Raw genomic sequence first — 57,671 nt, 5'->3', positions numbered from 1 at the left:
TGCTACCGACCATGCGCAGTCAGAAGAAGGGGCGCATCATCAATATGAGCTCCATCTTGGGATGGATACCCTCCCCGTATAACGCCTTGTACGCATCCACAAAACACGCGGTGGAGGGCTATTCCGAGTCGTTGGATCATGAAGTACGAGCAACCGGCATTCGAGTTGTGCTCGTGGAGCCAGGCGTTACACGGACGTCGTTTGAGGAGAATCTCACGCGGCCGGATCAACCCCTCGCGTTGCATGACACCGAGCGCACTCGCGCGGAAAATCTCATGAGGGATTGGATAAAGACGGGCGATGCTCCCGACGTGGTCGCTGCTGCCGTGGTGAAGGCAGCGACGGCGGAGACACCGAGGTTACGCTACCCCGCGGGCAAGCAGGCCAACCAGGTCCGTTTTATGCGTCGCTTCCTACCGGAATCCATGGTCGACAAGACCCTGCGAAAGATCAATGGCATGTCCGTCTGATTGGATAAGAGAACCAATAACATGAAGAAAAATAGCCATGTTTTGAAGATGCTTTCGGCCTTTCTGGTGTTGGCGAGTGGGAGTGTATTTGCGCAAAGCACCCCCGTCGGCTTGTGGCGAGTGTTTGATGACGACACCAAGCAGCCTTTATCGCTCGTTCGTGTCACGGAATCAGGTGGTCTACTAAGTGGAAAGATGGAGGCTTTGCTTGATCCCGCTAGGCAAGATGCCAAGTGCATAAAATGCACCGACGAACGCAAAGACCAGCCCATGCTTGGCATGGTGATCATGCGCGACGTCAAAACCGCGGGGGATGGGACCTGGGATGGAGGCAACATTCTCGATCCAAACAACGGCAAGGTCTATCGAGTACGACTTAAGCCGATCGAGGGCGGAAATAGGCTGGAGATTCGCGGTTACATAGGGCCCTTCTTTCGCAATCAATATTGGTCACGGGTTCAATGAGGTAACCGCAAGCCGATCGTCATGTTGTTGATGAGGTTAGCAACAAACGCTGAGGCTCTGTGCCTACGCAATACGAAATGCGTATCAACCAGATCGATGCGATGTCTCTCCGAGGGATGATCGAGAAGTCTTCTGTCCCTGTCGTATAAGAGATGCGCCTCCGGTGACAGGCTAGCACTGCGTTGCGCGTGGTCAGCCTAGAGGAAGGTCGCGGCGACGAAGGCTGGTGAAACTGATCATGAGCGCTGGTATAACAGCGTAAACGGGTGGCATTTTCAATGCCAGCGTTACCACTGACTGTTACCAGCGATGGGCGAAGCCCAAATAGATTTGCTGATCTGGTGTTTGATCGTTGAGTCCCAAGTTCGCGCCCACATCCAGCTGGAAGTCTGGCGCCATGGCGAAACTCAATGCCACGTCAGCAGATTGCTGTTTGGTCAAGCCGGATGGGTCCCAGTTGCGTTGCTCCCAATACTCCACCGCCAGGGTCAGCCGACCCGTCAGGGCGTGCGCCACGTTAACCAGATTGGTCAGCGCCGTGTGGTGTCCATGCCCATCGGCGTCCGCAAGGTGGTCGAGCTCCGGGCCCAGCGTGAGCGAAAAGCCGGCCGGTAGCGTGACGCCGACCGGCACTGCTAATCCACCCTCCCACCGATCATTCCCCAATCCCGAACGCGCGGCGGGTGCCTTCACGAAGGGGATGACGGCCACCGACGCCTGGTCGGAACTGTAGAGCCGGGTTTTCAACCGAATGACCAAATCCCCCTGACCGTGTCGACGCTGATGGGAGCCGTCCGCATGGGTGTGAACCCGCACGTCGGGCGCCCAGTTGGCCTCCAGGTCGGTGGCGCCCCCGAGGCCGTATTTCAGTGTCGGATTTAGGGGATACAAAGTATCCGTTTCGTTCGCCTCTTGAGCGTCATGAAGGGTGTTCCCAATGTCTGTTTCCAGCTGCCAATCGCCTTCGGGAACGGGGCAAGTGGCGTTGGCCTTGGTCGGGCGGTCGGTGCAAAGAGGGCTGTCGTCGGTGGCTTGCGCGTGCGCGAGGCCGGATAGGGACAGCGCCAAGAAGGCGGCAATCAGCGCGGATGTCTTCACAACGGTTCCTAGTGCGGCGCCCGCCAGCGAGGGCCATGGAGCGGGAACCGAAGACAATAGGGAGGGCGCCGTAAAAACAGGGACCGCTGCGGCTTCAGCCCCGTAAAGTGTGCGCAAAAAGTTGAGGAGCTATCTAGGTTGCTGCTTCGATTTGGCGAGGACGAAACCCGCGGCGCCTACGGCGCCCGCGAGCACCGACCCTGCCAGGATGCCGAGCTTCACCTCATCCTGAAGCTCGGGATGGCTGGGAAAGGCCAGCATCCCAATGAACAACGACATAGTGAATCCGATGCCGCATAACCATGCGGTGGCGAACAGTTGTCCAAGGGTGGCTTGTCTGGGCATCTGGGCCCATCCCGCCTTGATGGCCAGCGTGGCTGCGCCAAAGACGCCGATGACCTTGCCGGCGGCCAGCCCCATCCCGACACCCAGCGTGGTTGGTGCGAGCCACTGTTCGGCCCCGATGCCGGCGAAAGAGATTCCTGCGTTGGCGAACCCGAACAGTGGCAGCACCGTGATCGGCACCAGGCGATGAAGCGCATGCTCCAACTGGAGTAGCGGGGAGTGCGAACAATCTCCGTCCGAGGGGAGGCGGCCTTCGCTGTCGCGCAAGGGAATACACAATGCGGTGGCGACGCCTGCCAGCGTCGCATGGACCCCGGACGCATAGACGAGCACCCAGAGGCCGAGTCCCAGCAGCAAATAGGGCGTGAGCATCCGGATGCCTGCGCGATTCAAGCCGATCATTACCCCCACCACGCCAAGCGCCACCGCGAGGTAGCCCAAGTTGAGGTCCGGGGTGTAGAACACGGCGATGATGACCACGGCGCCCAGGTCGTCAATGATCGCGAGAGCGGCAAGAAATGCCTTTAACGAGGTGGGCACGCGGGAGCCGAGCAAGACGGCGATGCCCAGGGCAAAGGCGATGTCGGTGGCCGACGGGATGGCCCAGCCGTTCCGGGAAACTGGGTGGGACGCATTGAAGGCCAGGTAGATAGCGGCGGGGACGACCATGCCGCCGAGCGCGCCAAGGCCGGGCAAGATACGCAAAGGGTTACTGCCCAGCTCTCCGTCTACGAACTCCCGCTTGATCTCCAGCCCGACGAGCAAGAAGAAGACGGCCATCAGTCCGTCATTGACCCAGTGGAGCAGCGACAGTGGCCCAAGGTGGATCTCAAGGCCCTGTTGATAGGCTTGGGCCAACGGGGAGTTGGCCACAATCATCGCGAGGCCCGCCGCTCCCATGAGCACGATGCCGCCGACGGCGGAGCCGGACATGAAATCGAGGATCCGCTGGAGAGGGCGCCAAATCAGAGACGGAAGCATAGAGGGTTTCGAAAAAGCCAGTGATCACCCTAAGCGAGAAGCAACGAAACACCAAGCGGTTTAGGGCACATATCGGCTCGCTCTGACCATGGCCCTGCTAGCCGGCCCAGAATTACTGCCGTGATCACCTCCAGTTCGCGCCTTGACGCGTCCGTCAGTGATGGTGCGAATCCAGGTTGGAGGCTTCGGACCACCCTTAGATCATTCTTCCTGCTTACCTTTGATCCCGTCGGGCCAGGGCAGCGCGATTAGGGACGGTTATCAAGGGTAATGGAAGCTAGCTGGGCGCGTTCCGCTCGTCTCCCGCTCGTCCCTGATGGTCGCCTGAGTGGCTGCGACCATCAAGGCTCCGCGCGCTGGCACTTTCGATGAGGGTCCCGTTCGTCGACCGCCGCCGCACCGCTCATGACAGGTCGTAGCTGTGACTTAGGGGCAGAGCTCCCCGCTGTGGGTCGCCGCGATAAGCCGGAATGACGACAGTCACCAAACGCAGTTAGATCTTGGCTCCGTAAAGGGTCAGAAGGGTCTTCGCCATGCGGGTATTCCGGCAACGGGACCCACCTGATGGGCCACTTATCCTTATTCGACCCCGGTCACCCACATCTCCACGCGACGATTAGGCGCCAGGCATCCGATCAACTGTCCGCGCGGCGCATCCTCGCAACCCTTCACCGGATCGGCCTCGCCCAGGCCCTCCGCGTTCACGCGATCGGCGGGGATGCCCCGCGCAACGAGATAACCCTTCACCGCCTCGGCGCGCCGCCGCGACAAGGCTTTGTTATAGGCATCGCTGCCGAGGCGATCGGTGTAGCCGACGATGCGCACGGATCGTAGCTTCTCTCCTTGATCGCGCAGCGTCGTGGCCATCTCGTCCAGACCGACCTTGCCCGCTGGCGACAGCTCGGCGCTGTCGAAGGCGAAGATTGCGTCGGCGGACAGCACGCGCGGCATGCGCGCCGCCACCGGTTCGGCGGCGGCCGGTACGGGAGCGGGCACCGCTTCCTTGAGGAAGTCGGCACACGCCTCGGGTTTCCAGTAGAAGCTGCGGGCCAGCTTGTCATCGTCGAACAACACCTTGTATTGGCATACGGTCACTTCGTCGCTGCCGGGCTTGCGGAAGTTGAACACGTAGTTCCACTCCCTCACGCCCCAGATGCCTTCGCTGAAGTGGGGATAGCCGATAAGATCGGATACCTGCTGTTTGTTGAGGCCCGATCTCACCTGCCGCAAGTTCGACACGTTCGGAAACGTGCCGCCGTTGTGCATGGGAGTGACGTCATCTACCGCCGGCCAAACCACTTCGCCTGCCGAGCGACCGTCCTTTGCGACCTCGTGACTGATGTTTCCACAGGCGGCCAACGCCAGCGCGAGCGAAACCACGCAGATGCCTTTCAACGATGTGCGCATGTTCTTGATTCCTTGGATAGCATTCATGGATTCGCTCCTCACCACACCACGGCCGCGCCGACGCCCGCGCCGGCATCGCCACGCGAGTTGGTCGTGGCGTTGAGCTTCAGCACGTAGCGTCCACTTTCGGTAATGGCCGACATGCCGACGGCGATGCCGGTCTCGCCATGGAAGCTGCCCGCCGCCACCGCTGCCGCATTCTGGTTCGGCTGGTAGGCCTGCGGCAGGCTCGACATGGCTATCGCCGAGGCGATGCCCGCGTTGGCACGGTTGCCGATGCGGTTGAGGTCACGATCCACGCTCTGGAAGCGCTGGTCGACATAGTCCTTGGTCCAGTTCTTCGCGCTCTCGATCGCCTGGTCCAGCTGGCCCACGTTCACCGCGTCGGTGCGGTTCACACCGGCCGCCACGTTGGTGATCGTGCGCTCGTTACCCACCGAACCGACGGAGACGGTGTTGGACTCGTTGGCCACCGAGCCCGCGCCAATCGCGACGCTGTTGTCACCCGTGGCCGACGAACCAGCACCGATCGCCGTGCTGTTGTCGCCCGCGGCGGTCGATGGCGAGTTGTTGTCGCCGCTGTTCTGGTAGGTGTTGTTTGTCGTGCTGCCACCGCCCCCGGGCGGGAAGTTATTGACGACATTGGACAGGTTGATGATCTGCGAGCCCAACAACTCCAGCGTCTGGTTGGTCGCGTACAGCTGCGAGCCATTGATGGCGTCGGTGCTGCTGCCACTGATCCGGCCAGCCGCCAGGTTGGTGATCGTACGTTCGGCGCCCAATGCACCCACGCTCACCGTCGAGCCCGGTGTCGTGCCCGCGAAAGCATAGGTGGTGCCGTTGAGCGTGGTGCTCGCCGTACCCACCGCCGCATCCGTCGACGAACCCGAACCCAACGCCACGCTGCCGGCGAAGGCCGCCTGCGATCCAGCACCAAGCGCCAGCGCCTGGATACCATTCGACACCGCATTGGTACCCAAGGCCGCGCCATCGGCGAGATTCACCGTCGCGTTCTGGCCGATCGCCGTGCCACCCGGCGCGGTCTGCTGCACGATCGCGCCGTTGCCCATGCCGATGCCATTGTCGCCGTTCACCGTGGTCTGCGGACCGATTGCCACCGACTCGGCACCGGCCGCCAATGAATCGGAAGCGGTGGAGTTGGCGTGGAAGTACTTGATCGGAGTCACCGAGAACGAACTCATCGCACCCTTCAACTGGCGCAGGCTCACCGCATCCTGATCTTCCGTGCCATCCGCCAGGTTGGTGATCTGTCGGAAGTCCGTGGCGTTACCTAGAGATACCGAGCCGAGCAGGGTGCGATCCGTAGTGTTGTACGGAATCACGTTGGTGCCGACAAGGATCGAGCCGGAGGTTGGCGCGATCGCACGATCGGACACGGCACCGGAACCCAGCGCCACGCCGCCGAGCACGGAGACGCCGGCGCCCTGGCCCAGGGCCGTCGCGTTATCCGCGGCGGCCGTGGCGCCGACACCCGCCGCCAATGCGTTGAGGCCGGTCGCGCCGTCGTTGGCGTAATTGCCACCGGGCGTGCCGTTGTCGTTGACGCTGTAGTAGTGGATGGCGTTGGCGGCCACCGTGTCGTTCAACGTGTCCAGTGCCTGGTTGGTGGCGAACAGCTGCGAGCCATTGATCGCATCGGTGCTGTTGCCGTTCACCTGTCCTGCCGCGACGTTCGTGACGGTGCGCTCGGCACCCACCGCACCGACACTCACGGTGCTGCCAGGCGTGGTACCGGTGTAGGCATAGGTGTTGCCTGCGATGGTTCCGCTGGCGGTCTGCACCACCGTCCCCGTGGTGCTGCCCGCGCCCAATGCCACGTCACCCACGTTGGCACCGGCGGTGGCACCGTTACCGATCGACACGGCGTTTTCCGTGTTGGCCGTCGATACCGGCCCGATCGCCACGCTGTTCAATCCGTTAGGCAGGGAATCGGCGAGGTTGGAGTTGGCGTGGAAATACTTGATACCGCCGGTGTCGATCTGGTTGAAGATCTGCTGCAAGGAACTGTACGTGTTGCCACCGTACGTGATGCTGGTGTTGATCGTGCCGGTGGCCGGATCGTAGGTGGTGCTGCCACCGATCGTCGTGGCGATGGTGTCGCCCAGGTTCGTTACGGTGTTGCCTAGATTTGTTACCGTATTGCCCAGGTTCGTGACCGTGGTACCCACCGTGCCGATCGCCTGGTTGGCCGCGAACAGCTGTGAACCGTTGATCGCATCGGTGCTGCCGCCGTCGACACGACCGGCCGCTACGTTGGTGACGGTCCGCTCCGCACCGACCGCGCCCACGCTCACCGTCGAGCCCGGCGTCGTTCCCGCGAACGCGTAGGTGGTGCCATTGATGACCGTATTGGCGGTACCCACCGCCGCATCCGTCGCGGAACCCGCACCGAGTGCCACGCTGCCGGCGAACGCCGCCTGCGAACCCGCGCCCAGGGCCAACGCCTGGATACCGTTCGATACCGCATTGGTACCCAGCGCCACGCCATCGGCGAGGTTCACCGTCGCGTTCTGTCCGATCGCCGTGCCGCCCGGCGCGGTCTGTTGCACGATCGCACCGTTGCCCATGCCGATGCCGTTATCGCCGTTCACCGTCGTCTGCGGGCCGATGGCGACGGATTCCGCACCGATGGCCGCCGAGTCGGTGGCGGCGGAATTGGCATGGAAATACTTGATCGGCGTGACCGAGAACGAGCTCATCGCGCCCTTCAACTGGCGCAAGGTCACCGCGTCCTGGTCCTCCGTGCCGTCCGCCACGTTGGTGACCTGGCGGAAATCGGTGGTGTTGCCCACGGATACCGAGCCGAGCAGGGTGCGATCCGTCGTGTTGTACGGAATCACATTGGTGCCGACCAGGATCGAACCGGAGGTGGGAGCGATCGCGCGATCGGACACCGCGCCGGAGCCCAGTGCCACGCCGCCGAGCACCGACACGCCGGTGCCCTGGCCCAGCGCCGTGCCGTTGTCGGCGGTAGCCGTGGCACCGACACCCGCCGCCAGTGCGTTGAGGCCGCTGGCACCGTCGTTGGCATAGTTCGCGCCGGGCGTGCCATTGTCGTTGACGCTGAAGTAATGCATGGCGCCCGCGGTCACGTCGCCACCGATCTGGTTGAAGATCTGTTGCAGCGAACTATAGGTATTGCCGCCATAGGTAACGCTGGTGGTGATGTTGCCCGTGCTGGGATCGTAGGTGGTGCCGCCGCCGACCGTCGTGGCGATGGTGTTGCCCAGGTTGGTCACCGTGTTGCCGAGGTTGGTGACACTCGTGCCCAACGTTCCGACGGCCTGATTGGTCGCGAACAACTGCGACCCGTTGATGGCATCGGTACTGCCGCCATCGATGCGGCCCGCCGCTACATTGGTGATGGTGCGCTCCGCACCCGCCGCGCCCACGCTCACCGTCGAACCCGGCGTCGTGCCGGCGAAGGCGTAGGTGGTGCCGTTGATGACGGCATTGGGCGTGCCCACCGCCGTGGTGGTCGTGGACCCGGAGCCCAGCGCGACGTCGTTAGCGTTGTTCGCCGTGGCGGTGTTGCCGAAGGCTACCGAGCCAGCGCCGAGCGCGCTGCTGGCGTTGCCCAGGGCGACCGAGCCAACACCTTGGGCGTTGTTGCCATTACCCGCCGCCACCGCGCCATCGCCATTCGCGGTGTTGTTCGAGCCAACGGTCACGGCGCCGTTGCCGATGGCGGAGTTCGGATCGCCGATGGCGACCGCGCCGTTACCGTTGGCGGTCTGTGCTTCGCCCAGCGCGACGGCGCCGAGACCGCCAAGCACCTGCGAATTGTGACCGGCGGCGAGCGAACCCGCGCCGGCGGCGGCTGCGACGGTGTTGGTGTCGCCGATCGCTATCGTGGATGCCGCCTGTGCCTGCGATGACGTGCCTATCGCCACGCTGTTGTTGCCTGAAGCGGCGTTCATGCGACCGAGCGCTACGGCGTTCGTCGCCGTTGCCGAACTGCTACCCAAGGCGGTGCTGTTCGTACCCGACGCAACGACGAAGTTGCCCATGCCGACCGCTCCCACGCCGCTGGCGGTGATGTCGATACCCACGGCAATGGCGTTGTTCGCCGTGGCGCCGCTGCCAGCGATACCGCTTTGAAGCGCGCCAAGGTACATGGAATTGATACCAGTAGCCTTAGCCTGCCTGCCGATGGCGATGGCATCCGCCTGGCTCGCGTTCGCTTGCAATCCCATGCCGATGGAATAGAGACCCGACGAACTCACGTCCGTACCGATGGCGATGGCCGACTCGGCCGATGCACCTGTTCCGACGGTGCGGGAACCGAGGTAGACCGCATTGAGGGCAGTGGAGTAGGCCTGCCAACCAATGGCGGTCGCGTGAGCAAAAACGCTTTGCGACGAAAGGCCGAGGGCAGTCGCTCCTTCCCCTGTCGCTACCGTGAATCCGCCGACCGCCGTTGCCTGTCCATTGTTTGCCGCGGCGGACGTGCCGAGGGCGACGGCGTTCTGGGCGCCGACCGTCTTCGACAGACTACCGATAGCGACGCTGTTGGCGGAGTTCACGTCCACCGACGCGCTGTTCCCCATGCCGACGGCACCCACTCCGGCGACGGTGACGGCCGGGCCTATCGCCGTCGCGGCCGTTCCGGTGGCGCGCGAGTTGATGCCCATGGCGACACCTTGGCCGGCGGTCGACGCGGACTGGGTGCCGATGGCGATCGAATTGGCACCCGAAGCGGTAACGTCCGTGCCGACACCGATGGCGCCACCGGCGAGCGCACCCGTGCCGTTAGCGGTACGCGCGCCGATGTAAACGGAATTGATGGCATTGGAGTAGGCGCCGAAGCCAACGGCTATCCCGTTCTGGGCATTGGAAGTCGAGCTATAGCCGAGCGCAAGGGCACCCAATACGTTGGCTTTGGCCAGCGACCCAACCGCCGTGGCTCCGATGCCGCTGGCGCCAGCCCCATAGCCCATGCACGACGCGGTGCTGTTATAGGTGTTATAGGGCGCTCCGGTGCAATCGACCGCCTGTGCCTCCGCCGATCCGCTCCATCCGATCGACCCCGCGGCTATCAACAGGGTCAAGGCCATGGGAGCAAGGCTGCCTGACGGCGACCTGCGACGACCCTGTCCCTGGCTACCGCCGCGATGGCACGTGGCTGTCTCCGAAGCGACCACGAGCTGGTTCAGCGCGCGGTTCCAGACTTTGCTATGTATCTTGTTCATACGATTTCCTTCTGCATGGGCTGATGCACCGGGGGGGAGCGTGGTTGGGAACTGAAACGCAGGCGCGCAAAGGGCCGCGAACGCAGAGACGCGTCCGGGTGGAGGGCTTGCTTTCTTCTTATTTACGTCCGCGCACGATCACGCGCGGACGTCATCCGTCCCGTCGAACGACGAGAAGACTCAAGCCAGGCTTGGTCGTAATCGGTGGCGTGCCGAGGGCGGGGGATGTTGGGCCCCGGTGCGGGCAAAGCCGTGGCTCCCCGCTCGAGGAATGCTGGAATGGTTTCGACACAGACACCAGCCTGTCCGGACATTCCGCTCGCTAGTCCACCTGGATGGGTACGAATTATCCATCGCGTGTGCCACTCCCCCCTGCAGATTTCTTCCATGTTCAGCCGGCCTGAAGACCGGAACGTGCCCCATGATTTTTTATAGCTCAAATACTCCTACAGGAAAGATATGCACGATCTAAATCGTGACATCTATCTCACAAAATAATCACATTTTTCTGATGTCGAATTTGTAGGACAAAATGGCACGGCGGTTGCTTCGACGCGAAGGAGGTGCGTACCGTTTCAGTGCACCGCGCCGTGGATTTCCGCGACGTAGCCTCCGGGAAACCTGACCATGACCGCGCGGCGGTCGCCTTCGCGTGTTCCCGCCGACCGGTCCGCCGCTACGCGGCCGAGCGGCTGACACTCACCCGGAGCGTGCTCTCCCTGCGATCCACACGCGCGCCTGGCGCACCCTGCGTTGACTATTCATGGACCAAGCCAAGGACGTATCCCGGTCACCGATGACAACCGCCTGCGCACAGGGAGTTACAGCTCAAGTGGCGCCTTTTCAATCAACTCTCGGCCGACCGTCAAGCAAGGCTTCGTCGAGAGCAGTCCCTTCGGCTCGCATTGCATTCAGTAGGGCGTGGTCGGGGGGCGTCTTTGATGAGCAACCAGATTTTTTCGTGGTTTTCTTCCCGCTGGTTCATGTCAGTGTCCTCTGGAAAAAACCTGACGCTGGCACCCGAGTCCTCGAGCAGGTGTCAATGCAGCGCATACCACGGGACGACTATGCGGCCGGGCAATTGACAGCAGGCCTTCACCTTGGCGTTTTTCGACGGTCAACACCCGGCCTGCAATCAAGGTTAAGACAGGACCGTGGTCTCCAATGAACACCGGGTCCCTGTTTCCGCCTGCTTCCTAGCTGCCGACCTTCGGACCGGGCGGCTTGCCCTTTAGATGCGTCTGGACGGCCATAGCGTCGGTGCCGACCTCTGCCACTGCTGCATAGACCGTAGCTGGCGTCACATCGAGGACAAACGCCCAGAGAGCGACATCCTGGGGTCATCCGGATTGATGTAGGTGACTCGGTTGAAATGGTCGGACACGCGGAATTCCGGTCTTCTCGATAAACGGAATCTGCCCAGCGCGCTGTCAACAGCCTATTGAAAAGGGCTCAACGGGCCCGTGATTGACGTGAAACCGTTCGACCTAAACGCCCTTCGTTTCCATGGCGCGGTCGACGGCGGCCATCAGCTCGTCGCGGCTGAAGGGCTTGATGATACGCACGGCCCCCTTGGGGGCATCATCCGCCGGTTCATCTGGGTCGGAGAGCATTACCACGACCTTCATGCCGGCATTCTTCTTCTGTGCCTCTTCGAGATAGGCGCCCGCATGGTCCTCGCCAGGGGCGGGCACCGCCGCAGCGAGGAAATCAACGCAGGTGATTTGCTCGACCTGACGGGCAGCCCCGGCGTGGGTCGAGGCGGTCAACGTCTCAAAGCCACGCTGGCCGAGCACCTCAGCCACGGTCTGGGCGAGGGCGGTACTCGGTTCAATGACCACTGCGAGGAGTTGACGGGACATGACCGGACCTTACCAGATGAAGGGAAACGACGGCAGGCGAGTCCACCGGGCGGCACGATTCCGTGCACTGGCGCCTCACACTTCATCTTGCAGGATGGAATGGTCCCGTCCTGTTCGATTGACCCATGCTCCCCAGCCCATACCAGATTGACGTCGACGTCCAGCTCGTGCCTGGGCGAGGCTATGCCGCCTCTTACGTGATTGCCGGGGCAGACGGCAGCGTGGTTCACCGCCGGCTCATCGCCAGACGGTTTGCTGCCTACTCTGAGGCCATGGGCTGTGCGCTTGACTTGGCGAAGGCAACGGTTGCCACCCTGGAAGAGCTAGCGACCGGGTTTCCCGATGCTGGCCTTGTGGCCATCGCAGATATACCAAGGGGACCACGCCACGTTCGGCGAGCTGGTGTCTGATTTTGATCGACGATTCACCCAGAGCGCCCACACCATCGTGAATTGCGATTCTGCCCAAGCGTCTCGAAACGTTTCGATATCTGGATACATAAGCTAAAGCGAACCGGTTTCCCTAGACGCGCCCCGTACACCCAAAGAGATCACGGGCTGACCATTTCCCCATCTTCTTTGACGAATGGCGACATGAGCGGTGGGGCTATCTCCAGCACAACCTCGGAAGGCCGGCACAGCCGCGTGCCGTACAAGGTCACCACAAACGGTCGGTTGACCAAGACGGGATGAGCCAGCATGGCGTCCAGGAGCTGGTCGTCGGTCACCGCGGGATCGCCCAGGCCGAGTTCAGCGAACGGCGTGCCTTTCTCGCGAGCAGCTTGCCGCACGCTCAGGCCGGCGGCCGTAATCAGCCCGACCAGCGTGGCCCGGTCGGGCGGCGTGGCGAGGTACGCGATCACTCGTGGCTCGATGCCCAGATGGCGGAGGAGGGCCAGGGTATTTCGCGACGTCCCGCAGTCGGGATTGTGGTAGATCGTTGCATTCATCGGGTCAAGCCTGGTCGGAATGGGCAGGGTGCTCAACGACCGCGGCCGCCTCGGCAAGGGCCGCGGCTTCCGCGGCGCCTTTCCGTTCGCTGTAGCGGTCCGTCAGGTAGCCGGAGCGGGCGCGGACCAGGTACGTGAACTTGATCAGCTCCTCCATGACGTCCACTACCCGATCATAAAATGGAGAAGGCCTCATCCGGCCCGCCGCATCGAACTCCTGCCAGGCCTTGGGTACAGAGGACTGATTGGGGATGGCAACCATCCTCATCCACCGGCCCAGCACCCTTAGCGTGTTGACCACGTTGAAACTCTGAGACCCACCGCAGACCTGCAGCACAGCCAGAGTACGACCCTGTGTCGGCCGGACGCTCCCCTCTTCCAGCGGCAGCCAGTCAATCTGGTTCTTGAACACGCCCGTGATCGTCCCGTGCCGCTCGGGGCTGATCCATACCTGACCCTCCGACCACCGCGACAGGGCGCGCAGCTCCTGAACCTTCGGGTGGTCCGGCGGCACGCTGTCGAGCATGGGCAAGTCCGCAGGGTCGAACACCCGGGTCTCTGCGCCGAGGTGTCGAAGGATGCGTTCGGCCTCCAGGGCCAGCTTGCGGCTGAAGGATTGTGGCCGCAGGGACCCGTAGAGCAGGAGGATCCGAGGCGGGTGGCCCCAGTCCTCGGCATGCACTAATCGGTCCTTCTGCGGGGCAGGGAGGCTGTGGGTCAGGTGGGGAAGATCCTGGGTCATGGCTTTTCTGACTTACAGTTCTATACTTATGGAAATCTCGAATTCTTGTCGGGAGAGTAGCATCCAGACCACCCCTGCCGTCTATCCTGTCCCCATGCCCGCGATTGCCCCTCCCCCGATGACGACCCCGGATGCCCTGAAGGCATTCGGCGCCCTGGCCCAGGAGAGTCGGCTGGCCATCTATCGATTGTTGGTTGAGCATGCTCCAGACGGGCTTCCGGCCGGCGTGGTTGGCGAGGTCCTCGGCGTCCCGAGCGCAACACTGTCGTTTCACCTGAAAGAACTGCTCCATGCGGGCCTGGTCACGAGCCGGCGAGACGGGCGCTTCGTCTACTACAGCGCGGCCCTCGAGACAGTGGACAACTTGATGAGCTTTCTTACGGCCAATTGCTGTGCGGCCAGTCGGCGATCGCGGGCACGGGCAACCGCGGCACATCGATAAGCTGACCCGGTAACGCGTGCGCCCATGGTTGCCGTGAAGTGAGTCGTGACTCGACCTACTTGAAGCTCAGGACGCTTTCGTGTGCTTCCATATTTGCGGACAGGGTTAAAGGCTTTTTGAGTACGTCGCAGCCGAACCAGTACAAAGACCATGCGCGGCCCAGAATGACCGCGCCCGCCAGGGCGAGCAATACCAGAAGGAAAACTGCCGTCGCGATGCGGTGCCTCGCAAGGAAGCGTAGCCGTGGGTGCATGGGCGTCTGTCTGCTCACCCGCTACCCGGCGCGGCAGGGGTTCCGGCATAGTCAATCACTAGCGTCACGCGCCGGTTAGCCTCCGCCCCGTCTCCCCACTTGTCCTCCAGGACCTGGCGGTCCTGGCCTTGCCATAGCTGACGGCCTTGACGCTGCCCGCAGATAGCCCCGTGGATATGAGGTAGTCACGCACCACGTTTGCACGTGCATGCCCAAGTCGCATGTTGTGGGCCTTGCTTCCGGCAGCGTCCGCAAAGCCTTCCACGGTCACCACGGCGTTGGGAAAATTACCGGAAACAATCTTCGCGAAATCGTCCAGGAGCGGTTTGTCTTCCTCGCGCAGCGTGGCATCGTTGAAGGCGAAGTGCGCTATGGCGTCCACGCGGATGCGTCCCTTCATCAGCGCGATTTTCGCGTCGTAGTCTGCGAAGCGCTGTCGCATCTGCTCAGAAAGGCTGTCGATCTCCTGCTGTTGCTTCTGGTCGGCGGCGCGCAACTCGGCGACCTTTGCGTCGAAGTCGGCTTTCTTGACGTATCCATTGCAGCCAGCAACAACTGCCAGCAGGAAGCAGGACGAAGCGAGGGTGAAACGCGTTCTCATTCCGCCATCGGGCTTGGACTGGGCGCATCATCCGCGCATCGCTGAGGCCCCGACCATGCAACAGCTCTCCTACGATAGTCCGTTTATGTCGACTCCCTCTGCCGTCAGCGACCTCTCCCGAGGCAGCGGAAAGACCTACCTTCAGGTCACCTGCGGTGACGTGACAGCGTGCCTAAGCGTTGAACTCACCGGTCAGGTGGTCTACGCCGAGGGCCTGCTTTGGCGCGACGGGTTGGTCCTTGGGGAGTTCTCGGGAGCGGTCCATGTTCGCGGTGCGTCGGTCGAACAGGCGATCCGCGAAGCAGTGGCGGCTCGGATGCGTCGAGCATGAGCACCATGCAGCGTCGTGTCGGTCACCACGGCATCGGATGAGGGGGCGCGCGACCTTGGCAGCGCGATACCCCGCTAGCGTAACGGTTGTGCTTTCGCGGAGCGCCATGGCGCTGAGAGAGACAACATGACCAAGCTTGCTGACGGCTCTCGACGTTCCGAAGCCTCGCGGGGGACCGTCGGCGAAGTGGCCGCGGTGTTCTTCAAGTTGGGGCTTGCCTCGTTTGGTGGACCGATTGCCCACCTGGGCTACTTTCATCGCGAGTTCGTGGAGCGTCGTCGCTGGATGGACGAAGGTCATTTCGGTCACCTAGTGGCGCTATGCCAGTTTCTTCCGGGACCGGCGAGCAGTCAGGTGGGATTCTCCGTGGGATTGGTACGCGCCGGCTGGATGGGCGGCGTGGCAGCTTTTTTGGCCTTCACCTTGCCGTCGGCCGTGCTGTTGGTCGCCTTTGCAGCCCTGAGCCAGCGCCTGCAGACCCCGCTCGGACTGGCGGCTCTCCACGGGCTCAAACTCGTGGCGGTCGCGGTCGTGGGACAGGGGGTCTGCGCCATGGCAAGGCGCCTGGCGCCGGATCGATCCCGGGCCATGATCGCGGCCGTAGCGGCCGCGTTGATCATCACCATCAACACGGCCGTGACTCAACTGGTGGTCGTGACGGCGGGTGCGCTGACCGGGCTATGGGCGGGCTCACCTATCGCGCATGGGGCCCGCCAAGAGGTCGCCCTAGGCTACGGCAACCGGGCCGGCTGTCTGCTGCTGGCGATCTTTGCCGCGCTCTTGGTGGTCGCCGTGCTGGTGCCGCAAGGATGGCCCGGACTAGTTCAGGTGGGAGCCGCTTTCTACCGCGCCGGCGCGTTGGTGTTCGGAGGCGGCCACGTGGTGTTGCCGCTGCTCCAGCACGACATCGTCGGCCCGGGGTGGGTCGGCAACGACGTGTTCCTGGCCGGTTACGGCGCAGCACAGGCGGTTCCTGGTCCCATGTTCGCCTTTGCGGCCTACCTTGGGGAACAGCTCGATGGCGGCAGGGGAGGCCTTTTGGGCGCGGCTGTCGCGCTGGTCGGGATCTTCCTGCCGGGACTGCTGCTGGTCGCCGGCGCCTTGCCGTTCTGGCAATCCTTGGCCCAGTACGACGCGGCCAAGCGGATGCTGGCGGGGGTCAACGCCGCCGTTGTGGGCCTGCTCGCCGCCGCGCTCTACAACCCGGTGTGGGTGAGCGCCGTGATGTCGCCGGGCGACGTTGCGGTCGCGCTGGTCGGCTTTGCCATGCTCGTCGGTGCCCGCTGGTCGCCTCTCGTCGTCGTGGCGTGGTGCGTCCTGGCGGCGATGGCGCGCGCGGCGCTCGGCTGAACGACGCGCCCCGTTAAGTCGGGTTTGGCCACCCTGAGGCCGTCGGGCCGTCCCCCGTCCGGTCATGCAGCACGCCGAAAGACGGTTCGTCTTCATTCCACCTTCGCTGAACTAAAAACTTCACCTAGTGCGAGCCGCAGAGGCACGGCGGAAAATTACACGTCTTTGAACACGGCAATCGTGATTAGGGATGGTTATCGGGGCTAGGGTGGGCGTCTGTTTCTCATCCAATGCGGACAGTGTCCGAGGAAGCGTTCATCCTTAGAAATTGGCGCCGTAGCGACATGCCGAGGCGCGCGCCCGAGGTAGCCCTAAAGGTAATCATAGTGGCCTTCAGGCTGCGGTGACCCAAGAACTACTGGATTGCTCGCATGTCCGTTCCGTTCGCAAGCGAGTGCGGGGGCGCGGCGAGGAGCGGTAGATTTGAATCAGTCCGGTGACAAACGGCATAATCAATCGTCAAACACGGATGTCAGCCAGCTATCGAGCAGGCCAAGACGTATGAACTGCAGGTCGACAGGATAGGGCGGATCACGCATCCAGTAGAAGATGCGTGGGCCGACATACAAATCGCGAACGACGGGTTGAGCCGGCCCCGGAGTTGGCCAACTCAACAGCGCCCGCAATCGTTCCATATGTTCGACAAGGAAGGCGTGCCGCCGCTCAACCTTGCCCACATGCCCCTCCCCCTTATGTTCACCGAAGATGTAGTCCCGCAACCGTCGCGCATCTTTCAGGCAATAGGCCGGCTTGTTGTATTTGCACTCCACCGTCACCCAAAGGTTCTGCTCAGGCCAGTACGCCAGGACGTCGAAGTCGCCCACGTCGCTGTAGCCCTCCTTTGGGAACCGCTTCTTGAAGTTGACGCCCGATAGCACATAGGTGGCATGCCGTTGCATGATCGTGAATGCCCGTGTTTCGAGCTCCTTTTCGATACGTCGCTTGATGGCGAGTGCAACAGAATCCACGTGGGGCCAAGGCAGTTCGGCCGGTGGATAGCCATCAGAAAGTGAACCGCCCCAGATGCCACGCGCGCGATAGGCTGCACCAGCACCCCAGGCAAGTCGGCCGTCCTCCAATGCGATCAACGGCCGGATCGAATAGCGATGGTCGCGCTTGCGGTGTTCCCATATTGGTACGTCTTGCTCGGCGGTTTCGCGACCGGCAAGCACACGCACGCGCTCCGGCGCGAGTGTTAAGAATTTAACTAAACGCTCGGCTTCCGAGGAATCGATGTCATGGAACATCTCGGTCAGTTTGGCGATCAGGGAGACCGGCGTAGCCTGATAGGACAAGTGCACGTCGTCCGGTCGTTCGTGCACGGACGGCCAGCGATAGAGTAGTTCCAGAGTCTGGAGCAGGTGCGTCAGCTTGAAGCCAGTGTCTCGCTGCATCGCTTCATTCAGCTGAATGACCTCCAGTTCAGATAGCGACGAGACTGCATCGTCCACGTCGCCGCCCCCCAGCAAATCGGTCGCCATTTCTCGACCAAAGCGTTCATGCCCATCGCTCGCGTAGAACACCTCGGGCACGAACGAGTCACTGAGATCGATCCCTCCGACATCGATTGCGTTATGAAGCGTGTCGCTCGCTCCATCGAGCACCATGAGCCAATCAATCTCGGCGACTAGTTCCGCTATTGACTCGGATGACGGTATCAAGTCACCGCCAGGCGGTGACGAAAGCGCCACTTCGAGCAAATACCGATAGTTCCGAACATTAGAAACGAACTTCGCGTGAGCCTCGGCGAGATCGTGCTCGCGGTCGAAGTCGACCTCGTGCGATAGGCTCATCCTGATGCGAAAAATCTGGCGGTCATAGTTGGCTACGAGCGCATCGAACTGTTCTATTGCAAATAGCAGCACGGGCGTTCGGGCCAGCCGACTGATCGATTGGTGAATCCGAGCTCGGTAGGCCTGACGGGCCGGGTCGATGATCGCCTTGGCCTCGGACAACTCGAAACGCCCCGGCGCAGCTCCAGATGCCCGGATGATGATGGCCAATTCGCGTCGTGCAGCCTTGAACTGAGCTGGCGTCGGCAGCACCGGATCGACATGATCGGGAAGGTCCACGGGGCGGTTCACCGCCTTTGTGGTGAATCGAGGCGGTCGCTTGCCGGACTCCCGAATCCTCTGGATTTCGCTCTCTGTCACAGCGATGCCAATCAGCGATGCAAGGCCGACGATCCAGGCAGCCACACCTTCCGCTTCGAAGCGTGCGTCATGTGCATCTTGAAGGCCGTGCCTCACGCACGCAAGATTCACGCGAACTTGTATGACTAGCGATTCCGGCGTGTCCTGTAGAACCTCCCACTCACACAGAACTGGCTTGTCATGCAGTGTTTCGTCGTCAGCCCTTTGAGAGGGTAGTGTGGCCTCATCAGCGAGACACCTCGTAACTACACGCGCTCGGAATAGCTGAGGTGGAAGCAGGGTGCGGCGCTGAACCATCGCATCGGCCAGCATATGGATAAATGTTTCGAGCAGGCGACCATCCTCTAATGGCAGATCCTGCGCGTAGGCATTCAGCATGAAATGCACGCTAGTAATCGGCAGGTCTGCGACCCAATCCAAATCCCATGCCGCTCGCGCCTTGAGACAGAGCAAGCCGGCTCCATCGCTGGATGGCTCCACCAGCCAGGTGGTTGGGTCGTCATCCGGGAAGTGCGCGGGAGCCGATCGCCAAAATTTCGCTTGTTCCTCAAAGCGCCAATTCGACCCCCAGTGTGGGTCCAGAAAAATCATGTTAGGCGTGACGGCTCCCTCGATAAGCGTGCCGTGTGACTGCCGGAACGCGGCAAACTGATCCACGGGACCGCTAAATGGAACCAGGAGCTGACTCTGGTGCTGGTCAACGAAACGAAAGTACGCCATCAGCTCTTCCAACCCTTCGGCCGCCTGGATGATGGAAACGAAGTCCGGTAAAAAGTAGAGGCGTACGGTGGCTGGTGGATGAGATATCGGTGCAGGATCAATTGCCGCTTCGGCCGTCACCACAATGAAGCTGACCTCGACGGCATCGCGCGTGGCATCGGCCAGTACCACAAGCTCCCTGTCGGCCAGATCCATGGCGATGATCGAATGGTCTTTGGCAAACAACGCTCGGAGTGTTTGTTCGATTTTCGCTGCACCTGGAACTCGATCCGAACTCAGCACCACAACCAACCAGAGCATGTCTTCGTGACGAAAGGCCGTTGATACCTCTACGAACTGCCTGGATCCATCTCGGAGCGCGATGCGGTAGGGTCCAGGGGCTGCATGACGTATCCGCCCTTGTACGAACGCTGCCAGGTTGGCCGAGACGCATCGCTCTTGGGTGCGAGGGTCTGCTAATGCGCGACGTTCCCAATGGTGCATGGCTGTACTAACCGCGTCACGCGGCGACAGAGGCAACGTTTCACCATGGATATCCAGCAGAACATAGGGCAGCCCCTCACCGCTTAGGAAGGCCTCCCCGAAGGGGATCATACGTTTCTTGAGTGCCGGAGTCCCCAAGGGCACCGTCAGGTCCGCAGTGAAAGGAAAGGCGGCCATCGTGCGCGCCAGCACGGGCAACGCTGCGTGACACTGTCCCCAAAAAGAGTCGCTGGGCACATGCAGATCACCGCGTCGCGCCATGCCCGGCTCTGCCAGCGCCGGATCATCAATCATCGACAGCAGAGCGTCCTGCAGCATCAGGGCGCTGTTCACGTCACGAACTGCCGCACTGTTGGCCGGATACGCCAGGCGGAACGCATCGATGAAGTCAGTGATGCGCTCCACCGTTCCGCCATAAAACACTTTGACTGGCATGCCGTCCACGACCGACTTGATTTCACCCCAGTCGCGCTCAGGGGTGTAATCCTCCAACGTAGGGAACTCAGGTAGGAGTCCATACATCTCGTCGAGGAATTGCATCAGGTCGACATGGCTGTCGATGTTTCGGTCACCGGTAAAGTGTTCCGGAGGGATCGAGGCCAACAGGGCATAGGCGAAGATGTGCTTGACGCGTGCCGCGATATTGAGTGGCCACAGATCGGACGCCAGTAGCGCGACATACACTTCGCGGGCATGGAAGCCGGTGAAGAGGGTCTCTAGTGCCGACTGAGCAGCATCGTATGATTCCTTCGCTGGGGAGATGCGGGGTGTAGCCAGGGGCTGACGACGGCACTTGTGACGCGCCACTTTCTTCTTCGAATACTTCTTGGCCATTCTTTTCCACCTTCTGTGTTCGAATGCCGTAAAATTCGCCGGCCGAAAGCGGACGGCTGCACAGGGCGATTAGTCGGTGTTATCGCGGGTATCAGCCTGACTCAGATCGCGGCTAGGACGCTTTTTTGGCGCGCGTCCGCGCAGCTTTCTTTGCCGCAGCCTTCCGTACCGCCGGACCTTTCGTCTTTGCGGCCCTCTTCGCCGCTGCGGACTTGCTCGCCGACGTGCGCTTGGCCGCACTCTTCTTCGCGTGAGCCGACAACGCACGCTTGGATGCTGCGGCGGCGCCCTCCCGCTTGAGCGCCTTCGTGCTTGCTCGTTTGCGTGCGGCCGACTTCTTGGTGGCGGCTCCCAATGAGCGTTTCTTGGCAGCAGCTGTGTCCTGGGCCGCCTTCTTCTTTGTCGACTTGCTCGCCGTTTTGGATGGTTTGGCTTTCACGCCAGCCCGGCGCGCCTCGGACAGGCCTATGGCGATGGCTTGTTTCGTCGAGCGAGCGCCGTGCTTTCCTTTGCGGATGTGTTCGATTTGTTCGTGCACGAACTCACCAGCTTGCGTCGAGGCTGATTTGCCTTCACGCTTGTCTTTGGCCGCTTTCGCGATGGTCTTTTTTTCGGGCATGGCAGATTCTCCTGCGGCGAGTGGGTGGACCTATGATTCAGCGCGCAGCCTACTGCGCCACCGTGTGACGCGCGTGTGCCGTGGCCATCAGAACTGCGGTCGTTCCACAGCGTGGAGTGCATCGGAAAGCGCGAAGATGGCGGCTCCGTACCCCCATCGCGGCGAAGAACCTTCGGGGCCCATCTGGTCTATGACCTGCGTCGCTGCCCGTTGAACGGATGTAAGACCAAGGACGAGGGCCAGGCGCGCCATTTCTCGAGCACGAAACCGGACCTCCGTGAGGTCGTGGCTCAGCAGAGCCTCGCGCAGGGCGTCTCCTTCATCTTGGAGGGTGAGCACGGTGATGTGGGCATCGTTTTCGGCCATGCGTGCAGTGTCGCGCATGTGTGTCCCCAAAAAGTATGGCAAAACTGGTCGGTTAGCGCAGTTTGTGCCGTCCCATCACCCGATGCTTACACGCCAAGCGGCTCAGTGGGACAGACTGGCAATCCGCTCATCTCAGGAGCGATATCCGATGCAGAACCCAGCTTTGGTCGGTCGCCGCTATTTTGTCCTCGAAGACGACTATTTGATTGCCAGCGCGCTGGCGGACCTCTTGGCTTCCCAAGGCGCGGAAGTGTGCGGCCCGGTGTCCAATCTAGCGGACGCCGCAGCGGCCTTGAGGGGGGGGCGATTTGGACGGCGCGTTGCTGGATATCGATGTACACGGGCAGACCTCCTACGGCATTTTTGAGGCCCTTGAGGAACGAGGCGTCCCTTGCGTGTTCGTGACGGCATTCACCGCCGAGCACATCCCCGCCGCTTACGCGCATGTGCCGCGGCTCGAAAAGCCCATGGGCAGTGGCGCCGTGCTCGCGGCCCTACGCGAGTTAAGCACAGGTCCTGCGCGGGCATAGCGCCACCGCTCTGCCCGACAGCGTCTTCACCAATGTGAGGGCGGCTGATTCAATATTGGACAGCGCACGCCGAAATAGAAAGGGACACCGGATTCCCCACCGGCAGCGATGGGTTGGTGCGCATGCTTGGAAAAGTATTGTGGTTCCACGATGAGTTGCGCATGGCGCTTATCGAGCGTGCCGGCGGCTTCACAGTGGGCTCGGTCGAAAGCGGATTCTTGACCCTGGGCGGGCAAGTGGAAGGCGACGGCTGGCACGAGGGGCCTACCGTCTTGAAGGACCTGACCACCCAAGGCCGCGTTGTGTTTTTGGTCGAGGCTGATGCGGAGACGGAGGAGGAAGCCAACGAGCTGCTGGGCTTCCTGCGCGGATAGCGTCAGCGCGCGCGCCGCACCAGAGTGATTTTGCCGTTGGGCTCAAGGCGCCCGATGACTACCTCCCGTTCGTACTCAAGGCCGGCTGCATGTAGCGCTCGGTCCAAGGCGGGATCGGTCAGGCTTTGGCTGCGCATCGCGGCGCGGTCGCGTTGTCCCTCCCGCACCAGCAGGGTAGGAAACCCTTCCATGACCCGATTGAACCACGGCGCTCTGGCGGACGCCCAGGCTATAGCTTTGTCCGTCACCTGAATGCCTGCGACGCCGAGAAACGGGCCCAGCATCCCTTGGTCCTCGCCAATGTCATCTCCATCAAATCTTGAAGAAGCGTGGATGCCACCTTGAGATGGCGGTTCTAACGTATGTCCCGCCACACCAGCCTCCGTCCCATAGCCAGGTCCCCATGCAACGATATCTTCATTCCCGTTCCGCTCGCGCCGCCGGCGTCGCTTGCCTCTTCGCGATGGTTTCTACCGCCCGCGCTGACGAGTCACCGACCGCTCCTGCCGCCGGCGCCCTGCAAGCGTCCTTCGGCGTCGCCGCCATCACCGCCCCCCGATATGCAGGCTCGGACAAGACCTTCGTCCAGGCCGTGCCATTGATCTCGGTCCAGAAGGGTCCTTGGTTCATCGATTCGCTGCGTGGCGTGGGTGCCCAATACCAAAGCGAAAGTGGCTTCTCGGCCAGCGAGGCCTTTCACTATGACTTCGGCCGCGTGGACCGGGACAGCAATCTGCGCCCCGGCTCGCGCACCCTCAGGGGAATGGGCGACGTTACGGGGGCGGTCGTGAGCCGCACGACGGTCGCCCAACGGTTCAATTCCATCCTGTCGGCCAGTGTGGAAGCCGAATACTCGCTCAAGGATGGAACGCACCGCGGTCGGTACCGCGCGGGTGTCGAACTGGGGCTCGTGCAGGAAGAGACGGACATCGTGACCGTGAACGCGGACCTGCATGCGGGAAACGCCGCGTTCAATCGCGCGTATTTCGGCGTGACGCCGGCGCAGGATGCCAAAAGTGGCTTTGCCGCTTACAAAGCGGCCTCCGGCCTCTACGCGTATTCAGCGAGTGCAACCTGGACGCATGTCTACAGCCCGCATTGGTCCAGCAGCATCGTGTTACGCGGCACGCATTACATGAACGAGGCGGGCGACAGCCCCATCGTCAAGCGGCATACCGCCCTGGGGACGGCGCTGGCGGTGAACTACTCCCTCTGATGCGTGGGCGGCAGGGTCAGGCTCACGACCAGCCCGCCGCCGTCCCGGTTGTGAATCGCCATCGAGCCCCCGTGCGCCTCGACGATCACGTTCGCGATCGCCAAGCCCAGGCCGCTACCTCCTGAATGACGACCGCGTGAGTGCTCGGCCCGCCAGAAACGGTCGAACGCGCGTGGAAGATCGTCGGGGGTGATGCCAGGACCACGATCCTGCACGTCGATCGTGAGCGCGTCCTCAGTGCGACGCAGGCAGAGCAGCAGCTCCTTTCCCACGGCGGCGTAGCGAAGCGCATTCTCGATCAACACGGAAATGACCTGCCCGATGCGGCCCCGGTCGCCATGCCACTGGATGGCCGGGGCCGCATCCAGTGTCGCCATCATGCCGGCTTCCTCCAGGGCGAGCGATGACCAAGTCATCCGCTCGATCATGAGTTCGGTGATGTCGAAAGGCTCGTGCACCAGCCGAAGTTCGCCAGCCCTGGCCATCGACAGGAAGTGGAGATCGGAGACCAGCCGGTTGAGCTGGGTGAGTTGTCGATGGATGAGCGTGAGCTGCGCGGCTTCCGGCGCGAACACCCCGTCGAGAATGCCCTGGACGCGGCCCATCGCGGCGTTCAGGGGCGTGCGCAGTTCGTGCGCCAGGATGGCGCTGGACTCGAGCACCTCCCGCTCGTAGCGGGAAAGCTTTTCGCACATCGCATTGAAGTCTTCCGCCAGTCGATTCAACTCCAGCGGTGCGCCCGGAACCAGCTCGGCGCGTGCCGAGAAGTCGCCGCCGGTGACACGGCGCGCCGTGGCGGCGACGATCGAGAACTGGCGCGACAGGGGACGCGAAGCGACGAAGCCCAGCACGACGATGAGCGGAATCGAGGCAAGCACCAGGCCGTAGAAAATCAGCCAATCCGTACCGACGAGGCCAGGCACGAGATCCTGCACCTTGTAGTACTGGCGCAGGTATCCCCACAACGCCTGATCGTTCTCTTCCGGCGACTTGCTCAACTGCGCGATTTTCGCCAGCGTCTCCGGTGGGATTCTCCGCTCGATGGCATACGCCTCCATGGCAAAGCGCAGCCACATCAGCAGTGCGATAAGGAGCACGACCCCCACGGCGAGCATGCTCATGCGCACGGCCACCCAGCGCCACAGGGAACGAGGGCGCCCCGACCGCCGCTGCGGCTCGTGCGTCATCGGTACCGGTATCCGACCGACCGGACCGTCACCAGGACGCCGCGCACGTCCACCGCTTCCAGCTTTCGGCGCAGGTTGTGCACGTGGGTGTCGACCACTCGCTCCAGCGCATCGCTGTCGGGCAGGCAGGCTTCCAGTAATTCGACGCGGGTGAACGCCTTGAACGGCGTCTTGACCAGCAGGGCGAGAATACCGAATTCAGTGGGGGTGAGGTCCAGTGTCACCTTGCCGCGCACCGGGTGGTCCACGACGGCCGTCACGGCCTGCATATCCACGACCAACGGACCATCGCTGAAGGTGGTGCCCGAGGACGACGGCGGAACGGCGCGTCGCAGCACGGCGTGTACGCGAGCCACGACTTCCCTCGGACTGTACGGTTTGACGATGTAGTCATCCGCGCCGTAACGCAGCGCTCCGATCTTGTCCGGCTCATCGCCAAGGGCGGTAAGCATGAGGACGGGCGTCTGGCTGGTACGGCGGATCGTGCTGAGCACATCCGTGCCACTCACCTCGGGCAGCATGATGTCCAGCAGCACGATGTCCGGCTTCCATTGGGCGTGGGCATCGATGCCCTTTCGACCATCCGAAGCGATATGGACGTCGAATCCGTCCTTTTCGAGGTAGGCCTGGAGGATGCTTGCGCTATCGGCATCATCTTCGACGACGAGCACGCGTCGGCGCATGGAAGGCTCCCTTGATCATATCTTGAAGAAAGGCCGATGAAGCCTTCAGAAAGCTCGACAACAATGCGCGCAGCTTATCATTCAAGGGCTATCCTGTGCGCCACCGCCAACCTGTCGACCGCCTGTTCTGGCCCCATTCGGTTCCCCTGGTTCTCGTGGCGCTGGCTTGTGCATGCCTCTCGGCCTGCTCCCTGGAGCCCACCTACGAGCGGCCCGTCGCTGCCATCCCGCCGACCTTCAACGCGTATCGTGCGCCCGCGGCCGCTGGCGCCGGAGAGGTGCCACCGGACACCATGCTCACGCCTGACGAAGCACGGTTCATCGCCTCGTTCTCGCCCGATGGAGAGGGCGCGCGCATCGTCGCCATTGCCTTGGCCGGCAATCCCGACATGCGCAAAATCGCCAATGAGGTGGCGCAAGCTCGTGCGCAAGCGGCATCCGCGCGGTCGTCACTTTTCCCCCAGGTGGGTGCCGTTGCTCAACGCGACCGCGTGCATCTGGACGATCCCGGCGCCCAGGCGCTGTTGGGGCGTGATTTCACCTCGGCAACGCTCGACCTGCATGATGAACTGGACTTCTTCGGGCGATTGAACTCCCTCTCGGAAGCGACCGCGCATGAATACCTGGGCAGCCAGGCAGGGCAGGTCGAGGCACGCGGCGCGCTGATTGCCGAGGTCCTCGGTGCCTATGTCAATGAGCGGGCCGCCGCGGAGATCGACGCCAAGCTTCGATACGCCGATCAGGCGGCGGATGCGCTCCTGGCCAACGCGGAAAAGCAGCGGTCCGTCGGCACGTTCTCGGTTGACGATCTGCAGGTTCGACGCGACCAGGCGATGAAGGTCCACCTCGCGCGCATGGAGGCCGATCGCAAGCAGGCCGAGACGCTGCGCTATCTGCAATCGCTCGGTGGTTACCGGTTGGCATCGCCGGCATCCGACCTGGGCTCACTGGGCAGGACCGACACCATGTCCGAGCGGCTGGCCTCGTTGCACTCGGATGTGCTCCTGTCACGGCCGGATGTCGTACGCGCGGAAGAGCGCCTGCGCGCGGCGAATGCGAACATCGGTGCCGCACGCGCGGCATTCTTCCCGTCGATCCAGTTGTCCTCATCCGTGGGACACGTTTCGTCGGACCTGGATCACCTGTTCAGTGCGAACACCGGGGGATGGACCTTTCTTCCCCAACTGAACCTTCCCTTGTTCGACGGCGGGGCGCGCCGTGCGGACCTGGATCTCGCCAAGGCGCGTAAGCATTCTGCGGTCGCCGATTATGAGTCGACGGTGCAACACGCTTTCCGTGAGGTGGCCGATGCGCTGGACGAACGGGAATCGGCCACCGCGCGCATGAGCCGGATGCAACCGATGTGTCGCGCGGACGCCGAGCGCCTGGAGAAGGCTCTTGCCCGACACGCCGAGGGCCTCGAAGACCCTTCCGGGTTGCTCGCCCGCAGCATCGATGCCGCCCAGGTCCAGATGGACTGCCTCTCGGCGCAGCGCGATCAAGCGCTGAGCAGGCTGGCCGTCTTCCGGGTTTTTTACGGCGTCGTCTTGCCTTCGCATCCCCCTGCGGACCCAGCGCGCGGATAGGGCGCGGTTCCGCTCCCTTCGCCTGCTTTCTTCTTCCATCCGGAGTCTGGTTCATGATGCGTTCCCTTCTTGCGGCTACCAGCCTGGTCGCCGTTTGCCTGCTCAGTGCCTGCGACAAGCCACCGAGGCAACGGCCCACCGAACGCTCGGTGCTGCTGGCGGAGGTGGCACCGGCGCCAGGTGCCATCGCATCGGTGCTCGGGCAGGTGCGTCAGGCACAACGCGCGACGCTGAGCTTTGACATGGCAGGTAGGGTGACCTCCATGGCCGTACATCCCGGCGATCGATTCGTGGCGGGGCAGGTGCTGGCCACGCTCGATCCGGTGCCTGCGCGTCTCCGTCTCACGCAAGCGCGTTCGGAAGCATTGGCGGCCCATGGCGAATCTCTCGAACGTGCCGAGCAGCTGCGTCAACAAACGGCACTGTTCGATGATGGAGCCGCGTCGCAATCGAGTCTCACCCAGGCACGCGCCGCCGATCAGGTGGCGCGTGGCAAAGCAGCCGCGGCGGACGCCGCCGTCGAGCTTGCGCAACGCGACCTGGAACGCAGCCGCATCCTCGCACCGTTCGCAGGAACGGTCGTTACCCGCATGGCCGAGCCCGGAAGCGACCTGTCGGCCGGTCAAGCGGTGCTCGCCGTGGAAGGCGAGGGCGAACTCGAGGTGGTCGCCTCCTTGCCCGCGGCGCTCGTGTCTGGCCTCACCGTCGGCGACACCGCGCAGCTCGTCGGCCCTGATGCCACGGCGGTATCCGTGCGCTTGAGCCACCTGTCCACACACCTGGAGCGCGGCGCGATAACCGAAGGCATTTTTCGCGTCGTGGCTGCGCCGGGACGGTTGTCGCCCGGCCAATGGGTACAACTGAGGCTGGCCGGGAAATCGGCGAGCGCGAGTTACGTGGCGATTCCCCTGACCGCCATGGTTCCGGGAACTCCAGCCGGGAATGCGGCCGTCTTCGTCTTCGACGTCGCGCACGGACAGGTCGTGCACCGGCCCGTCACCGTGGTGGCCACCAACGGCGACCGCGCCGTGATCGGCACAGGGCTGTCGGCAGGCGAGCGCGTCGTGGCGGCGGGTACCGCATTCCTGACCGATGGCCAGGCCGTACGCGAGTTCGATGGCGACAGCGGACTGGAGAATCACTGATGTTCCTGACCCGATCGGCGCTCCAGGCCAACCGCCTGACCCTCTTTATCGCCGCACTCATCCTCGTGGCCGGGACGTGGACGTTCCTGCACTTCCCCTCGCAGGAAGAGCCCTCGGTCACCGTGCGCGACGCCATCGTCTCCATCAGCCATCCCGGCATGCCGGCCGACGAGGTCGAGGACGTTCTGGCCAAGCCGGCGGAGGAACGGCTACGCGAACTGGACGGCCTGAAGACGATCGTCAGCAATGTGCGGCCTGGCTCCGTGGTGATCCAACTCACCGCTTACGACCGCGTCACCGACCTGGATGCCTTGTGGCAAAAGGTCAGGTCGAAACTCACCGAAGTGAGCCAAGGCTATCCCGCCGGCGCCGTGGGACCTTTCCTGGATGATGATTTCGGAAGCGTATCGGTTGCCTCGATCGCCGTGACCGCTCCCGGTTTTTCCCCGGCCCAGATACGCGAGCCACTCAAACGGTTCCGCGCCGCGTTATATGGTCTCGATGGTGTCGAGCGCGTGAGCTTCTATGGCCTGCAAGACACCCGGCTTTACGTACAGTTCGACCGGACGAAGCTGGCCGCCCTCGGACTGAGCCCCGCCGCTGCCGCCCAACAGTTGGCCGCCCAGAATGCCTTCGCCTCCGCGGGCGAGCCCACGGTGTCGGGGCTCGCGCTATCGGTCAGCGTCGGAGGAAGGATTCGTTCGGTGGACGATCTTCGACAATTCCTGCTCTCGGTGCCCCGCGAGGGAGGCCCCACCGACGTGCCGCTCGGTGATGTCGCCACGGTGCAGGCCATGCCGGAAGATCCGCCCCAGGCGGCGGCCATTTACCAGGGACAGTCTGCCGTGGTCGTCTCCGTCTCCATGGGGGATGGCCTGGATATCGCCACGTTCGGCAAGGCGCTGAAAAAACGCATCGACCAGGCGGCACGACAACTGCCAGCGGGATTCCAGGCCCACATCGTGACGTTCCAGGCCGATGTCGTCGCCCGGCAAATGAGCAAGATGCACCACGTCATGGGCGAGACCATCGTCATCGTGATGGCCGTGGTCATGCTCTTCCTCGGGTGGCGCATGGGCCTGGTGGTGGGCTCCATCGTGCCCCTGACCATCCTGAGTTCGCTGTTGATCATGCGCATGTTCGACATCGAGCTGCAGATGGTGTCGATGGCGGCGATCATCCTCGCCCTGGGCCTGCTGGTGGACAACGGAATCGTGATCGCCGAGGACATCGAGCGACGGTTGAAGGCGGGCGAGGAACGACGGCTGGCGTGCATCGAGGCCGGACGCACGCTGGCGATTCCCCTCCTCGTGTCGACCCTGGTCATCGTGTTCGCTTTCTCTCCGTTCTTCCTCGGTCATACGAGCACGAACGAATACATGCGCTCGCTGGCCGTGGTGCTGGCGGTGACCCTCCTGGGATCATGGGTACTGGGCCTCACGGTGACACCGCTGTTGTGCTTCTACTTCGCCCGTGTGCACCTGGACGAGCAGATCGATGACCAGCACGAGTCGCGGTTCTATCGAGCCTACCGGCGCGCCATCGGATGGGTGCTTGCGCACAAGGCGCTTTACATGGGCGTCATGCTCCTTTGCCTGGGTGTCGCCAGCTGGACGCTTTCGCGTCTTCCTTACGATTTCCTCCCCAAATCCGACCGACTGCAATTCCAGATTCCATTGACCTTGCAAACCGGCACGGACGCCCGCGAGACCCTGGATACCGTGCGACGGATAAGCGTGTGGTTGGCAGACAAGAAAGCCAATCCCGAGATCGAAAGCAGCATCGGATACGTTGCCGATGGGGGGCCGCGCATCGTGCTCGGCCTGAATCCACCGCTGCCAGGCGCCAACATCGGCTACTTCACCGTATCGGTGAAAGCGAGCACGGACATCGACACCGTCATCACGCGCGCCAGATCGTATCTGTCCCAGCGATACCCTCAGGCATATGCCGAACCCAAGCGTTTTTCGTTGGGGTCCACGGAGTCAGGTGCCGCCGTCTACCGGATCAGCGGACCGGACGAAGCCCAGCTTCGGGCCATCAGTGCCAGGGTCGCCGCCGCGTTGCGGGCGTTGCCCGGCACGGTCGATGTCGTCGACAGTTGGGGGCCGCGCGTGCCGCGGTACCGAGTCGACATCGATCAACGAAAGCTTCATGCCGAGGGCCTGACGCGCGACGACGTCATGAAAGCGCTGCACATGCGCTTCAGCGGGGCCGAGACCACCGCGATCGACGACCATGGGACACCCGTGCCGGTGGTGATCCGGGGCGCCGTCGTCGAACGTGCGCCGGCGGCCGACCTCGGCGATACCTTGATCTATCCCGCCCAAGGCACACCGGTGTCGCTCTCGTCCTTGGCCACGGTCACGCTGGACTCCGAGCCAGGCGTGCTTCAGCGACGGAACCTGACGAGATCGGTCACCGTCACCGCGCGCAATCCCACCATGACCGCCGAAGAAGTGGCCGCGACGCTTGCACCGCGCATAAGCCGGCTCGATCTCCCGCCGGGATATGCCATCACGCTCGGAGGCGAAATCGAGGATTCCGCCGAAACCAATGCCGTCCTCACCCGGTACATGCCCTTGGCCATGGGCGGCATGCTGTTGCTGTTCGTCTGGCAGTTCAACTCATTCCGCAAGGTCTTCATCATCCTTGCGAGCATTCCCTTCATTCTCATTGGAGCAACTCTCGCCCTGGTGGTGACCGGCTACCCGTTCGGTTTCATGGCCACGTTCGGTTTACTGTCGCTGGCAGGAATCATCGTCAATAACGCCGTGTTACTGCTGGAAAGGATCGAGGCGGAGATCGCCGAAGGCCGCCACCATCACGAAGCGGTCGTCGAGGCGGCGGTGAAGCGATTGCGCCCCATCGTCATGACCAAACTGACGTGTATTGTCGGACTGATTCCACTGATGCTGTTCGCCGGGCCGCTTTGGACGGGCATGACGATCACGCTCATTGGCGGGCTGCTGCTGGGTACGCTGATCACGCTCGGACTCATTCCGGTGCTTTATGACGCACTGTTCCGGGAGCACGACGCATCTTGAAGGCGGTGTCGATCTTTGATGCCGCAAGGAACGCCCTGACCCAGACCCACATGTTCGCTATCCCCCACGTTCAACCGTCGGTCGCTTTGAAAGGCGTCGTGCACCGCGGTGCACGACGATTCGACTAATTATTCACGTGCATCTCGATTCGTACACATGCGCGAAGGTATACGGGCAGCGTCGACCGATGAACGCGGAGCCCGTCCTTGCCTCATGACTGAACGAACCCGCCCTGGCCACGCAGTACTCTCGATCCGCGTAGGCTGTGCCGGCTGGTCGATCCCCTCCAGGATAGCCAACCACTTCGTCACGGAAGGCAGCCACCTGGAGCGTTACGCGCAAGTGCTTCCGTGCGTGGAGATCAACACGTCTTTCTATCGGTCGCACCAGCCGAATACCTATGAGCACTGGGCGCGGAGCGTGCCCGAGTCGTTTCGCTTCAGTGTGAAGATGCCGCGCACCATTACTCACGAGTTGCGCTTGCGGGCCTGCCAAGGGCCCCTGGATGCCTTCCTCGGCGAGATCGCGTCGCTCGGGAACAAGCTGGGTTGCGTCCTCGTTCAATTACCGCCCAGCCTTGCGCTCGACGAAAGCGATGCCAGCGCGTTCTTCACGCTGCTGCGCAAGCGCACGCCGTCGCCTGTCGCTTGCGAACCCCGCCACCCAACGTGGTTCACTCCTTTGGGTAGTGCCATCTTGAAGATTGCCGACATCGCCTGCGTGAACGCGGACCCTTCACCTGTCGCTAATGCGGTATGCGACGGCGACCCGGATCTTCTCTACTTACGCCTGCACGGCAGTCCCGACATTTACTACTCGGCTTACGACGACGCATTCCTGGACGGCATCGCCGCGCGCGTACGTGCCGCGCTAGCGAAAAAGCAGGATGTCTGGTGCATTTTCGACAACACAGCGCGGGGCGAGGCCATGCCGAACGCCATGAGCTTGATGGATCGGTTCGCTTAGCGCTCGCTCAGCACGACCCGTGCAAGCTGCTCTTCAATGGCGGCTTTGTCGATGATCGACCACACCTCTTGAATGCGGTCGTCCCGGAATGCGTAGAAGACGTTCTCCGCAAATCCCACCTTCCGCCCGTTGACGGGAAGGCCTAGGAATTCGCCCTTTGGCGCGACATCGAACCACAGCCTGGCCGCGACATGGGGTTCTGTGACGGCGAGGATCCGGACCTCGAAGAAGAGGTCGGGTATCTGCTCGACGTCGTTTTCGAGCATGCACTGGTATCCATCCAGGCCGAGTGCGATGCCGTTGTGACGAACATCGGCGTGTACGAACCGGCCCAGGTTCTCCCAGTCCCGAGCGTTCAGGCAGGCGATGTAGTCACGGTAGATGGGCGCAAGATCATCTAGGGTCATGAGATGGTATCCTCAGTCAGCCTGCGGGCACATGGCGATGGCACGAATAGTAAAGTTGCAGTCCCCCGACCGGTAGCGACTAATCTTCGACGAGGCAAGAGCGCTAGATTGCCGGATGGATCCCCGGGAAGACGCCATTCTCGCTGCCACCATTTCAATGGCAGTCTTCAATGGCAGTCGAACGGCAAACATTACTCGCCGTGTCCGGCTTCATGCAATGCATAGCTTCGCTCTTTCGTGTGGCGTACGACGGATGGGGTGCCCCATTGTCCAAAGAGTCTGATCGAATCCTCATCGGCGAGCCCTTTCTTGTCCAGTAGCGCCTCAGGTTGGTCGAAGCTCAGCGCAACGAGTATGTACCCCCGTTCTAGCCTGGCCCCTTAAGGCGGTAGCCTCTCACCCACATCAGAGGTACATTCTTTCCATGCATATCGACCGACTTGATCACTTAGTCCTGACCGTCGCCGACATCGACTCCACGGTCGGCTTTTACACCCGCACCCTGGGTTTCAACGTCGTCACCTTCGGTGAGGGCCGCAAGGCGCTGACCTTCGGTCGGCAGAAGTTCAACCTTCACCAGCGCGGGAAGGAGTTCAAGCCCAAGGCTAAGTCGCCCACTCCGGGTGCGATTGATCTTTGCCTGATCACGACTACGCCTCTTCAGGACGTGGTCGATGAGCTGCGCGAGCTGGGGGTTTCGATCGAGGAAGGCCCCATTGATCGGACCGGTGCGACCGGTCCCATTCGATCGGTTTATATTCGCGACCCCGATGCAAACCTCATCGAAATCTCGAACTACCGATGAGATAGGTCGTTGGTGACGGGGGCATGTCTGCATTCGTTTTCCGCGAAGAACAGCCCATGCCACGGACGATACCGATTCCGACGCCTCTGTCACTCGGCCGACGACCAAGCGCGAGCAGGAGGAGGCGGTAGGCGCGCTGTCACGTCTTTTGCTCAGCGATGGGATGGCTCGAATGCTATTTTGTCGACCTGCGTCCGGCCCTTCGCTTCACGTGCGCCGGCGAGTTGGTCGCCGGCGCCCTGGCTGATATTGAACAGCCCAGACGTCGCTCGCGATTGCGGAACATGCGCAGCGTCCGAAATGCCTCGTTGCAATTTCTCGAACGTGGCGATCCAGACGATCTGGCCGATGCGCTGCACTACGCCGCGGCCATGTCGGAGGAGCTCACCGAAGACATTCAAGCGTTGCAAGAGTAGGGCAGGGAGCTCTTGCGCCATCAGGACATGGCTTTCGACCATTTGGATGAGCTCAACCGACGCATGGAGGGTGACTATGCCCTGCGCCTGCTCGCCGACAACCTCGACACCTACGCCGGTGACATCATCGTGGCGTTGGATCGGTTTCGGGCTATCCCCAGTGGCCGCCAGATCAGTCTGGATCAGCAATTGCGACGCGAACTACCGTGGCTGGCGGAGGAGGCCGGCGAGAACGACACGCTGCTGGACTAGCTGCGCACGGTGACGACGACCAGGTCGTACCGTACAAGAATGCCGCTGAGCTGCAGGCGAAGCTGCTGTCGCACGCCACGCTGAAAGTTTACTCCGGCTATTCGCACGGCATGCTGACGGTCAATGCCGATGTGCTCAACGCCGATCCGCTCGATTTCATCCGCAGCTAATCGCGCACCGAAGAGCAGCAGGTGATCCGAACCCGGTCTCCCGAGTCTTGGGGACCGGGTCGGGATCATCTAGGTGCCGCAATGGGCGGCGCCACCAGAGTAGCCATTTGGCTCGTGCTTGCTTACCGCGTCTAAGCGTACTTGTCGGGGACGCTGCGTCATAGGCCTTCGTTTGGCGGCGGTATCGATGGCATGGCGTGGTCTTCGCTGTCTCTGTGCGCTTCAGCGAATATCCACTCGCGGAACGCCTTCAGTCGCGGCAGGTTTTCGCATTCCGGACGATACACCACGTAGTACGCGAGGCCGGACAGCACATGGACGTCCGGGAAAAGCCGCACCAACCGGCCGCTTTTCAGATCGCTCCGCGCCATGACGCTGCGTGCCAATGCAACACCGTGGCCTTCCACCGCTGCCTGCAGCACTGCCGCGGAATTGTTGATGCGCATGCCGCGCGTGAGTACCGCATCCGGCACGCCAGCATGCGTCATCCATGATTCCCACGTTGGAAATCCCGCGTGACCATCCATGGATAGGTCGTGTATCAAGGTCTCCCGCGTGAGATCCCCTGGTTGGCGCAACCGCTCATGTTCGCGCAATAGGTCCGGTGAACACACCGGGTAGACCTCTTCATCCATCAGTTTTTCCGCCGTCAGGCCGGGCCATCTCCCTGCGCCGTAACGGACCCCGATATCGATTCGCTGCGTCACGAAGTCCACGGACTTGTGGTTTGTATCCAGGCGCACGTCGGTATCCGGCCACGCGGCCTGGAATCGGTCGATCCGCGGGAGCAACCACTTTGCGGCAAACGCCGGACTGACCGTGACCGTCAGGATGCCGCTAAGGGAGCCCTCGCGGAGCCGTTCGATGCCGAGGGCGAGTCGATCGAGTCCGGCCCGAATGTCCGGTAAGGCGCGTTCCGCCGCCTCCGTCGGCACGAGGCGAGCCCGCCCGCTTCGGCCGCGAAGGAACAACGGGGTGCCCAACCAATCCTCCAGTGTCCGGACTAGTTGACCCACGGCAGCCGGCGTGACGTTCAACTCGAGGGCCGCGGCCGAAAAGCTCTGGTGACGTGCGCTGGACTCAAACGCGCGCAGGGCATTGAGGTGGACGGGTGATTTCATCGCGATAAAGATTTTCTTTCAGGTACTGACACTTTATCTCGTTTGCCCGGTCAGGCGAAGCGGCGAAAAATAGCGTCTGTTGGAGCATCGGACAGAGGGCGCACTGCGCCGTCGGGTATCCCCGGGCTTCTTATGCTGGAGCCTTGTCGGCTCCCGTCCGTCGTCAGATTCGGCGCCTAAGCACGTCGCAGGTCTCGCTCATCGAAGAGGGCCTTAGCTGTATTGCTGTAACGGCGATTTCCATTCATTACGACCCTGTCCTTGGGGCAGGGCTTCATCTATAGAGGCTCCCAGTATGAGCAAGCAATTCCACGGCAAGAAGGTTCTGGTTGTTGGCGGCACCAGTGGTATGGGGCTGGCATCAGCCCGGATGGTGCTAGCCGAAGGCGGCAGCGCGGTCATCGTCGGTCACCGGCCGGACAAGACGGAGGAAGCACACCGGGAGCTGGCTGCCCTTGGCCAGGTGTCGACATTGACCGCCGACCTGTCCAGCGAGTCGGACCTGGCCGCGCTGCTCAAGAGGATCGATGAAGAGCACCCGGACGTCGACCTCTTGGTCAACGCCGCCGGTGTGTTTTTTCCGAAACCGTTCCTGGACCACTCGGGTGCGGACTACGACCAGTACATGAAGTTGAACAAGGCATTCTTCTTTATCACCCAGAAGGTTGCAGCGAACCTGGTCGCCAAGGGCCGGCCGGGCGCCTTCGTCAACATCGGTTCCATGTGGGGCAAGCAGGCCATCGCCGCCACGCCGTCGTCCGCTTATTCGATGGCCAAGGCTGGCCTGCATTCGCTAACGCAGCACCTGGCGATGGAACTGGCGTCGCACGGCATCCGCGTCAATGCCGTGTCGCCCGCCGTGGTGCAGACCCCGATCTATGAAGGTTTCATCCCCAAGGAGGATGTGCACGCCGCGTTGCAGGGCTTCAACAGCTTCCACCCCATTGGCCGGGTGGGCACGCCTCAGGACGTGGCTGAGGTGGTCGCTTTCCTGCTGTCGGACAAGGCGGGGTGGGTCACCGGCGCGGTCTGGGATGTCGACGGTGGCGTCATGGCCGGCCGCAATTAACACGTCTCACCGCGTGCTCAACGCCGACGTTGTCAAACATTTCAATGTGCCTGCCTATAAGGAGTCAAGCCCATGGTTTATCTGCAAATCACCCTCAAGATCGCCGAAGCCAACCGTCCGGCCGCCGCTGGCGTCTTTCAGAAATACAAGGGTCCGTTCCTTGGCACCGTGACGGGCGCGTCATCCAAGGACCTATTGGTTCGCGACGCCGATGTCCAGGTGCTTCATGGCTTCGACTCCGAGAAGAACGCGAGCGCGTACCTGCAAAGTGAGCTTTTCAACACCGATGTCGTCGGTGGGCTGAGCCCGCTGTTGGAAGCGGCGCCGGACGTGCGTATCTATCAGGTCGTGTAATCCGTGCCGTATGCCCATTGGCATCGGCCACCCAACGTACAGGAGAAGAGTCATGATGCAAGATTGGAACGCCTACCGCGAGACGTTGCTCGAGCGGGTCGGTGATTATGCGAAGCAGAGTCCGGACGTGATGCGCGGTCTAGCCACGATCGACAACGCTGCCGCCAAAACCGGCCATCTCGAACCGAAGATGCACGAGCTGATCGCCCTCGCTGTCGCGGTAACCACGCGGTGTGACGGTTGCATCTCGGTGCACACGAAGAAGGCGGTAGAGGCGGGTGCCACGCTGGAGGAAATTTCCGAGGCGCTCGGTGTGGCGATCGCACTGAACGCGGGCGCCGCGCTGACCTACTCGGCGCGCGTTATCGAGACCTATCAGCAGCTACCCACCAAGTAAGCGGTTGACTGGCGCAGGCGGACCCGCAGGGGGTCCGTCCGCAAGCCACGACGGTCACGGTCCAAGGACGCACATGCTCATCAATGCCGATTTCTCGCTCACCGCGACTGTGGCGGGCGACCAGTACCGCTGGGTGCCTTCCCCCCAAGTTGGCGTTGAGCGCGTCATGCTCGATCGCGTCGGTGCCGAGAAAGCCCGCGCCACCAGCATCGTGCGCTATGCACCGAACTCGTATTTTCCACCCCATCCGCATCCGGGTGGCGAGGAAATCCTGGTTCTTTCCGGCACCTTTTCCGAGGATGGCGATCATTTCCCGGCGGGTTGGTATCTGCGTAACCCCCCGGGCTCCAGCCACCGGCCTTCCAGCGCTGACGGGGCGGTCCTCTTCGTCAAGCTGCAACAGATGCATGCAAGCGAGACCGCCAGTGTGCGCATCGATACCCGCGACCCGGGCAACTGGCGTCGACACGGTGGTCGCGAGATCTGCCCGTTGTTTGCCAGCGAGCACGAAGAGGCGAGCCTGCAGCGTTTGACCCCGTGCGAAAACCTGATGGACCAGCGGATCGATGCTATCGAAATGCTGGTGCTGGCGGGCGAACTGGTCATGGATACGTGTACATATCCCCAGGGCAGCTGGCTACGTTTTCCCGTGGGGACGCTTACGCGGATCGCCGCAGGACAGGAGGGCGTGACGGTATACATGAAGCGCACGCATCCCGTTCGCGCGGAGAGCGTCGCGTGAACCTCCGTCCGCCACGCGTTGTGATTATCGGAGCCGGACTGAGCGGGCTGTATGCCGCCTCGCTTCTTGAGAGCAAGAATTACGACTACATCGTCCTGGAGGCCCGTGACGCGCCGGGTGGGCGCATTGCGTCGATCGATGGCGTTGCGGGAAGTGCGAGCGCGGCGACGGCCATCGACCGCTTCGACCTTGGCCCTGCCTGGTTTTGGCCTCAGTACCAACGCGACCTGGAGTGCGTGATCCGGAAACTCGACCTCGCCTCGTTCGAGCAGTTCGACACCGGCGACACCCTGATGGACCGTGGTCCCCACCAGCCGCCCGTGCGCCTGCAGGGCTATTCAAGTTCACCGACTTCGATGCGATTAATCGGCGGGATGAATGCACTGGTCGACGCCTTGCGGGGCGCGCTGGATCCTGAGCGCATTGCCACGGGACAGGCGGTGCGGCGCTTGCGGCGCGTCGCTGAACACGTCGAAGTCGATAGCGAGGATGCCGGCGGCGTGACGACGACTTGGCATGCCGACCACGTGCTTCTGGCATTGCCGCCCCGGCTGGCCGAGTACTCGCTGACGATCGATCCGCCCTTGCCGCCGACGCTCGCACAAAGCTGGCGGTCGACAGCGACATGGATGGCACCTCATGCCAAGTACATCGCCATCTACGACCGTCCATTCTGGCGAGAGGATGGTTTATCGGGCGAAGCCCGGAGTGCCCCCGGTCCGCTGGGCGAGATCCACGACGCATCGATGCCCGGCGCAAGTGCGGCTTTGTTCGGGTTCCTGAGCGTTCCGGCGCATCTGCGAAGAACGATCGGCAGCGACGCACTTAAGGCGCAGTGCCGTGCGCAGCTAACGCGCTTGTTTGGCCCGCAGGCGGCGGCGCCACGCATGGAAGCGTTCAAGGAGTGGGCTCAGGAAACGTATACCGCCGTCCCGGACGACTTGATCGCGGCTGGGCACCACGCCGTCGCGCCTGCTTCCAAGGCCTCATACGGCCCATGGCACCAACGAGTGACCGGCATCGCCAGCGAGTGGTCGACCAGCTTCCCCGGATACCTTGCCGGTGCGATCGAGGCCGCGGCTTCGGGGGTGAATGCTTTGGAACGAGACCATCGATTTTCTCAGCACGTGATTCGACCGAGGCACGCGCTGTGAGACACCATCATTGATGAGGAACGAGACCGTGAAAACAACCTACCGTGCAATGCAAGTCAGCAGCCCCGGCGTGCTTGAACTAGTGACGCGAACAACGCCCACGCCAGGCATGGGCGAGGTGCTTATTGAAGTGGAAGCCTGCGGGATCTGCGGCGCCGATATCGGCGACATTGAAGGGGCCGATCCGAACCTGGTGCCACCGAGGGTGCCCGGCCATGAAGTCGTCGGCCGAATCGTCGCACGCGGTGCCCAGGTTCCGTCGATATGGCGCGAAGGGCAGCGCGTTGGGGTAGGGCGCCTTGGCGGGCACTGTAACGAGTGCGTCCAGTGCCGCAAAGGCGAGTTTCAGCTGTGTCAGAACCAGCCGTTCGTCGGTGCGAGCCGCGATGGCGGCTATGCCGAAATGATGCTTGCGCGCGCCACCGGCCTGGTATCCATCCCCGATGAACTGAGTGCCGAGGAAGCAGCGCCGATCTTGTGTGCAGGCATCGCTACCTTCAATGCACTCAAGAAGTCGGGCGCCGAGGCTGGCGACACCGTGGCCATCCTGGGGATCGGTGGCCTGGGACACATGGCGCTTCAGTACGCCCGGCGTATGGGCTTTCGGGTGATCGCCATTGGCCGGGGCGCGGATGTTGCCGAAGCAGCCTACGAGCTGGGCGCACATCGCTACATCGACGGGAGCCGGGAAGATGTCGCGCAGATTCTCAATCATCTGGGCGGCGCCCAGGCGATCGTTGCTACCGTGGGGCATCCGGCGACGTTGTCGGCAGTGATGGGGGGCTTGGCATCGCAGGGCAGGGTCCTCCTGCTGGGTGCCGGGAAGGACCCGCTTTCCGTCTCGGCCGGCCAGCTGGTGGTGGGCGAGCGGGCGATTCAAGGCTCTATAACGGGCACGCCCTATGAGAATGAGAAGACGCTGGATTTCAGCGTACTCACAGGCGTTCGTCCTAAGATCGAGGTGATGCCACTGCATCGTGCGAACGAAGCGTACCAACGTATGAAATCCGGTGCCGCCGCATTTCGTATGGTGCTCAACGTCGCGGCGACCGCTTCCTAGGAAAATGGCACTGCTGAACGACGTGCATTTGAACTAGGCGGATTCGAACCGTGTCTAGGCAGCCGATGCCGTCTATGCGCTGTCTTTCCACTGCTCGCGGTTTGAATGAACGGAAGTGCGTGGTGCCGAAGGCTTCCGGCCACAGAGAGAGTGGGGCATCGTGGTTTGAAACTCTTGCCGAAAAGACACGATTGCAAGCATATATTCTCGCTCTCTTGTAAGCTCGATTTCGACCATCGACCTGGTGCCTATAACTGAGCGTCTTGGATCACATCGAAGCACCGAACATGCTTGGCATTCGCTTGACGTCGCTCATCGAGTGGGCCATACGCGTTCTGGCAAGCTGGCGAATAGTCGCATGCCGTTCCGCTTTATCACGTCAGAGCATCGAGCGCCTTGAAACATTACAACCGGTCGAGCTTCATAGACACACCAGTCTGGAAGACGATCGCTAATGAAGGCAAAAAAATCGGTCATCTCGCTGGAGCCACTTGGCCTCTAAGGGGTTCCAGCAAGGCCCCGCACCAGTCCGGCTGCGGATCCCGTGAAAGGCCGGCAGGCTTACGGAAATGAGGCGATAGGCCATTCATCAGCCGCCGCCGCGTGGCCGTTCCGGCCGCCAGCCTTCGCACAATACAACGCGACGTCGGCACGCTTAATCAGTTCCGCCCCGCCGAGTTCGTCCGTGGTAGCGATGCCAATACTCACCGTCACTCGCTGATCGATCCCCAGGTCGAACGCCAGTGCGGCCTCATATACGGATCGGTTCATGCGACGCGCGACAACCTGCGCCCCTTCCTCCGCCGTATTGGGCAGGAGTACTACGAACTCTTCTCCACCGTAGCGTGCGATGAAGTCCGCGGGACGACGCAGCGTGCCTGCGAGAAGCCGGGCCACTGCTTTCAACGCCACGTCCCCGTCCAGATGACCACGACTATCATTGAAGATCTTGAATCGGTCGACGTCGATCATGAGCGCACTGATCGGCCTATGGTCGCGCATGGACTCGCGAAGCCGCTCTCCCAAGGCGCTCTCGAACGCACGACGATTCGGAATACCCGTCAATTCGTCTAGAAGAGACACGCGTTCGACGGCGGCAAGCGCCTCGGCGAGACGGTCGCGTGTCGCCGCGAACCAGAACTGGGTCTGCACCACACGAATCACATAAGTCAGCATGGCCAGCGCCAACATGATTTGACCGAGCACGCCCTGTGACCCACGAATTCCAACGCTGAATGCGAATATCGCGGCCAGCAGTACGCCCGGAGCAAAGCTGGCTGCGAGGCGCCGAGCCCAAATGTGATGGTTCAGCTCGAACGCACCCGGCCGTCGATTGCTATGAAGCAGACAAATTAGAAGCGTGAAGGTCAGGGTCGGTAGCGTATCGCCGATCGCTCCGAAGACTGCCAACTCGGTGAATTGGTCGATATGATTGTGCACGGCGGCGGTCAAGGCGTAGATACCAAGAAAGATCGTCACGACGCGAAAGGATCGGTATTCGCGCTCATCCATCGCTGCCAGCGATCGAACCAGAAATGCCAGGAGCAGGAGTACATTTTCTGCATCGAACGCGAGAGCGACCCAGGGCTCGTACTCGCCCCTCAGGAATCCGTGGTCGTCCTGCAGGTCGCGCACACCCAGATAGCAGAGGGTCACGAGCAGCAGGAGAAGCCCACCGTCCACCAAACGACGCGACGTCGTCGTCGGTTCGTCCCGAGTTGCAACCGCAGCATACAGAAGCGGCAGGCCGTAGCTGACGAAATAGACGTACGTCGAGATTAGGTTCTGTTCGGCGTCCGAGTTGGCAATCGCATTCCCCATGCCGACCGCCCATAAACCAAGGCCAAAGGCGAGACAGAAGATGGTGCGTCGATCGAAGGTGGGCGCGCGCGAACAGCCCAAAGCGGTTGCACCCGCCACGAGTGCTGCCAATAGCATGAGGTAGTAGGCCAGTTCGGGCATCTCACGCCCGATGACCCACGGTAAGCCAAATTGAACGACGGGAGACACGAGCAGTAGCGCCGCGTACCCCATGTATCGACGCGCTCCAAAACCGGATTCCATAAACGCCCCCGTCCCGTGTTCGCTGGACACATCCTGCCATGGCCAACCGTGACTGGACCAGTTATGGCGGTAGGCACCATCCAACCTCTGGTACGAGCCCGGCAGTGGCCCGTGACGGCGGCCTACGTCGTGGGAGGTATTTGGCAAACCCTGCCGGAATCGCTCAATCCGACAGGTCCTCGACCGCACCTTGAGGGCATGTGGAATTCGGTGACGACGGCGGAAGCGTAGTCGGCCGTCATGAGTTGCGGAGCATGTGCCGGGGCTGTCATATTTTTCTGCATGTCGAAAGATCAATAACCTGCGTGGTGGGCTGGTCGATGCGCGAGGACATGACGCGTGACCTCGTCATCGATAAGAAGGTTGGTGTGTTGATGCGAGCTGGTCCTGCGGACTCACCGGAGGCCCATTGAGATCCAGCATTTGGCCATTGGCTCCCGGCAGCAGTACGCGCGGGCACAAAGCGGATCCTAGGGCCCCGGTTTGAAAGAAAACCATCTTAAACATGGTGTTGTGCGCCAATTGGCGCTTTTCTTAGTGATTCTCGGCCGACCCTCTCTCGGGCGCAGAGTCATACCGACAGCTAGGCCATGGGCCAGGGGTTCGTTCACCGCTTCGAACACGTGGCCGATTTGGAAGCGCACATGATGGGCGAACTGGAGGGTGCGCCAGTTGGGTTCGTGCGCGAACAGGCTTGAGGCTCGCGCGGATCCACGCGACGTTGCCCACCTTCCCATCCGGGTCATTTTCTGACCTTCGGCGGGCCAGCGGCCGCCGTCCTCTCCGCCAAGCCCTCACCGTGTAGCCGTTCTGACTCATCAAGGTCACGGCCGCGATTTGCTGGCGGGTTTCGTCGCTCGCTCAGTGGGTGGCTGCGCTGGCGCATGGCCGGTAGCCATTTTCAACGATTGCTCCCTTCGAGCTAGGCTCAGACGGCGGCTGCCCAACAACGTGTAGGAAAACCCCTACATGAAAATCGGGACTGACCTACATTGTTGACCTGAGAAAAATCGTACGCTCGCAGCATTCATTTGTCGAAGCTCAGGGGACACGGATGCGTGCGTGGCAGAGTGCAAAGCTTGGCACGAGCGAGCGATCAATGAAGCAATTGGGCATATGGGCGGCTGGGCTGTTCATCGTGCTGCTCGTCGGGCTCGGTATCGGGGCAAATCCCGCCCAGGCTCAAAATGCCGGGCCGCAATATGGGCCTCCTTATTACTTTTCTTGGTACGACACGAGCGGTCCATACCTTCCTAGCGCGCTCTCGTTGAACGCCGCCATCCAAGAGGCAGGAAACGCCTTGACGGCCAAGTATGGCACCAATGTGACCGCCACCCAGTATGTATCCAAGGATGGTCATACGGTCGCTGTGACCATCCAATGCCACATTCAGACGAGATACTTCAACAGCCCTGGTTCGGCAGTGGCCCGCGTGGACTACGGCCAGGATGACGGGTATGGGGAGTGTTCCAGCTCCCATGGTTTCCTTCTCGTCTACCCCAACTTCCGCGCCTATGACATTGGTAAGAATGCGGGCGGATGCGATTGCGACAGTGGGAATGGCAACGACCGCGGTGACCAGCCCACGCCGGCGACGGCGATGGGCATGGATCCCGTTAATACCTCGACCGGCAACAAGTATCTTCAGGACACCGACTTCAAGAGTCCGTCGCCAGCGCTCACCTTCCGGCGGTTCTACAACAGTATCAGCAGCGTTCAGCCGACCAGTCTTGGCACATCGTGGCGGCATTCGTTTGATCGGTCACTGTCGCTGGTCAGTGCAACCCAGATCACGTTGTTCCGGCCTGACGGTCGCTTTGAGCAGTTCGTAAAGTCAAGCGGCGCGTGGAAAGCCGACGCCGATGTGCCGGACAGGCTGACGGAACAGGACGACCCCACTGGGGTGGTCACGGGCTACACTGTTTTCCTCGCAGCTGTGCGCGAGACTGAACAGTATTCGAGCGAAGGGCTGCTTCAGTCCGTCACGACAGCCTCCGGCCTGACCACGACCTTTACCTACAGCACTTCTGCGACGCCGGCCACCCTGGCGCCGAAAGCGGGGCTGCTGCTCCAAGCGGTAGGCCCGGATGGCCGTATGCTGGCATTTGCCTACAACGCGAGCGGGTTGCTCACACAAGTGACACTGCCCGATGGGCAACTGCTGCAGTATGCCTACGACACCACCACGGCAAGCCTCATCAAGGTGCAATACCCGGACGGGAAGGCACGGCAATACCTGTACGATGAATCCTCACTCACCAGCAGCACCTTACTCGGCCTCCTGACGGGGGTGATTGACGAGAGCGGAAAGCGATTCGAAAGCACGACTTATGACAGCAGCGCGCGTGCGATTTCGACCTCTCGTGCTGCTGGTGTGGACGTGTCGTCCATCGTCTACGGCACGCAGAGTGGCTCGGTGCCCGCGACCAATACGCTGACCACCCCGCTTGGAACGAGCACGAACCTCAGTTACAAAAACGTGCTGGGCGCCATTAAGGTCGTTGGCACCACGCAACCATGCGGCGAGCAATGCACGCAGCCCTGGCAAGCGCAGTCATATGACGCAAACGGCTACCCGACCAGTCGGACCAACTTCAATGGCGCGACCATCACTACGGTGTTCGATACCAATGGTCTGCTCACGAGGCAGGTCGAAGCGACCGGGACCGCGGATCAGCGCAACACCAGCCGCACCTGGGATACAGCCCTGAGGGTGCCTCTCACCCAGGCGGTGTCTAACGCCAAGGGCATCGTGGCGTCGAAGAACTCTTGGTCTTATAACGCTCGCGGCCAGGTGACGGCGGAATGTGCGGTTGACCCGGCCGTGACGGTGACCTATGCCTGCGGTAGCCAGGCGCATGCGCCCAAGGGCATCCGGCAAACCCGCTATACCTACTGTGACGCTGTGGATGCGACGCAGTGCCCCATGCTGGGCCTCCTGTTGACCAAGGATGGTCCGCGCACGGACGTTACGGACCTGGCACGATACAGTTATTACCTGACCACCGATGAGGCGGGGTGCGGCACGGCCGGTGGAGCATGCCACCGTGCGGGCGATACCTATCAAGTGATTGATGCGGCCGGGCACGTTTCCACGACCCTCGCGTACGACAAGGCTGGCCGAGTGGTTCGCCAGAAAGACGCCAACGGCGTCATCAGCGATACCACATATACCCCGCGCGGTTGGCTCGCTTCCCGCACGGTTCGAGCCAGCGCGACCGGCGCGGCCTCGAACGGAGATGCGACGACGACGCTAACGTACACGTACGCGGGGTTGCTCGAAACGATCACAGACCCCGACGGCGTGACTTGGGGCTTTACCTACGACGACGCCCAGCGCCTGGTGGATATTGCCGACGCCCAAGGTGGTCATATCCGTTACACCCTTGACGCTGCGGGAAACCGGATCAAAGAAGAAACCTTTGATGCCGCAGGCACCTCCCGCCGCAGCGTATTGCGCGCGTACAACAAGCTCGGCCAGCTCATCAGTCTGACCGATGGTCTGGGGCATGTGATCTTTGATGCTTCTGCCAGCGGCAGCTATGACGCCAACGGCAATCTGGTGTCGGCCAAGGACGCCGTGGGCACGGCGCAGAAAAACACTTTCGATGCCCTCGACCGCTTAGTGAGCAGTGTGGCAGACGCCAATGGCACCAACGCTGCGACGAAAGCCACCACGATCGCCTTCACCTTGAACGCGCTGGACCAGGCGAAATCGGTCACGGACCCCGACGGCCTGACCACGACCTACAGCCTCGATGGCCTGAGCAATGCGACCGGTCAGGCCAGTCCCGACACCGGCGCGCGGTCGTCCACCTTTGACGCCGCTGGCAACCCGCTGACCCAGACCGATGCCAAGGCCATCGTTGCCACTCAGGCCTTCGACGCGCTGGACCGCCGGACCTCGGCAAGCTACGCCGACTCCAAGCTCAACATCGCCTTCCACTACGACGAGGCCAACAGTGTCACGGGGTGCGCCAGCTCCTTCCCGGTGGGGCGTCTGACGCGCGTGGTGGAGACGGGAGTCACGACCGTCTACTGCTACGACAATCAGGGCAGGATCACCGAGCAGCGCCAGACGCAGAGCGCCGCCACGGACACCACCGACTACGTCTACACCAAGGCCGGTCGTTTGGCGGCGATCGCCTCTCCGAGCGGGTTGGTGACCGAGTATGGCCGGGATACCGTCGGCCAAGTCACGAAGGTCACCGTCACACCGATCAACGGGGTATCGACCGTCGTGGTCAGCGCGGCGACGTACCTGCCGTTCGGCCCACTCGCCAGTTACGCCCTTGGGAACGGGCAAACGGTCACCCGCAGCTACGACGCGAACTACCGGTTCACCGATGTGGTCAGCCCTGCGTTGAGCCTGCATGTGGCGCGCGACGCGGTGGGCAACATCGTCGCGTTGGGCAACGCCCCGGGTGCCTCGCCGGCGGTGGAGACCTACAGCTATGATGCGCTGTATCGGCTCACGGGCCTGAAGAACGCCAGCGGCGCCATTGTCGAGGCTTACAGCTATTCCAAGACCGGCGACCGTTTGACCAAAACCGCACCGGGCCTGGCCACGGGAAACTACGGGTACCAGAGCGGCACGCACCAGTTGACAAGCATCGGCACGGGCTCGCGCACCTACGACGCGAATGGGGCGACCACAGGCAATGCAACGGCTGGCACGGCGTGGGGATATGGCTACAACGGTCGCGGTCAGCTGACGGTATTGCAGCAAGGTGGCGCGACGGTCGCGACCTATGCTTACGACGCTGCCGCTCATCGCATTGCGAAGTCAATAGGGGCGGTCACCACGCGCTTTGCCTACGGCTCGGCTGGAATGCTAGGCGAGTACGGTGCGGCGTCGCGGGACTATGTTTGGATGGACGACACGCCGGTGGCGGTGGTGGACGGATCGACCGTGGCCTTCGTGCATGCGGATGGCTTGAACACCCCGCGAGCGGTCACCAGCGCCGTCGGTGCGATAGTGTGGGGTTGGGCCTACCAGGGCAACCCGTTCGGTGAACAGGTGCCGACATCGACAAACGGCTACGTGCTGAATCTTCGGTTCCCGGGTCAGTACTACGATGCGGAGTCTGGGATCGTTTACAACGTCAACCGCTACTTCGACGCATCGACGGGACGCTATCTGCAAAGCGATCCTATCGGTCTGGCGGGAGGGCTATCCACTTACGGCTATGTTGCGGGCAATCCGTTGGGTGCCGTGGACCCACAAGGATTAGCTCAGCAGCGCTATCGCGCCGATGATGAGGTTGTCGAAACGCCACAGATGAAGGCCGCTTACAACCGACTGACCGACCTGGCGACACAAGCGGCTAATACGGTGGATGCAACCTGCGGTGCCCGTTGCCTGCTGCCCTGGATACGAGGAACCCTCATCCACAGCGAGTTCAAGCGCTTGGTCGATAGCCAGTGCCCACAATCCATGTACCACACCGAGGTCACTTATAAAGACGGCGTCGTTGAACGCTATGGTTTGCCCGGTTCATCCAGAGCAGACGTGGTCTTTGGACCGCAGCAGCAACCCATCGCGGTATTCGACTTGAAGACGGGCAGGGCGTATATCACCATTAGCCAAGGCAACGCCTACGGTGCAAATTTGCCCGTCGGGACGCCCATCTCGGAAATTCATCCAGTCGAACCCTGAATATGAAGAAGCGTACGATATCTCGGTTGATGCAAGAGCGTCTCCCCGATGTTCAAAACTCTGGGGTCTACTTTTTCCGCGGCGACTTCGACTGGGTGTTGAGGGGCGTTGTGCTGGAGTATGTCCCCCGAGGGGTTTACATCTGGGATTTCGTGTTTCCCTTGTTCGATCTTAAGGGGCCAAATCTTCTTTACAGTGAGCGGGTGGCGGACGGAGCATTTGTTGGCAAAGAGCAGATGTCAGAAGCCGAGCTGGTCGACCACGTGCTGGGGTTGCCCGAAGCGGTGAATGCGTTCGGCGCAAAAGAGGTGATGAGCATCTCCGATTTCCGTCAATACCTCGGTCAATCCAACGCGTTACTGAACGCGCACGGTCAGCTCATTCAAGCTGCGGCGACCATTTTGGCCGGTCATCCGGCTGAGGCCGCGTCGATGCTTGACGGCTTGGGATCTAAGCTGCATCCAAGTGACATCGAAAGCTGGGGTCGCCTTCGTGCCGCTCTTGCAACAGGCCCCGAAGCAGCCATCGGCCTACTCGAGCAGAGAAGGGTCGAAAACCTCCATGCTTTTGAGCAAGGTGATTGTTAGCTCTTTGGCCAAATCGCCTTGTGCGTCTTCGATGATAGGCCAGTTTGACAACGGGCGCGGTCGGTGGAAGTTGTCGTGCCGCCCATGACCACTGCGATCTCGCTTCCGCGCCTCTCCGTTCGGCGCGATTGAGCACTTCTAAACTTGTCAGCGTTCCCTTGGACGTCGGTTCACTGGCTGAATCGTGGCGGCCAAACTATGCCTTCTGCCGCGGCCAGTCATACGTTAATGAACATGAAAGTCATCACTGTACCGCCCGAGGGTATCAAATCGACTCCTAGATAGTTCAAGGCGGGATAATTATCCCTGATCACCAGTATGACGGCCTGGACAGCCTTCCATCGGGAAAGGCACCGTCTGGCCATTCGTTCGGCCGACGGCCGCGCCACGAGCGCATTCAGCGCTCGCTCGGAAAGCGAAAAAGTCGCTACCATCGGCAGGTCTCCGGGTCGGCCAGGAGGATCCTTTGGGCCGAGCCCGGCAGTGCTGTCGCCGTGGGTCTCCATTCGTTCGTCGCCGAGCGGGCCAGACAAACTCGTACCCTCAGTCTATTGCCGGACGCAGCCGATACCCGCAAGCGCGTGATTGAGGTGCCGGCCGGCTGGCACAAGGATCAGGCTTGACTAGTTGCCAGCGGCCCGTCCGTAGCCAATCGTCTGCGGCATGGCTGGCGGGCAGGCGGCAGGCGGGCTCATGGTCTGAAGCTCCGTAAGTGTCGCGGATCGCCGTTCATTCGGCTTCGCCAACCTATGCGCGAAGGCGGCATGCGCAAGACACGTTTAGTTCTTCCTGATAGACGGTGAGGGTGTCGTTTAGCTGTCAGCCGATCCCTTGTGGGCCGAGCTCGGGGAGCGGCACCGGACAGTCATCCTTGGCGTGGCGCTGCTCAGGCTTTCACCGCATTGGGCAAGCTGGGTGTCGTTCTCTTGCCTGAGTTTCTTAATCGTCCACCCATTTCCCCACATAGCCAGCCCGAAAGGTGTCGCGCTGGCTAGTGAGCGTCTGTTTTGAGTATTCCGGCGGCGGATAGCCAGGCAAGCAAGTCTTATACAACGGGGGGAGGGACGTTCTATTCTGCCCCGCCCTATCATGAGTGGCGATAGCGCTCCGGATGCGCAGAGACCTCATCCCATAACCGCCACACGTTGGGTCCCACGCGTTCTGCGGCGCGCCGTAGCGAAGGGACATCGATCTGCATGACCAGCGCCCACATGGCCGTATCGTGTTCGTCCTTTAGGTTCACGGTCGCGTCGGCGGGCGGAGAAGCGCCTAATTCGTTGAAAGTGGTCATCGCAGATAAACCAAGGGGCCCACGCCACGTTCGGCGAGTTGGTGTCTGATTTTGGTCGACGATTCGCCCAGAGCGCCCACACCATCGTGAATTGCGCCGCCCAAGGCCATTCGGCGTAAACTAGAAAGGTATGTTCGGGGGAGCAGCCATGCCTACCAATGAGCTACCGCTCGCGGTCGTGATCGAGCCCAGTGGGTGCTTGGCCGACACCGTCGCCGACTGCCTGGCGCTGCGCGGCTTTCGGTGCGTGGCAAGCGCCACGCACATGGGTGCCGCCGCGCAGATCCTGGAGGCGGCGCGGGTGGACTTCCTCGTCGCGGCGGTACCCGCCCCCGGTGAGGACCGTTCGGGTGCCTACCTGTCGGATGCACGGGCTCGCAATCCGGGCATGGCTATTGTCATCATGCTTTCGGATCCAGCGGAAACGGCCGAGGACGCTCCGGCGACAGCAATACGGCTCTGCAAGCCATTTGACCGCACCACGCTCGAAGAAGCGTTGGATCGGGCGGCCGTATTTGCTAACGGTGGTTGATCCGTTGGTGCCGCTCTGGCGCGCTGGTTCATGCATGCGGTCATGGGTTTCACCTTTGTAAATCTTGCACTTCAACAGGCCGCTCGAATGCCGATATAGGGACATCGACCGACTTCCCTACCGGTCAGCTACGGGTGATGTGTGTGCGAGGCAAGGTCATTTTGTTTCATGAAGAACTGCGCATGGCACTTATTGAGCGGACCACTGGATTCACCGTGGGCACGCTTGAGAGCGGCCGGCTGACGCTGGGCGGCTGGGTGGAGGGCCCGGTATGGAACGAAGGTCTCCGCCAATTGCAGGACCTCGCTACCCAAGGGACTGTCAGCTTGTTGATCGAAGCCGATGGCGTCTCAGAAGACGAAGCCAACGAATTGCTCGGCTTCTTACGCGGCTAGCCTCAGCGGGATCGACGCACGAGGGTAATTTTGCCGTTGGGTTCCAATCGCCCGATGGCCACTTCCCGCTCATCCTCCAGTCCGGCCGCGTGCAGCGCACGGTCCAGCGCCGCCTCAGGCACGCCCTGGCGGCGCAATGCCGCGCAGTCTCGCGTGCCGTCGCGCACTAAGAGGGCCGGGAAGCCTTCAACCAGGCGATTGACCCACGTCGCCCGGGTCGATGCCCAAGCGATGCCCTTATCCGTGAGCAAGATGCCCGCGACCCCCAAGAAGGGCCCCAGCATGCCTTGGTCGTCGCCGATGATGGCGGTCCGCAAGGTGCCACCGGCCAGAGCGATGACCACGACATTGAACGCGGACATTTCGCCAAAGCTGCGTTTACCGGCAAGACGCATGAGGACCAACAGGCCCAGATAGGTCAGCGCGCCGCGAAGCAAAAAGCTCCACCACGGGGCAGAAAGGGTCATGACGTCGCTCATTGAGGTGCTCCACCAGGGTGGGGACAGATGGAACAGGCCTTCACGCGCGCCGCGCAGAGGGAGGCCTACCGTCAGCCTATCTTTCCCGAGGCGACGTGGCGCCGACGTGGTCGCCACGGCCGACACCTGAGCGAGGCATGGCGATGGCACGATCGGAGCAGGGTTGGTTTACCCGCATGGCGATGGCCGTGTCCAAAGCCGCCGGCGAGCCGGTGACCTTCGGCCTCGCCCTGGGCGTGGTCATCGTGTGGGCCTTGAGCGGGCCCATTTTCAAGTTTGGCGACACCTGGCAGTTGGTTATCAATACGGGCACCACCATCATCACCTTCCTGATGGTGTTCCTTATCCAGGCTAGCCAGAACCGCGACACCGAGGCCCTCCAGATCAAGCTAGATGAACTCATCAACGCCGTTAAGGGCACCAACGAGGCCTTGTTGGACGTGGAGCAGTTGGACGAGAAAGAACTGGACCGTATTCGGAAGATCTATCTGGAAAAGGCGGCGTCGGCCAGAGGAAGCGGCGGCGATGATTCAGACGACGCCGAACACAGAACCGATCCGTAGCACGCGCTGCCCAAGCCTCGGCGCCCGCAGTTACGCAAATCAGGCGACTTCCTGATCAGCATGGTTTGTTCGGACGGGCGGACGGGCGGACAGCCGTCGCCGCGGCCGAGCAGACATTCAGCGTCTCAGGTGCCAAGCCTACTTTGAGTGTGCCCGCTGTCCGTCTCTTGGCGTCGAAGCGTCGAGCTATGTGTCCGGAGCGATGGACAGAGTCACTGGTGGTAACCCCTCCCGTGAGATTGCATTGACCACGACGCGATCGGATGGCCAGTGATGAGGTGGAACCTTCGAGGTTGTTCCACCGACCGATGCGATTGCCCATTTTCAAGCACGCGACCGACGTGCGTGCGCTCGGACGCCAGCCAGTCGTTGCGCTAAGGCGTCATACCGGGAGCGGTGGAAAAAGGTGATCCACCGCATAGGTTTCGGCGTAACGCCGATGTGCCTAAATAGATAGCCGTCAGGCGTTCTCGGCCATTTTTTGCTTACCCAACTGCTCCGAAAGGAGTGTCAGTTTCGCGTCTGCAGCCTTTTCCTCCTGCAGCGTGGCCGATAAAAGTGGTACCGCCTTGGCGTAACCGAGCTGTTTGGCAAGGGCAACCAACGTGCCATACGAAGCGATTTCGTAATGCTCTACTTTATTTCCGCCGCCGATCAAGGCGACGTCGCGCAGCGGTCCTTTTTCGATCTCGTCGATAACTTCTTTGCCTTCCTCGACTAAGCCTTCCATCGCAGCGCACTTCATCCGCTTCAGACGGATGCCAAGCAGCTCAACGATTTCGTCAATTCGCTCTACCTGACCCTGCGTTTCTTCAAGGTGCGAACTGAACGCTTCGCCCAGTTCGGGTGACGACGAGGCCCGAGCCAGACGTGGAAGTGCCTTAGTCAGTTGTTTCTCGGCGCTGTAGATGTCGGACAGCTCGTGGACGAACAGATCTTCGATGGTCTTGACGCTCATGATGGTAGTCTCCGCTCGAAATTGAGAAGAGACGGTAAAACGCGACTCGTTGACGCCTGCAGTGCGCCGTGTGAATTAGCCGCCGACATACGTGAGCTACCTAAGGGCGCGGGGCGCTTGCGGCTATCGATGGCCCGATTTGTCCCTGCTAAGGAGCTGCACGGACCACGCTCTGGCGCCAACGGGCATTCGATTCACCGCAATGGGCGGGCGACCGAGGAAGGCATCTCGGCTCAGATGTCCTGGAAACAACCCGTGCGGAGATCGCGGTTTTCGAGCGTGCTGCCAGTTCCGGCCACTTAGCGTGCTTACAATCTCCATGAAGCCTGATCACACTGGCCGATTTGCGCATCGACACCATGTTGCTCACTAGATTCGACCTACGCGTCGATGACTTCGTGCCCATCGCTCAGGGGCCTCAGCCACAGCGCGTCTGGCCCATGGGATCTTCGACCGCCTGGTGTGTAACTGGAGGACTGCCAGCTCACGCTCGATGCATGCAACGGAGTCCGCGGTCATCGGGCTGGTCACGTTGCGTTTTAGCGTGGTCTCGCCATTCGCGGTCGGAAGCCGCTCTTGCCTTCATGTAGGGATCTTTATCATTTATTGGAATGACTCCACTCCCCACTCCCTCCGCTACAAGACGGCCAATAGTCTTCACAAAAATATGACCGGTCCTCCGCCAGCATGACGTTGGCGGCACGGCCCTCCCATCCCCCGACCGTACCGTCCTGAGCCCCTGTCCATCAGCAGGGGCTTTTTTGTGTCAGGCAATTGGCCCATGACCATCCATGTAGTGTGTGCGGCCGGGCACCGGCACCGGAAGCCTGAGCACACACGGTACGACATGCTTGATTGCTTGCGAGTCTCTTTTGCAGGGAGCGAAACCTCCCCCTCTCGACGTCGGTGACAGCTCAGTCGTGTGGGCATCATTAAGTTAGCGCTTCTGTCCAGTTATGGATGATCGTGGCGCGGAGCCGTTCACCTTGTAAATGTGAGTTGACGGCGGGTTAACACGATGACGGTATTCATCTCCCAAAATGCTTCGCTCGCTGAAAAATGCTGGAATCAAGTCGATATGAATGATGCACGCGACGAAACGTCCATCCCGGGGGAGCGCTTGTCCCAAAGCGAAACGCAGTTCCGCGTTTTAGTCCAGGGCGTTGCCGACTACGCCATTTACATGCTCGACCCCTTGGGCCATGTCACGAGCTGGAACCCGGGTGCCGAGCGCATCAAAGGGTACCGGCCAGGCGAGATCATCGGCAGTCACTTTTCGAGCTTCTACACGGAAGAGGACCGCGCGGCGGGCATCCCGGGGCGAAACCTAGACATCGCAGCCTCAACCGGACGTGTGGAGGATGAGGGCTGGCGTGTCCGGCAGGACGGCACGCGATTCTGGGCCCATGTCGTCATCGATCGAATCCTAGACGAGGACGGCACGCTTATTGGGTTTGCAAAGGTCACTCGAGATGTGACAGAAAAACGTGCAGCCGCGCAACAACTCGAAGAGGCGCGTGAGGCCCTTTTCCAGGCCCAGAAGATGGAAGCGGTCGGTCAGCTCACTGGTGGCCTCGCCCACGACTTCAACAATCTCCTGATGGCCGTGCAGGGCGCACTGGAACTTCTCGGCCAGCGCCTCCCGGACGACGCGCGCACCCAGTCGATCTTCCAGACCGCGCTGGCCGGTATTGCCCGAGGAGCATCCCTGACGCAGCGGATGCTGGCCTTTGCAAGGAAGCAGGAACTACGGCCGGCGGCCGTGGACATCCCGTCCCTCGTGCAGGAGATGAGCGAAATGACCCGCACCACGCTCGGATCGCGAATTGCCGTGACCACACGTTTCCCGCTTGCAATGGAGCGAGCCCTGGTCGACCCGCACCAGCTGGAACTCGCGTTGCTAAATCTCATGGTCAACGCTCGGGATGCCATGCCCTCCGGTGGTCACATTGAAATCTCGGCCATGGTGGAGTCCGTCGGTCCCGCCCATCCCTCTGGCCTGGCGGAGGGACGCTACATTCAACTGTCGGTCTCCGACGACGGGCAGGGCATGCCGCCGGACATCGCTGCCCGCGCCGCCGACCCTTTTTTTACGACCAAGGGGGTCGGCAAGGGCACCGGGCTCGGTCTGTCCATGGTCCATGGGCTGGCGGAGCAGTCGAATGGCCGCATGACCATCCAGAGCCAGCCCGGGGAGGGTACGGTAGTCACCCTTCTTCTACCGGTTGCGGCCGCACATCCGGAAAAGCCGGCCTCGGAGTCTATCCCTCGTGGGCAGGGGGCATCTCAACCGTGCAGGTCGCTGAAAATCCTCGCGGTCGATGATGATTCCCTGGTCCGGGAGACGCTGTGCGCCATGCTTGAAGACATGGGGCATGTGGTCGTGTCTGCCGAATCCGGTAAACACGCCATCCTTGCCTTCGAAGCAACGGGCAGCTTTGATTTGATGGTCACCGATTTCTCGATGCCCGGCATGACGGGTGCCGAACTTTCCGAAGCGTTGAGGCGGCTCAAACCAGACCTGCCCATTGTCATTGCCACAGGTTACGCAGAGGCCCTGTCCCAGACGGAAACCGCGTCGACCCGCCTTGCCAAGCCGTTTTCCAGAGCGAGCCTTGCTGCTGCCATTGAGGCGGCTGTGACACGGTTGTCCCCACCTGCGGCACCTTCGCCCGCATGAAGAACATAATCGGCGACGCATGATGTTCTTGCGCCACGCTAGCGTCGCTGAGCTTGGCAGCACAGTGACCTAAAACGGACGAAGCTGATTCCGGAGACACAAAAGAATGTGCCTATCGCTAGATAGGCGCCGTAACCGGGTGGGGCAGAGAACGCCTGCCCGGCTGCCTCACGCGCTCGAACAAGAGCTGCAGGAGCGGCTGATGACCTGCGTCCAGTGCACAGAGGTCGGATGTGCCCCTGGGCATTGTTGAGAGATTGTTACATCCATAATTCAACAGAGACTCGGTTCAGGCTCAGCTGGGTTGTTGCTGGCGCATGTCCGCTCATCTGTATTTGCCTATGAGCTTGGTTGGTACGCGCCCTTTCTACACGGCACCCAAATCTGTATGTTTAATTTGGCTCGCGCGCCCTCTTTGCATCGTGGTTGCTGTGGAGTCGGCCTGAACTTATTGAAACACTTGGAGCTGCGCCCTACGGGACGCTGGCTAATTCCGCGACCCGCGTCGTTCGATGTCCCGAATGCTGCACATAATTGAGCGGATAACCTGCATATAATTCGCGAATGCAGGGTCGCGCAGATCTTGTTGCAGATCTAGTGAATTTTTTTCGCCTAGATTTATTGAGAAGCGGCAGGAGCATTGTACCGGCGTCCGCATTGAATATGTGCTTTCCCGAACAGCACTTCAATGCCAAGAACGTGCTGTTTTCGACACGAACCGCGACCATGAACCTGCTCCTGTGTGATAGCTGAGGAGCGAACTGCTGGGGATTGGCGGCGGCAACTCGACCTACCTCATCGCCACGCCGCCCGACCGTCGAGGCGCTTACGCTGTGTTATCGGGGCTAGGGCACACGTTCGCATCGACCCATATCAGAAATCGGAATCGCCGATGCCTCCTTAGCGCGACAAGGCGCTAGGCCGAGCCAGATTGCCCTGGATCACTAGCACGCAGATCGACACGGCGCCTTGGGCCTGGGTGCGGATGTCAAGCAGCGCTTCGGGCGGCACCGGCGCCGTCTTCTTATTGCTGCTGTCGAGGACGCACAAGATCGCCGTGCGCTTGGATTTGGCGACGGCATAGCTGGCGGTTTGGCCTAGGAACGATTCGCACTGCTCGACCGAGCTGATCAGCGTGTCGACGGCCTTGAGCTCAATCGGTATTCCGTGCAGTGACAGATCGGTGATGCCGCCGGCGGCATGGGCGTGCTCGTCTAGATCCGCGCCGATCAACGGATGGCGACGCAACTCTGCGCGCACGTGCCGTTGAAACGACGCTTCATCCCACCGTCCCTTGAACTCGGCGTCCTGAATCGCGCGTCCGGCCAGATTGCAGAGAGCGGCGAGCACGAGCAGTGCATCAGCGGTTTCCGCTTGCGGCACGTCCGGACGGCGACGCAGAGCATCCCGAAGTGCGAAGAGTGTTTTGTCCAGCCCCGGATAACCGCAGATCTGCAGCTTCGTTGCGTCGGCATTCCACAATCGTCGCCGACGATGAGGATATCCACGCTGAGTTAAGAGCCAAGCATGCTCAGCTGGCCGACCTGCAGAGTCTTCCCCTCGCACGTGGCTTGCGCGAAGGCTACCGTGACGAATTTAGCGATGAGCTGAAGGGGTATGACACGATTAAGTATTTACTGGATGCCGGTCACCTTGATCAGGATTACCCTGATTACTTGGGGCATTTCTACGGGCACTCCATCAGCAGCGAGGACATGGCGCTCGTTCTCGTGCTTCGGCGAGGCGAAGTCGATCAGCATGGTCATCGAAGCCGTTGGGCAGGCGCGCGGCGCGATCAACTACCTGGACCGCTATCGGCCACTCACGATGCTGGTGGACGGCGAGGCCGTCACGATTGACCTCGCCGGGCGTCAGATCGTGTCGCTCGTCGTGGTGCGCGAGCTCTTCAGGGACGCTTACGCCGAGTACAGTCGCTGATCGTGAGGGCGTCTGGAATCGTTCCGGGCAACCTTTCGACCCTTGCCGTGCCTTCCCTGGGCTTGGGGGTAGCGCAGCATGCGTTTGGTGCGCAGATGATCGAGCAGCTGCTTTTTAAGCACTCCTCGGCTCTGGACGAACAGGCTGCGATAGATGGTCT

48 protein-coding genes and 4 pseudogenes (1 of these 52 running past the window's edge) are annotated in these 57,671 nt (G+C 61.8%); 28 read left to right on the top strand and 24 right to left on the bottom strand.

The window, feature by feature from the left end:
- A protein-coding gene (locus VGN46_RS09150; protein WP_331642928.1) for an oxidoreductase crosses the window boundary here: on the top strand, window positions 1–470 show its 3' portion. Its footprint begins 346 nt before the window's first position; 470 of the gene's 816 nt are visible here — the last part of the coding sequence; the start codon falls outside the window, past its left edge; it ends in the stop codon at window positions 468–470.
- A 21-nt stretch (window positions 471–491) separates the two neighbouring features.
- Window positions 492–935 (top strand): DUF2147 domain-containing protein, encoded by a 444-nt coding sequence (locus VGN46_RS09145; RefSeq protein ID WP_331642926.1) that lies wholly within the window; start codon window positions 492–494, stop codon window positions 933–935.
- Window positions 936–1,235: 300 nt separating this feature from the next.
- Here the strand turns inward: VGN46_RS09145 and VGN46_RS09140 are convergent, their stop codons facing one another.
- From VGN46_RS09140 to arsH, 8 genes and pseudogenes are all read right to left on the bottom strand, one after another.
- Window positions 1,236–2,033, bottom strand: coding sequence for a transporter (locus VGN46_RS09140; RefSeq protein WP_331642924.1), 798 nt, complete (start codon window positions 2,031–2,033; stop codon window positions 1,236–1,238).
- 129 nt (window positions 2,034–2,162) lie between these two features.
- Entirely contained in the window at window positions 2,163–3,359 is a 1,197-nt protein-coding gene (gene nhaA / locus VGN46_RS09135; RefSeq protein ID WP_331642922.1) for a Na+/H+ antiporter NhaA, read from the bottom strand.
- Between the two features lie 579 nt (window positions 3,360–3,938).
- Complete coding sequence (locus VGN46_RS09130; protein ID WP_331642920.1) at window positions 3,939–4,793, bottom strand: OmpA family protein; 855 nt, start codon at window positions 4,791–4,793, stop codon at window positions 3,939–3,941.
- 11 nt (window positions 4,794–4,804) lie between these two features.
- On the bottom strand, window positions 4,805–9,979 hold the full coding sequence (locus tag VGN46_RS09125; RefSeq protein ID WP_331642917.1) for a YadA-like family protein: 5,175 nt from the start codon (window positions 9,977–9,979) through the stop codon (window positions 4,805–4,807).
- Between the two features lie 1,196 nt (window positions 9,980–11,175).
- Window positions 11,176–11,307: pseudogene (locus VGN46_RS20335) on the bottom strand (DUF3606 domain-containing protein); the annotation flags it as partial.
- Between the two features lie 159 nt (window positions 11,308–11,466).
- Window positions 11,467–11,841 (bottom strand): hypothetical protein, encoded by a 375-nt coding sequence (locus tag VGN46_RS09120; protein WP_331642915.1) that lies wholly within the window; start codon window positions 11,839–11,841, stop codon window positions 11,467–11,469.
- A gap of 550 nt (window positions 11,842–12,391) precedes the next feature.
- Window positions 12,392–12,790: an arsenate reductase (glutaredoxin) gene (gene arsC / locus VGN46_RS09115; protein ID WP_331642913.1), complete on the bottom strand. Its 399-nt coding sequence runs from the start codon at window positions 12,788–12,790 to the stop codon at window positions 12,392–12,394.
- A 4-nt stretch (window positions 12,791–12,794) separates the two neighbouring features.
- Entirely contained in the window at window positions 12,795–13,532 is a 738-nt protein-coding gene (gene arsH / locus VGN46_RS09110; RefSeq protein ID WP_331642910.1) for an arsenical resistance protein ArsH, read from the bottom strand.
- Between arsH and VGN46_RS09105 the strand changes: the two genes are divergently transcribed.
- Window positions 13,531–13,974 (top strand): ArsR/SmtB family transcription factor, encoded by a 444-nt coding sequence (locus tag VGN46_RS09105; protein WP_414675241.1) that lies wholly within the window; start codon window positions 13,531–13,533, stop codon window positions 13,972–13,974. The genes arsH and VGN46_RS09105 overlap by 2 nt on opposite strands.
- Window positions 13,975–14,291: 317 nt before the next feature.
- Here VGN46_RS09105 and VGN46_RS09100 read toward each other — a convergent pair whose 3' ends face one another.
- Window positions 14,292–14,828 carry an OmpA family protein gene (locus VGN46_RS09100; RefSeq protein WP_331642908.1) on the bottom strand — a complete coding sequence of 179 codons (537 nt, stop codon included), beginning with the start codon at window positions 14,826–14,828 and terminating at the stop codon, window positions 14,292–14,294.
- A gap of 85 nt (window positions 14,829–14,913) precedes the next feature.
- Between VGN46_RS09100 and VGN46_RS09095 the strand changes: the two genes are divergently transcribed.
- The gene (locus VGN46_RS09095; RefSeq protein ID WP_331642906.1) at window positions 14,914–15,159 is read left to right on the top strand and encodes a hypothetical protein; all 246 of its coding nucleotides are present in this window, start codon (window positions 14,914–14,916) and stop codon (window positions 15,157–15,159) included.
- 126 nt (window positions 15,160–15,285) lie between these two features.
- The gene (gene chrA / locus VGN46_RS09090; protein WP_331642904.1) at window positions 15,286–16,509 is read left to right on the top strand and encodes a chromate efflux transporter; all 1,224 of its coding nucleotides are present in this window, start codon (window positions 15,286–15,288) and stop codon (window positions 16,507–16,509) included.
- Between the two features lie 452 nt (window positions 16,510–16,961).
- Here chrA and VGN46_RS09085 read toward each other — a convergent pair whose 3' ends face one another.
- The 3 genes from VGN46_RS09085 to VGN46_RS09075 all read right to left on the bottom strand — a co-directional run bounded on the left by VGN46_RS09085 (window position 16,962) and on the right by VGN46_RS09075 (window position 21,702).
- Window positions 16,962–20,699, bottom strand: coding sequence for a hypothetical protein (locus VGN46_RS09085; RefSeq protein WP_331642902.1), 3,738 nt, complete (start codon window positions 20,697–20,699; stop codon window positions 16,962–16,964).
- 112 nt (window positions 20,700–20,811) lie between these two features.
- On the bottom strand, window positions 20,812–21,318 hold the full coding sequence (locus VGN46_RS09080; protein WP_331642900.1) for a DUF6496 domain-containing protein: 507 nt from the start codon (window positions 21,316–21,318) through the stop codon (window positions 20,812–20,814).
- An 87-nt stretch (window positions 21,319–21,405) separates the two neighbouring features.
- Window positions 21,406–21,702, bottom strand: coding sequence for a hypothetical protein (locus tag VGN46_RS09075; RefSeq protein WP_331642898.1), 297 nt, complete (start codon window positions 21,700–21,702; stop codon window positions 21,406–21,408).
- 634 nt (window positions 21,703–22,336) lie between these two features.
- Here VGN46_RS09075 and VGN46_RS09070 point away from each other — a divergent pair.
- Window positions 22,337–22,588, top strand: a complete 252-nt coding sequence (locus VGN46_RS09070; protein ID WP_331642895.1) for a hypothetical protein — start codon at window positions 22,337–22,339, stop codon at window positions 22,586–22,588.
- Between the two features lie 2 nt (window positions 22,589–22,590).
- On the opposite strand, the gene VGN46_RS09065 is transcribed toward VGN46_RS09070, so the two are convergent.
- Window positions 22,591–22,872, bottom strand: coding sequence for a YetF domain-containing protein (locus VGN46_RS09065; protein WP_331642893.1), 282 nt, complete (start codon window positions 22,870–22,872; stop codon window positions 22,591–22,593).
- 119 nt (window positions 22,873–22,991) lie between these two features.
- Here VGN46_RS09065 and VGN46_RS09060 point away from each other — a divergent pair, with 119 nt between their 5' ends.
- Window positions 22,992–23,804, top strand: coding sequence for a MipA/OmpV family protein (locus VGN46_RS09060; protein WP_331642891.1), 813 nt, complete (start codon window positions 22,992–22,994; stop codon window positions 23,802–23,804).
- On the opposite strand, the gene VGN46_RS09055 is transcribed toward VGN46_RS09060, so the two are convergent.
- Together VGN46_RS09055 and VGN46_RS09050 are read right to left on the bottom strand one after the other, a co-directional pair.
- Window positions 23,792–24,991 (bottom strand): sensor histidine kinase, encoded by a 1,200-nt coding sequence (locus VGN46_RS09055; RefSeq protein ID WP_331642889.1) that lies wholly within the window; start codon window positions 24,989–24,991, stop codon window positions 23,792–23,794. The genes VGN46_RS09060 and VGN46_RS09055 overlap by 13 nt on opposite strands.
- Window positions 24,988–25,674, bottom strand: coding sequence for a response regulator (locus VGN46_RS09050; protein WP_331642887.1), 687 nt, complete (start codon window positions 25,672–25,674; stop codon window positions 24,988–24,990). The genes VGN46_RS09055 and VGN46_RS09050 overlap by 4 nt, the downstream gene beginning before the upstream one ends.
- 95 nt (window positions 25,675–25,769) lie before the next feature.
- On the opposite strand from VGN46_RS09050, the gene VGN46_RS09045 reads away from it, so the two are divergent.
- From VGN46_RS09045 to VGN46_RS09030, 4 genes are all read left to right on the top strand, one after another.
- A complete protein-coding gene (locus VGN46_RS09045) occupies window positions 25,770–27,260 on the top strand; it encodes an efflux transporter outer membrane subunit (protein WP_331642885.1) in 1,491 nt (496 codons plus the stop codon).
- Between the two features lie 53 nt (window positions 27,261–27,313).
- Window positions 27,314–28,405 carry an efflux RND transporter periplasmic adaptor subunit gene (locus VGN46_RS09040; RefSeq protein ID WP_331642883.1) on the top strand — a complete coding sequence of 364 codons (1,092 nt, stop codon included), beginning with the start codon at window positions 27,314–27,316 and terminating at the stop codon, window positions 28,403–28,405.
- A complete protein-coding gene (locus VGN46_RS09035) occupies window positions 28,405–31,452 on the top strand; it encodes an efflux RND transporter permease subunit (RefSeq protein ID WP_331642881.1) in 3,048 nt (1,015 codons plus the stop codon). The genes VGN46_RS09040 and VGN46_RS09035 overlap by 1 nt, the downstream gene beginning before the upstream one ends.
- A gap of 213 nt (window positions 31,453–31,665) precedes the next feature.
- Window positions 31,666–32,418: a DUF72 domain-containing protein gene (locus VGN46_RS09030; RefSeq protein ID WP_331642879.1), complete on the top strand. Its 753-nt coding sequence runs from the start codon at window positions 31,666–31,668 to the stop codon at window positions 32,416–32,418.
- Here VGN46_RS09030 and VGN46_RS09025 read toward each other — a convergent pair.
- The gene (locus tag VGN46_RS09025; protein ID WP_331642877.1) at window positions 32,415–32,825 is read right to left on the bottom strand and encodes an ester cyclase; all 411 of its coding nucleotides are present in this window, start codon (window positions 32,823–32,825) and stop codon (window positions 32,415–32,417) included. The genes VGN46_RS09030 and VGN46_RS09025 overlap by 4 nt on opposite strands.
- 424 nt (window positions 32,826–33,249) lie before the next feature.
- Between VGN46_RS09025 and VGN46_RS09020 the strand changes: the two genes are divergently transcribed.
- Entirely contained in the window at window positions 33,250–33,630 is a 381-nt protein-coding gene (locus tag VGN46_RS09020; protein WP_331642875.1) for a VOC family protein, read from the top strand.
- A 152-nt stretch (window positions 33,631–33,782) separates the two neighbouring features.
- Here the strand turns inward: VGN46_RS09020 and VGN46_RS09015 are convergent, their stop codons facing one another.
- The gene (locus VGN46_RS09015; RefSeq protein WP_331642873.1) at window positions 33,783–34,088 is read right to left on the bottom strand and encodes a hypothetical protein; all 306 of its coding nucleotides are present in this window, start codon (window positions 34,086–34,088) and stop codon (window positions 33,783–33,785) included.
- Here VGN46_RS09015 and VGN46_RS09010 point away from each other — a divergent pair, their 5' ends adjacent.
- Both VGN46_RS09010 and VGN46_RS09005 read left to right on the top strand, forming a co-directional pair.
- Window positions 34,089–34,298, top strand: a complete 210-nt coding sequence (locus VGN46_RS09010) for a hypothetical protein (protein WP_331642871.1) — start codon at window positions 34,089–34,091, stop codon at window positions 34,296–34,298.
- A pseudogene (locus VGN46_RS09005) lies at window positions 34,295–34,468 on the top strand (alpha/beta hydrolase); the annotation flags it as partial. The gene VGN46_RS09010 and the pseudogene VGN46_RS09005, both read left to right, overlap by 4 nt.
- A gap of 158 nt (window positions 34,469–34,626) precedes the next feature.
- Here the strand turns inward: VGN46_RS09005 and gcvA are convergent.
- Entirely contained in the window at window positions 34,627–35,589 is a 963-nt protein-coding gene (gcvA, locus tag VGN46_RS09000) for a transcriptional regulator GcvA (protein ID WP_331642867.1), read from the bottom strand.
- 295 nt (window positions 35,590–35,884) lie between these two features.
- Here gcvA and VGN46_RS08995 point away from each other — a divergent pair, with 295 nt between their 5' ends.
- The 6 genes from VGN46_RS08995 to VGN46_RS08970 all read left to right on the top strand — a co-directional run bounded on the left by VGN46_RS08995 (window position 35,885) and on the right by VGN46_RS08970 (window position 40,365).
- Entirely contained in the window at window positions 35,885–36,658 is a 774-nt protein-coding gene (locus VGN46_RS08995; protein ID WP_331642864.1) for an SDR family oxidoreductase, read from the top strand.
- A gap of 72 nt (window positions 36,659–36,730) precedes the next feature.
- Window positions 36,731–37,012, top strand: coding sequence for a hypothetical protein (locus VGN46_RS08990; protein WP_331642862.1), 282 nt, complete (start codon window positions 36,731–36,733; stop codon window positions 37,010–37,012).
- Between the two features lie 55 nt (window positions 37,013–37,067).
- Window positions 37,068–37,409, top strand: a complete 342-nt coding sequence (locus tag VGN46_RS08985) for a carboxymuconolactone decarboxylase family protein (RefSeq protein WP_331643017.1) — start codon at window positions 37,068–37,070, stop codon at window positions 37,407–37,409.
- Window positions 37,410–37,482: 73 nt separating this feature from the next.
- Window positions 37,483–38,151 (top strand): cupin domain-containing protein, encoded by a 669-nt coding sequence (locus tag VGN46_RS08980; RefSeq protein ID WP_331642860.1) that lies wholly within the window; start codon window positions 37,483–37,485, stop codon window positions 38,149–38,151.
- Window positions 38,148–39,305 (top strand): flavin monoamine oxidase family protein, encoded by a 1,158-nt coding sequence (locus VGN46_RS08975; protein ID WP_331642858.1) that lies wholly within the window; start codon window positions 38,148–38,150, stop codon window positions 39,303–39,305. The genes VGN46_RS08980 and VGN46_RS08975 overlap by 4 nt, the downstream gene beginning before the upstream one ends.
- Before the next feature lie 28 nt (window positions 39,306–39,333).
- Window positions 39,334–40,365, top strand: a complete 1,032-nt coding sequence (locus VGN46_RS08970; RefSeq protein ID WP_331642856.1) for an alcohol dehydrogenase — start codon at window positions 39,334–39,336, stop codon at window positions 40,363–40,365.
- Between the two features lie 561 nt (window positions 40,366–40,926).
- On the opposite strand, the gene VGN46_RS08965 is transcribed toward VGN46_RS08970, so the two are convergent.
- A complete protein-coding gene (locus VGN46_RS08965; RefSeq protein WP_331642854.1) occupies window positions 40,927–42,327 on the bottom strand; it encodes a GGDEF domain-containing protein in 1,401 nt (466 codons plus the stop codon).
- Between the two features lie 1,201 nt (window positions 42,328–43,528).
- Between VGN46_RS08965 and VGN46_RS08960 the strand changes: the two genes are divergently transcribed.
- From VGN46_RS08960 to VGN46_RS08945, 4 genes are all read left to right on the top strand, one after another.
- Window positions 43,529–48,088 (top strand): RHS repeat-associated core domain-containing protein, encoded by a 4,560-nt coding sequence (locus VGN46_RS08960; protein ID WP_331642852.1) that lies wholly within the window; start codon window positions 43,529–43,531, stop codon window positions 48,086–48,088.
- Between the two features lie 2 nt (window positions 48,089–48,090).
- Window positions 48,091–48,675: a hypothetical protein gene (locus VGN46_RS08955; protein ID WP_331642850.1), complete on the top strand. Its 585-nt coding sequence runs from the start codon at window positions 48,091–48,093 to the stop codon at window positions 48,673–48,675.
- Between the two features lie 1,439 nt (window positions 48,676–50,114).
- Window positions 50,115–50,498, top strand: a complete 384-nt coding sequence (locus VGN46_RS08950; RefSeq protein ID WP_331642848.1) for a hypothetical protein — start codon at window positions 50,115–50,117, stop codon at window positions 50,496–50,498.
- Window positions 50,499–50,680: 182 nt separating this feature from the next.
- Window positions 50,681–50,893, top strand: a complete 213-nt coding sequence (locus VGN46_RS08945) for a hypothetical protein (RefSeq protein WP_331642846.1) — start codon at window positions 50,681–50,683, stop codon at window positions 50,891–50,893.
- A gap of 2 nt (window positions 50,894–50,895) precedes the next feature.
- Here the strand turns inward: VGN46_RS08945 and VGN46_RS08940 are convergent, their stop codons facing one another.
- Entirely contained in the window at window positions 50,896–51,372 is a 477-nt protein-coding gene (locus tag VGN46_RS08940; protein WP_331642844.1) for a DUF421 domain-containing protein, read from the bottom strand.
- A gap of 137 nt (window positions 51,373–51,509) precedes the next feature.
- On the opposite strand from VGN46_RS08940, the gene VGN46_RS08935 reads away from it, so the two are divergent.
- Window positions 51,510–51,935 (top strand): low affinity iron permease family protein, encoded by a 426-nt coding sequence (locus tag VGN46_RS08935; RefSeq protein ID WP_331642842.1) that lies wholly within the window; start codon window positions 51,510–51,512, stop codon window positions 51,933–51,935.
- A gap of 460 nt (window positions 51,936–52,395) precedes the next feature.
- On the opposite strand, the gene VGN46_RS08930 is transcribed toward VGN46_RS08935, so the two are convergent.
- A complete protein-coding gene (locus VGN46_RS08930; RefSeq protein WP_331642840.1) occupies window positions 52,396–52,893 on the bottom strand; it encodes a ferritin-like domain-containing protein in 498 nt (165 codons plus the stop codon).
- A 1,078-nt stretch (window positions 52,894–53,971) separates the two neighbouring features.
- Here VGN46_RS08930 and VGN46_RS08925 point away from each other — a divergent pair.
- Both VGN46_RS08925 and VGN46_RS08920 read left to right on the top strand, forming a co-directional pair.
- A pseudogene (locus VGN46_RS08925) lies at window positions 53,972–55,117 on the top strand (two-component system sensor histidine kinase NtrB); the annotation flags it as partial.
- 39 nt (window positions 55,118–55,156) lie between these two features.
- On the top strand, window positions 55,157–55,573 hold the full coding sequence (locus VGN46_RS08920; RefSeq protein WP_331643015.1) for a response regulator: 417 nt from the start codon (window positions 55,157–55,159) through the stop codon (window positions 55,571–55,573).
- 900 nt (window positions 55,574–56,473) lie between these two features.
- On the opposite strand, the gene VGN46_RS08915 is transcribed toward VGN46_RS08920, so the two are convergent.
- Together VGN46_RS08915 and VGN46_RS08910 are read right to left on the bottom strand one after the other, a co-directional pair.
- Window positions 56,474–57,055 (bottom strand): hypothetical protein, encoded by a 582-nt coding sequence (locus VGN46_RS08915; protein ID WP_331642838.1) that lies wholly within the window; start codon window positions 57,053–57,055, stop codon window positions 56,474–56,476.
- Window positions 57,056–57,207: 152 nt separating this feature from the next.
- Window positions 57,208–57,333, bottom strand: a complete 126-nt coding sequence (locus tag VGN46_RS08910; protein WP_331642836.1) for a hypothetical protein — start codon at window positions 57,331–57,333, stop codon at window positions 57,208–57,210.
- Between VGN46_RS08910 and VGN46_RS08905 the strand changes: the two genes are divergently transcribed.
- Complete coding sequence (locus VGN46_RS08905) at window positions 57,332–57,511, top strand: hypothetical protein (protein ID WP_331642834.1); 180 nt, start codon at window positions 57,332–57,334, stop codon at window positions 57,509–57,511. The genes VGN46_RS08910 and VGN46_RS08905 overlap by 2 nt on opposite strands.
- Window positions 57,512–57,552: 41 nt before the next feature.
- Here the strand turns inward: VGN46_RS08905 and VGN46_RS08900 are convergent.
- Window positions 57,553–57,671: pseudogene (locus VGN46_RS08900) on the bottom strand (IS30 family transposase); the annotation flags it as partial.

Origin of the sequence: Luteibacter sp., assembly GCF_036500425.1 — a bacterium.
Lineage (GTDB): Bacteria > Pseudomonadota > Gammaproteobacteria > Xanthomonadales > Rhodanobacteraceae > Luteibacter.
The sequence above is the reverse complement of the archived record's forward strand: the minus strand, read 5'-3'. Positions and strand labels throughout refer to the sequence as shown.

What these genes read in the sequence shown, in the direction of transcription:
- VGN46_RS08905 (WP_331642834.1), top strand. Translation starts at nt 57,332, where the DNA reads ATGGTCATCGAAGCCGTTGGGCAGGCGCGCGGCGCGATCAACTACCTG.
- VGN46_RS09075 (WP_331642898.1), bottom strand. Translation starts at nt 21,702, where the DNA reads ATGCGCGACACTGCACGCATGGCCGAAAACGATGCCCACATCACCGTG.
- VGN46_RS08980 (WP_331642860.1), top strand. Translation starts at nt 37,483, where the DNA reads ATGCTCATCAATGCCGATTTCTCGCTCACCGCGACTGTGGCGGGCGAC.
- VGN46_RS09015 (WP_331642873.1), bottom strand. Translation starts at nt 34,088, where the DNA reads ATGGTCGAAAGCCATGTCCTGATGGCGCAAGAGCTCCCTGCCCTACTC.
- VGN46_RS08910 (WP_331642836.1), bottom strand. Translation starts at nt 57,333, where the DNA reads ATGCTGATCGACTTCGCCTCGCCGAAGCACGAGAACGAGCGCCATGTC.
- VGN46_RS08940 (WP_331642844.1), bottom strand. Translation starts at nt 51,372, where the DNA reads ATGAGCGACGTCATGACCCTTTCTGCCCCGTGGTGGAGCTTTTTGCTT.
- VGN46_RS09030 (WP_331642879.1), top strand. Translation starts at nt 31,666, where the DNA reads ATGACTGAACGAACCCGCCCTGGCCACGCAGTACTCTCGATCCGCGTA.
- VGN46_RS08930 (WP_331642840.1), bottom strand. Translation starts at nt 52,893, where the DNA reads ATGAGCGTCAAGACCATCGAAGATCTGTTCGTCCACGAGCTGTCCGAC.
- VGN46_RS09025 (WP_331642877.1), bottom strand. Translation starts at nt 32,825, where the DNA reads ATGACCCTAGATGATCTTGCGCCCATCTACCGTGACTACATCGCCTGC.
- VGN46_RS09020 (WP_331642875.1), top strand. Translation starts at nt 33,250, where the DNA reads ATGCATATCGACCGACTTGATCACTTAGTCCTGACCGTCGCCGACATC.
- VGN46_RS09040 (WP_331642883.1), top strand. Translation starts at nt 27,314, where the DNA reads ATGATGCGTTCCCTTCTTGCGGCTACCAGCCTGGTCGCCGTTTGCCTG.
- VGN46_RS08985 (WP_331643017.1), top strand. Translation starts at nt 37,068, where the DNA reads ATGCAAGATTGGAACGCCTACCGCGAGACGTTGCTCGAGCGGGTCGGT.
- VGN46_RS08995 (WP_331642864.1), top strand. Translation starts at nt 35,885, where the DNA reads ATGAGCAAGCAATTCCACGGCAAGAAGGTTCTGGTTGTTGGCGGCACC.
- arsC (WP_331642913.1), bottom strand. Translation starts at nt 12,790, where the DNA reads ATGAATGCAACGATCTACCACAATCCCGACTGCGGGACGTCGCGAAAT.
- VGN46_RS09145 (WP_331642926.1), top strand. Translation starts at nt 492, where the DNA reads ATGAAGAAAAATAGCCATGTTTTGAAGATGCTTTCGGCCTTTCTGGTG.
- nhaA (WP_331642922.1), bottom strand. Translation starts at nt 3,359, where the DNA reads ATGCTTCCGTCTCTGATTTGGCGCCCTCTCCAGCGGATCCTCGATTTC.
- VGN46_RS09100 (WP_331642908.1), bottom strand. Translation starts at nt 14,828, where the DNA reads ATGAGAACGCGTTTCACCCTCGCTTCGTCCTGCTTCCTGCTGGCAGTT.
- VGN46_RS09035 (WP_331642881.1), top strand. Translation starts at nt 28,405, where the DNA reads ATGTTCCTGACCCGATCGGCGCTCCAGGCCAACCGCCTGACCCTCTTT.
- VGN46_RS09130 (WP_331642920.1), bottom strand. Translation starts at nt 4,793, where the DNA reads ATGAATGCTATCCAAGGAATCAAGAACATGCGCACATCGTTGAAAGGC.
- gcvA (WP_331642867.1), bottom strand. Translation starts at nt 35,589, where the DNA reads ATGAAATCACCCGTCCACCTCAATGCCCTGCGCGCGTTTGAGTCCAGC.
- VGN46_RS08945 (WP_331642846.1), top strand. Translation starts at nt 50,681, where the DNA reads ATGGCACTTATTGAGCGGACCACTGGATTCACCGTGGGCACGCTTGAG.
- VGN46_RS09060 (WP_331642891.1), top strand. Translation starts at nt 22,992, where the DNA reads ATGCAACGATATCTTCATTCCCGTTCCGCTCGCGCCGCCGGCGTCGCT.
- VGN46_RS09105 (WP_414675241.1), top strand. Translation starts at nt 13,531, where the DNA reads ATGGCTTTTCTGACTTACAGTTCTATACTTATGGAAATCTCGAATTCT.
- arsH (WP_331642910.1), bottom strand. Translation starts at nt 13,532, where the DNA reads ATGACCCAGGATCTTCCCCACCTGACCCACAGCCTCCCTGCCCCGCAG.
- VGN46_RS09125 (WP_331642917.1), bottom strand. Translation starts at nt 9,979, where the DNA reads ATGAACAAGATACATAGCAAAGTCTGGAACCGCGCGCTGAACCAGCTC.
- VGN46_RS08960 (WP_331642852.1), top strand. Translation starts at nt 43,529, where the DNA reads ATGAAGCAATTGGGCATATGGGCGGCTGGGCTGTTCATCGTGCTGCTC.
- VGN46_RS08990 (WP_331642862.1), top strand. Translation starts at nt 36,731, where the DNA reads ATGGTTTATCTGCAAATCACCCTCAAGATCGCCGAAGCCAACCGTCCG.
- VGN46_RS09065 (WP_331642893.1), bottom strand. Translation starts at nt 22,872, where the DNA reads ATGCTGGGCCCGTTTCTCGGCGTCGCAGGCATTCAGGTGACGGACAAA.
- VGN46_RS09070 (WP_331642895.1), top strand. Translation starts at nt 22,337, where the DNA reads ATGCTTGGAAAAGTATTGTGGTTCCACGATGAGTTGCGCATGGCGCTT.
- chrA (WP_331642904.1), top strand. Translation starts at nt 15,286, where the DNA reads ATGACCAAGCTTGCTGACGGCTCTCGACGTTCCGAAGCCTCGCGGGGG.
- VGN46_RS09050 (WP_331642887.1), bottom strand. Translation starts at nt 25,674, where the DNA reads ATGCGCCGACGCGTGCTCGTCGTCGAAGATGATGCCGATAGCGCAAGC.
- VGN46_RS08965 (WP_331642854.1), bottom strand. Translation starts at nt 42,327, where the DNA reads ATGCCCGAACTGGCCTACTACCTCATGCTATTGGCAGCACTCGTGGCG.
- VGN46_RS09055 (WP_331642889.1), bottom strand. Translation starts at nt 24,991, where the DNA reads ATGACGCACGAGCCGCAGCGGCGGTCGGGGCGCCCTCGTTCCCTGTGG.
- VGN46_RS08955 (WP_331642850.1), top strand. Translation starts at nt 48,091, where the DNA reads ATGAAGAAGCGTACGATATCTCGGTTGATGCAAGAGCGTCTCCCCGAT.
- VGN46_RS09120 (WP_331642915.1), bottom strand. Translation starts at nt 11,841, where the DNA reads ATGTCCCGTCAACTCCTCGCAGTGGTCATTGAACCGAGTACCGCCCTC.
- VGN46_RS09080 (WP_331642900.1), bottom strand. Translation starts at nt 21,318, where the DNA reads ATGCCCGAAAAAAAGACCATCGCGAAAGCGGCCAAAGACAAGCGTGAA.
- VGN46_RS08950 (WP_331642848.1), top strand. Translation starts at nt 50,115, where the DNA reads ATGCCTACCAATGAGCTACCGCTCGCGGTCGTGATCGAGCCCAGTGGG.
- VGN46_RS08935 (WP_331642842.1), top strand. Translation starts at nt 51,510, where the DNA reads ATGGCGATGGCACGATCGGAGCAGGGTTGGTTTACCCGCATGGCGATG.
- VGN46_RS09095 (WP_331642906.1), top strand. Translation starts at nt 14,914, where the DNA reads ATGTCGACTCCCTCTGCCGTCAGCGACCTCTCCCGAGGCAGCGGAAAG.
- VGN46_RS09085 (WP_331642902.1), bottom strand. Translation starts at nt 20,699, where the DNA reads ATGGCCAAGAAGTATTCGAAGAAGAAAGTGGCGCGTCACAAGTGCCGT.